Genomic DNA, 48,812 nt, shown 5'->3' on the forward strand with positions numbered 1-48,812 from the left:
CCAGGCATGGAAAACTTTAAAGTTGATCCAAAAGACGTTGCGCGTAAAAAAGCAATCGTCTTATCCATGACCAAAGCTGAACGTGAAAATCCAGATTTATTAAGTCCAAGTCGTCGTCGTCGGATTGCGGCCGGATCAGGTAACAGTGTCGTTGAAGTGAACCGCATGATTAAACAATTCAAAGAATCACAAAAAATGATGCAACAAATGACCAAAGGGAACTTAAATGCGATTCCAGGCATGGATCAAATGTTTGGAACAGGGATTAAAGGCAAGCTTGGAAAAATGGCGATGAACCAAATGGTTAAAAAGAACAAGAAGAAAAAGAAAAAACGTAAATGATTAACTAAATCGGCGTGTGATAAAAGTCGCTTTGCTCTGAGAAACCGGAGGAGAATTCGAATCATTTGGGCTTTTAATTGTTCGAATTTAGTGAAGTTTTTCGAAAGAGTAGACTTTTTTCATCCGTTTGTCGATTGAATGTTTGTATAAGAAAAAGGGACCGTGACTTATGTCACAGGTCCTTTTTTGTGTGAGTAATCAAAACGCTTCCTATTTTTATAAGAAAGCGTTATCATATAGGGGTAAGGAATAAGAAGGAGGACGAACGAATGACAAATAAAGAAGAATTAAAAGGTAAAGTAACAGAGGTTAAGGGTAAAGTAACTGGCGATGAATCAGAAGAGTTAAAAGGAAAATTAAAACAAGAATATGGAAAAATCAAAGAAAAAGTGGATCATTTAGTTGATGAAGCCAGTGAAAAGGTCAATGAATTATTTGACAAAAAAGATAAGAAATAAAAAGAGTAAGATTCTGAAAATTACCCACTCACATTTTGTTTATCAAAAAACGTTCAAGGTCTGTGATAGTCAATCACAAACCTTGAACGTTTTTATATTATTGAATTTTTTTCGTCATGCGATCCAAATAACGTTTATTCCAAAATTTAAAGATTTCATCGTAGTACGTCACAATGAAACTGCTAATCGTACAAATGATTGGCAGTAATAGCAGTTGTCCTAATGGTAAATACCCATAATAATCCATATGGAAAAGAAAATCAGTCGCAGCAATGGTGTAATAAAGACTAGTACAAATCGCTAAAGTAACAAAAAAACGACGACGATAGCGAGGAACAGTGAGTACCTTACCATTACTTTCAAGAGACGTATTTTCATAAATTTTTTCAGCAACGAGGAATAGTAAAATCGTCAATCCGAATAATAAAAGTAAGGCAAGGAAAGTAGCGCCAGTCTTGTCTAAGTGATTAATAGCAATTGACGAATAACTTCTAATTGTCTGTTCAAAAAATTGATTGACGCTTCCAAGATGAAGAGATTCAAGAAGACCTTGAAAATGAGTTGAAAATTGATTCAATTGAGAGAGTGAAAGGATTCCGATACCAATCATCAAAGGAGCAGTAACGAGATTTCCAAGTAAAACACCTAAAAAACTACCAGCTAAACTAGTAAATAGTAAAAATACCCAATGTGTGAGTCCAGAATAGAGCATTTGTCCAAGGGTTGCATTAACATAAATATCAGGAATCAATAGGTAAATCGTTACTTGATGAATAATAATCCCTAATGCAATACTCGTCATGACAGGAATACCCAAATATAAGAGCTTTGCACGAAAGATTTCTTTTTTCTTGTAAGATAAGGAAAAAAGAAAGGCATTGAAATTGGTTTTTGAATCAATAAAGAAGAGAGCAAAGCTGAGTAAAAAGAGACACAGTGCAATTAATAGAAGAGATAGGAATGCAAACTGACTCCAGTAGACATGACCTCTTTCATAGCTTTGATCAGGTTTGAAACGAGTGTTACTATCATTGGTCTGGGTTGAATATGCGGATGAATAACTGGGATTAAACAGTACCAAGGATCGGAGTTGGTATTCTTCGATATCTAAGTAGGGAAGAAGCTCTCCGTCCTCATCGTATCCTTTAGTATAATTGTTTTCAGGATTATTGAAGTCATTTTTAAACTCGTCAGAATTCAACCAATCGTAGGTGAAATTCCAGCCTTTAACTGTTGAGAATCCTCCACCCGCATAGAGAGCGAAAAAACCAACCACTAAAAATAATAAAACTGCTTTATATCGTGCCTGAAATATATTTCTCAAATTTTTATCCATCATTTAATCCCCCAAAATCGTTTCTTGGCTTAAGTTTGCTTCGAATAAATCTTCTAATGTAATTGGTAACTCTTCAAATAAAATCGGCTCAAAAGCTTGAATCTGTGCTTCAAGTTCGGTATCAAAATTTTCAAAAAGGGCAGTGATGACACGACCTTGCATTTGAATGACTTTTGAATGTTGCTTAACAATTTCTGGTACTTTTTTACTCTTAAAGACGAATTGGATTTTTCTCGCATTTTGACGCAAAGACTCTAATTGATAATCTTGTGTAATTTGATGCCCTTTTAGCACGAGTGCACGATCAATCATGCCTTCTAATTCATTTAAGTTATGCGAGGCGATTAAAGCTGTGCGATTGGATTCACTAATATTTTCGAGTAACAAACCAATCACTTGTTTCCGAACAATCACGTCTAAACCATCAAAAGGTTCATCGAGTAAGAGGTAGCGAGCATTCGAGCAAATCGCTAAAATCATTTGAAAAAGGCCTTGCATTCCTTTAGACATGCGACGGTAAGAGAAGTTCAGCCCCAATTGATGTTGATTGATTAAGTCTAGGAATAATTCTTGATCAAATTTGGGATAAGCATTCAAGTAAAACTGATTGATCTTTTTCAGTGAATAAAAACTCAAAAAGTTTTCTTTTTCATCGATATAAAAAATCTCGGAACGTTTAGAAGGGTCAATTGCTAAATCTGTTCCGTCAATCGTAATACTCCCGCTATCAGACATGTATTGACCACAGATTGTTCGAAATAGCGTCGTTTTACCAGAACCGTTGCGTCCGATTAGACCAACGATTTCATTTTCCTGTAAGGAGAAATCAATATTCTTTAAAATTTCCTTTTGTTCAATAACTTTGCTAATGTTGACTAGTTTCATGCTTCTTTGCCTCCTAACTTGGCCTCTGCCTCTCGTAGCCATTGTTTAATTTCTTTTTCAGTCACTTGTAGATGTTTTGCTTCAATAATTAATTCATTAAATTGTTGTTGTAACTCGTGAATGCGTCTCAAATCTCTCGGCCCACTTTCTGCTTGTTTGACAAAGGTTCCTTTGCCTTTGACGGTCACTAAAACGTGTTCCGTCTCTAAAATTTTGTATGCCTTACTAATTGTATTTGGATTCATCAGTAGCTCTTTAGCCATTTCACGAACCGAAGGGATTTTATCACCAGGTTCTAAAATACCATGTAAGATATCTTCTTTAATTCCAAGAACCAATTGCTCATAGTAAGGACGGCTGCTTTGTTTATCAATCGTAACCATAATATCTCCTTTCATACACCGATCAAGTGTACTAGTTCATGCGTTACACTTTATGTGTACTAATATACCTAGTACACTAGAAAAGTGCAAGCTTTTTTTGAAAAAAGATAAAAAACTCCATTGTTTGCACGAGTCAATTTCATTATGCTAAAGGAAATATAAGAAACGAGAGGTAGTAAATATGACAGAAGTAATCGCTTATTTAGACGACAACCGTGAGTGGACAAAAGAGGAGATTCCAGCAGAGCAGTTAACAATTATTAACTATGCCTTTGCGAATATTATTGGTTTAGAAATTGTGCGAGATTTAAAGAAGATTTCTATTATTAATGAATTAAAAGGCGAGCATCCTCATTTACAAACATGTATTAGTATTGGGGGATGGGGTGCTGGTGGTTTTTCAGAAGGCGTTGCTACAAAAGAAAATCGTGACGTCCTGATCGAGAACCTAATTAATTACATGAAAAAATATGATTTTAATGGGATTGATTTAGATTGGGAATACCCAGGAGTGGATACTGCTGGTATTACCGCATCTGAGGATGATGCACAAAATTTCTTGTACTTTGTTGAAGAAATCCGCGCATCACTAGATGAATTATCAAAAGAAACGGGTCAAACGTACTTATTAACAGCAGCGATCGGTGCAGCGCAAGAATTACTTGAAACAATGAGTCCGGATGGCGAATATCGTTACCTTGACTATTTAGATTTTGTTAACGTGATGACGTACGATATGCGTGGTAGTTTTACGCAAGTTGCCGGACATCATACGAATTTACTTTCTTATTCTAAAAAAGAAGGAAATTTAAGTGCTGAAGAATCAGTGAATCATTTATTAGCTAAAGGCGTAGACCCTCAAAAAATTGTGATTGGAGCCGCTTTTTATTGCCGTTATTGGACAGATTTTCCAGCTGGAACAACTGAACCAATCGGCGTCGAAACAGGGAGCTTTGGAAATAATACTTATGACTACAATCAATTGAAGGATATTTTAGCGGAAAATCCAGCAGCAATTTTTTGGGATGAGGAAGCGAAAGCCCCTTATTATTTTGATGGCAAACAGTTTATCTCCTATGATAACGAACGCTCAATGGCTGAAAAAATGAACTACGTGAAAGAAAACAACTTACGCGGATTAATGTATTGGGAACACTCACTTGATTTATCCGGTGTTTTATTAACCGCTGCGACGGATCAACTTTAAATAGAAGAAGGTGTGATTAATGTCATTTTACTCTGAGAAATAGGCAATCCACTCAAACACTGCTACTTGATTCGAGTAGACGGTTGGCGCCTTTCTTTGATTCATAAAAAAACAAGCCATGATTGCTCATGGCTTGTTTTTGTGTATCATTATTTTGTTAATTTGTTGAAGAAATCTACGTAAGCGTCAATGATCGATTGGAAAAATCCAGTTGTTGACTCATTGAATGTACCATTTTCGTCGATTAAGTTTTGTACTGCACCCACGTAAGCTTCTGGTTGTTGTAACGTTGGCATATTTAAGAAGACTAAGCTTTGACGTAAGTGGTGGTTTGCACCAAATCCAGCGATGGCTCCCATAGAAGCTGAAACAACTAATGCCGGTTTTCCGTCCCAAATACTTGCGCCATACGGGCGAGAACCAACGTCAAGTGCATTTTTAACGACAGCAGGCACTGAACGGTTGTATTCAGGTGTAAAGAACACAAAGCCATCATATGTTGCCGCATCATTACGGAAATCAGTCCAAGCTTGTGGGACATTTCCTTCTGTATCCAAATCTTCATTATAAAATGGTAAATTACCAATTTCTAAATAACCTACTTCAATATTTTCAGGGAATAACTTTTCAAAAGTTGCTGCAACTTGTTTGTTATACGACCCCTCACGTAAACTTCCTACGATAAAACCAATTTTTTTAGACATATAATAAATTCCTCCTCTAGTTGATAAAACTATATTAGTACGAATTCGAGATAATATCAAGCAAGACGCTCACGAAAATTTATTTAAAAAAATTGAAGGTGTAAAGAAAAAACTCTTTACACCTGTTTAAATATCTGGTATATTAGTTCTTGTGATTAAAGACCAATGGAGGTGTAAGTATAATGGCAGTTAAAATTCGTTTAAAACGTATGGGTTCTAAAAGAAACCCTTTCTACCGTATTGTTGTAGCTGATTCTCGTTCTCCTCGTGATGGACGTTTCATCGAAACAGTCGGTACATACAATCCAGTAGCAGATCCAGCTCAAGTAACAATTAAAGAAGATCTAGTACTAGATTGGTTATCAAAAGGTGCGCAACCTTCTGATACTGTTCGTAACATCCTTTCTAAAGAAGGCGTTATGAAAAAACACCACGAAGCAAAATTCACTAAGAAATAAGGAGAATGGGCATGAAAGATTTAAAAGAGTTAGTCTTGACAATCGTTCGTCCACTCGTGACTCATCCCGATCAAGTGCAGCTTGACGTCGTTGAGTCAGAAGATTTCTATGAATACAACTTAACTGTTGCGCCGGAAGATATTGGGCGTATTATTGGGAAACAAGGACGAGTAGCAAAAGCAATTCGCACGATTGTTTACGGTGTGCGCACGGAGGGTCCGAAAAAGATCCGCCTGAATATTCTTGATGGTAAGTAACAATATGACGAAGCAAACTATTTGTTTCGTCTTTTTTTTTACTTTTTTTTATTTTTAAGTCTTAGGACCCATGTTTCCTATTGAATTGTCTGTTAATATGAAAAAAATAGACGAAAAGAGGGAACGTTAATGGAACTACTTATTCTTTTAATAATGGCAGTCGTTTTAGTGCGCATCATTGTTAAAGCAAGCTCATTTTTTATCCGATTACTTGTACTCGGGCTCCTTGTTTTTGGAGTTTGGTATTTCAAATATGATATTCTAGATCAGTTAGATCAATTGAGTCGAACATTTCACTTAGAAAATTGGTTTTCTTCCTTTTTTGAACTGGTTGAAAATGTTTGGCAAGGATTTTTGAATTGGTTTGAGGGATTGATCTAGTCTAATAAAGACTGGAGAGAGTGAATTGACTCGGAAAATCAATTACAGCATGATTAGTTTGTTGCAATTTCTCTTTGCCGTACTGGTCATTGCTTTTCACAGTGCAAGGATTTTTCCAAGCGAAGAATGGAATTATATTCAAAAAAATATAATTAGTCGATTAGCGGTACCGTTTTTTATCATTGCATCAGCTTTTTTTGTGCGTTGGAAGACAAGTATAAATAAAGATTTCGAAAAAAAATACATAAAAAAATATATCAAAAGTTATTTACTATGGAGTTTAATTTATTTACCATATGCATTTATGTATTTTCGATCATTAGGGTTACCGAAAACATATTTACCAGTCGGTATCTTTGCGGCAATTTTTTATATCGGGATGTGCTATCATTTATGGTACTTACCAGCCTTTTTGTTTGGCTCGTGGCTAGTTAAACAATGCAGTAAACAGATGCAGCTATTAAGTGTGACTTTATTTGCTTTTCTCTTGTTTTTAATTGGAAGTATTGAAACATACGCAGGATACTTAAGTGGAACATCAATAGCAGATGCTTATGACACCTATGCTCAAGTGCTGTTTACAACTCGAAATGGCTTGTTTTATACACCGATTTTCATTTGTATCGGCTATTTACTATATGATTATCGGAATCATCGTTTTGTGACTGAGCGACAAGGGATTAAACTGATTGGTTCGTTTTTGATTTTATGTGGTGAAGCATGGTTTATTTTTAAAAAACCAGGCGTAGACAAGAATTTTCTAATCGGATTAATTCCGATGTCGTTCTTTTTATTTAACTGGAGCATGCGAACAGAATGGTTCAAACAAAAAGACGGGAGACGCTTGAAGCAGTTAAGTGTCATGTACTTCTTTATTCATCCTGCTTTCATTGAATTGCTGTTACTCACCCCTTTAGATGAAGTGTTAACAACATATCAGTATGCTTGGGTGAGCTTAATCATAGTATTGCTGGGAACCCATCTATCGGCAGTCGGTCTTTTAAAGATACAAACAAAGAGAATGTTTTTCATCGAAAAATGGCAATCAATAGCCTTTCAAAAAAACCGTTTATAATCACTTGTTTTGGCAAGTTGTGTTAGACGGTTTTTGTGTTTTAGAAGAAAACATCTTGTGAGTGTCTAAAGACTGCTTGATTAATATGTTAGAAAAATATATTATAATAATAACGCAGTCGATGGCTAGAGTGATTGAAGAATTTTTTAATCGTTGAAGTTAGAATCGAAAAGAAAGTTCAATAAATCACTATGAGAAATGTAAAAAAGATAAAATTCGGAACTTGATGTTGAAGTTGGTAAATGGCATTGTGTTGTTTAGGTAGAAATCCGTGAGAGATAAGAAATAAAGCAGGGAGTTTGAAGCTCAATCATTACTATCAGAAAAATTGGGGTCGGACATCAGAGCTGCTATCATAAAGAAAAGGGTGAGCGTATGTTCGGTTTTTCAAAAGAAGTATTATTGAAAAAAGAATTACTATATTATTTAGATCGACAAACAGACTACGTATCGAGTCATGATATTGCTGAAACGATGGGGAATATCACAAGTCAGACCGTATTAAAATATATCAAAGAACTCGAAGAAGATCTAGCAAAAGTTTATGAACCATCAGAAATCTCACTCCAAGTGAATAAGCGATTTGGTATTAAGTTATTTCGACACAATGCGAACTTTGGTCGAGTGTTAGAATTCTTGTTTATGAAGTCACCAGTCTATGAAATTTTCAAAGAATTATTATTACATCGTCAAGTTGATACGGGTGAAATTTGTGAACAAATGGAGATTAGTCTTTCAAATCTCAAACGGATCATTACAAGAATAAATGAAGCAATCGCTACCTATGGTCTACGCATGACAGTTGGAACAAATGTAAAAATAACAGGTAAGGAATCTAGTATTCGTTTTGTATTCTTTTTGTTTTTTTATCACGTACATCATACTTATTCGAATATCCCTTGGCAAAATGATCCAACTTATTTAGAAAGAGCGCATAAAATTTCTAGCGCATTGTATGCAGATAAGAAACCGATTATGGTTGAAACAATTGCTTTGTGGTTATTTATTAATCAAATTGCGAAAGAAAATGATAGTTTTTTAGAGTCACTTGATTTGTATGTTTATTTCAATGAAAATATTATTGAAAAAAGTCATGTTTCTGATTTGGATCTGAATGAATGGTATTACTTCTTGTTATGTTTGTATGCTCTTGATATTTTGGATTTATCGTTGTTTCTGAATTTAGAAAGAATACACAATCATCACTTTTCAAATTTATCTAGTCAATGGATTGAACTTTATGAGAAACATTTTGAAAGATTAACAATCGAAGAGAAAATTTGGGTCCGTTTGACGTTTCAAAAAAGTGCAATCTTAGAACGTTTTCAATTTATTAGTTCGGATTTATCAAAAATTTTTTCACCCATTAATTATCAAGAAATAGAAACACATTATCCTGTATTTATCAAAAAATTCGAAATCTTTTGTAAGGAAATGGCGCTTGCTTTAGAGTGTAATGATAATTTGTTTTTTTATGCAAAAAGTTTAGAGTTGTGCTTACGTTTTACTTCACCTGACAAAATGGCTATGACCGTTTCTGTTTTTCTAATGACAGTTTTATCAAATGGGGCCTCTAAGCGAATTAAAAAGCAATTGCAAAATAATTTTTTGAATCGAGTCAACCTGATATTTACTGAAGAGATGGAAGAAGCCGATTTGATTATAACAACGGAAGAATTACCAGCGGAGTCAATTGAGAAGGATAAAGAAGTAATAGTGATACGTCCAGTTTTTTCAACACAAGATTTACGACATATTGAAAAGCGCTTGTATGCGTGGAAAAAGAAACATTAAAAAAAGACAACAAATGTTGAAAAATCAACGTTTGTTGTCTTTTTTATGGAGGCGGCGGGAGTTGAACCCGCGTCCAAACATATCGCTACCTAAAAGTCTACGCTCATAGTCAATTCCATTCGAATTTCGCTTGAAAACCCGCCGAATGACAGGCTGATCTTCTTGCTAGTCTGATTGTCTCTTCAACTTTCTCCAGACGGAAGAAAAATTGCGTATCCCACTAAGTTAGGACCCTGATCTGGCACATGGGCGATGACAGGAGGATCTACGTTAACTGTTTTTAGGCAGCTAAAGCGTAAGTATTATTATTGTTTGCAGTTATATTAACTGTAACGTTTTTACGTAGACGTAACCTACGAAGCGCAATTCAGGCTCAAACTATGCCTGTCGAATCCGTAACGCCCCCTTAATTAAAGGGGTTTGCCACTGATTGAATTATAGCATAGATTGAGAGACATTCAAAGAAGTTTAATCAAAGAAGGTCAAAGTTTTTCGTTTGGATAAGTGGTTAAAATAATTTCAACATATTGTTCTAAATATTCTGCGTCGATCATATCATATGTACCAATTTGACTACTATCGATGTCGAGCACACCAATTAGCTGGCCATTTTTGACCATAGGCACTACAATTTCAGACATTGCTGCAGCATCACATGAAATATAATTGGCATGTTGTGTGACGTCATCGACGATCATTGTTTGTCTTTTGGCGGCGGATTCACCACAGACGCCTTTGCCTAAGTGGATACGAGTACATGACACACGCCCTTGGAAAGGACCTAAAATTAATTCGTCCTCTTCAAATAAATAATAACCCGCAAAAACGGTGTCAGGTAAGGTTTCATTAAGAAGTGCAGAGGAGTTGCTGAGTGTAGCTAACCAATGATTTTCGCCCTCAATCAGACCTTTTTGTTGTAAGAGTAAGAGGTCATATTTCTCTTTTTTTCGCTGTTTTTCTATCATCGAATCGTCTCCTTTTTCGCTATAATTGAAATGTATCAAATAAAACAGATATATTTCAGTTATGTTAAATCTAACAATTTTAGCTTACATTTTCAAATAAATCCGCATATTTATTCTAAGTTATGTATAATGAGAATTGTGAAAAAAATAAGTTTGCGAGGTTACTATGTTTAATATAAAAAAACTAACAATTCTAACATTAAGTTCTGCATTATTAATTGGACCTGTTTTGACGGTGCAAGCAGATGAGTACGATACTAAGATTCAACAACAAACTGAAAAAATTTCAAATTTAGAAGGCGAGCAACAAGCCGCTCAAAATACATTAATTGCTTTAGAGACACAAATTAGCCAAATCGAGGCTGAAATTGCCGAAACATCTGCAAAAAAGGTTAAAGAAGAAGAACGCCTAAATGAAATTAATTTAGAGATTGCTGATTTGAAAGTTGCGATTGAAAAACGTAACAAACAATTAGAAGAGCAAGCACGTAACGTGCAAGTCAATCAAACGGGCAACAATATCTTGGAAGCTGTCTTAACAGCGGATTCTTTAAACGAAGCTTTAGGTCGTGCAATGGCCGTTACGACGATTGTCAATGCCAATAACGAAATCATTGAAACACAAAAAGAAGATCAAGAGCAATTAGAAAAACTTTCTGAAGAAGCGCAACAGCGCCTAGCGACGATCGAAGCACAAGCGAAAGTACTAGCAGAAAAAGAAGAAAACTTAACAGCAACACGTTTAGACCAACAAGTAGCAATCAATGAGTTACAAGGGATGATTGCGACTGAAAAGAAACAAAAAGAAAAGTTTGAAAAACAAAAACAAGAAGCGATTAAGCGCCGTGAAGCAGAATTAAAAGCAATTGCTGAAGAAAAAGCAAGAGCAGCAGCAGCGCAAGCAGCTTATGAAAAAGAAGAAGCTGCGCGAGCTAAGGCAGCAGCTGAAGCACAAGTCGTAGTACAAGAGGAAACAAGTAATAATAACACAGTGACGAATTCAAGCGATAACGCGGTTGTTTCGGATACACCACAACAACCAGCAACACCAACACCACCGCCTGCATCAAGCGGTTGGGGAATGCCTGTAAGTAACGTTTCTGTTTCTAGCCGTTTCTCATGGCGTACAGATCCATTTGGTTCAGGAGCTTCTGAATTACATAATGGTATTGATATGGTTGGTTCTTCAGGTACACCAATCTTTGCATCAAAAGCTGGGACAGTGGTTCAAGCAAGTTATGACCCGAGTGCTGGAAATCATGTAATTATCGATCATGGTGATGGTTACTATACTTATTACATGCATTTAAGTAGTTTTGCCGTTTCTGCTGGCCAAAGTGTGGGTCAAGGAACAACGGTTGGCGGTATGGGAACAACAGGTAGTTCGACTGGTGTTCACTTACACTTTGCGATTGCTACGGGCATTTGGTCTGGATTTATTGACCCAGGTCCATTATTAGGAATTTAATCAAAAAGGGCTATGACTTTTGTCATAGTCCTTTTTCTACGTTTATTCACGAGATAGAGAGGATGTACGAAAATACAAGGCAATGAGGGCATACGAATCAATTTGAGTTTTCCAACTTTAGGATTCTAGGTAATCAATGAATGAGTCTAAAGATTCTTGCTCAAAGAGAATACAATAAAAAAAAGACTACCTTATCCGACAGTTCTTTAAAAATTCAAATAGCAAACTTTTAAAGAACTGTCTTTTTAATTGGTAGTCTTTTTTTATGTTATTTCACAACCATTACATTACAAGGTGCGTGGTTTACGACATAAGCAGTGGTTGATCCGACTAGAGCTTGTGTAATAGCACCTTTACCTGTAGAACCCATGATAATTAAATCAATACCGTATTCGCTTGGAAGGTCAACAGAGATTTTCCGTTTAGGGGAACCAATTTCGACAATTGTCTCCACGTGCGTAATCCCAGCTGTCTTTAAGTCAGCTACTTTTTTCGTCATAAAATCTTTAACAAATTCTTCTTCTTCGTTTAGAAGTTTAGCAAACGAATAAGCACTTGTCGTTAACTCTAAATCATTAATGACCCAAGCCAAGTAAATGGTAGCCTCATTCCTTTTAGCAATTTCAATCGATTCTAACAGAGCCTTTTCTGATTGTGGGGATCCATCTAAAGCAACTAAAATTTTCTTGTATTCTGTCAACATGATGTAAGCGCCTCCTTCTTGTAATTAAATTATAACATGCTTTCCTTAAATAGAAAAATAATTACCTACTTATGTCTAAACTAGTATTCCAAGGTCAAGCATGATAAAATAAAAAAGAATTGAAAAGAAATGAGGAAGAATTGTGACTGAATATTTAAATGTTGGAAAAATTGTCAATACACATGGAATTCGTGGAGAGGTACGTGTGATTTCTCAAACAGATTTCCCAGAAGAGCGCTATAAAAAAGGCGCGAAATTAACATTATTTAAACAAGGGATGCAGCCGCTAGAATTAACGATTACAAACCACCGCAAGCATAAAAATTTTGATTTATTAACGTTTGAAGGTTATCCCAATATTAACGACGTTGAGGTTTTTCGTGATGGTATTTTAAAAGTATCGGAGCATGACTTAACAGATTTAGAAGAAAATGAGTTTTATTATTATGAAATTATTGGGCTGCCTGTCTTTGATGAAAAGGGTGTCTTACTCGGTGAGATGAAAGAAATTATCCAAACGGGTGCGAATGATGTTTGGGTTATTGGGAAAAAAGGCAAGAAAGATATCTTGTTACCATATATTGAATCGGTTGTTAAAAATGTCGACCTGGATGCAGAAGAAATCCATGTAGAAATTCCAGAAGGATTAATTGACGATGAGAATTGATGTCTTAACATTATTTCCACGCATGTTTGAAGGACCGATGGGGGAATCGATTATTGGAAAAGCCCGCGAAAAAGGATTACTCGAACTGAACGTATCGAATTTTCGCGATTTTTCAGATAATAAACATCAAAATGTCGATGACTATCCATATGGTGGTGGTGCCGGGATGCTACTAAAAGTTCAACCGGTGTATGATAATTTACAAAAAATTGAAGCCGCATCGCCAGAAACTAAAAAACGCGTGGTATTATTGGATCCAGCGGGGAAACCATTCAACCAAGCAATGGCTGAAGAATTTTCAAAAGAAGAGCATTTAGTATTTATTTGTGGACACTATGAAGGTTATGATGAGCGTATTCGCAGTCTGGTCACCGATGAGGTCTCATTGGGTGATTATGTTTTAACTGGGGGGGAACTGGGTGCAATGGTGATGATTGACGCAACCGTTCGTTTGCGTCCGGAAGTGTTAGGAAATAAACTCTCTGCGCAAACCGATTCGCATTCGACGGGCTTACTGGAACATCCACAATATACACGACCGGCCATTTTTAATGGCATGGAAGTACCAGCTGTATTAATGAATGGGAATCACCGATTAATTGAAGCTTGGCAACTGAAAGAATCGCTTCGTCGAACGTATTTACGTCGACCCGATATGTTAGAAAAAATTGAATTGACCCCTGAAATGGTTAAGATGTTAGAAGAGATTAAGCAAGAAAGTGGTAGCGAGTAACATCTTTTCATCATGACAAGAATTTTCTCTTTACAGAGGATAGATCATATGTTATGATATACCGGTGAGTAAAAGCTCACCTATTACGATATTCCGCTGAAGTTTTTGACTTTATGAATGTTTGGAAATAAGGAGAAAATCAAATGAATCCATTAATTCAAGAATTAACACAAGAACAACTACGTTCAGACATCCCTGCATTCCGCCCTGGAGATACAGTACGCGTACATGCTAAAGTTGTCGAAGGTACTCGCGAACGTATCCAGCTTTTCGAAGGTGTTGTAATCAAACGCCGTGGCGCTGGAATCAGCGAAACTTTCACAGTACGTAAAATTTCTAACGGTGTTGGTGTGGAACGTACATTCCCATTACACACGCCACGTGTTGCTCAAATTGAAGTTGTTCGTTATGGTAAAGTTCGTCGTGCGAAATTATACTATTTACGTGCATTACACGGAAAAGCAGCTCGTATCAAAGAAATCCGTCGTTAATCAAAACAAACAAAAAGCCCTTGGTATCTATGATATCAAAGGCTTTTTCTTTTTGTCTTTTTGGAGGGTATAATCGTTAAGTATCAAACCTTACGAATATCAAAAGAACAGGTAATGCAAACATCGTTTATTTATTAAGAATTTTTTCAATTCGTTTGAGAAAAGTTGTCGAATCCCTTCTTAAATGAAGAAATGTGTATAATTGAGTTGAGGTCTATTTTTTAGACTGTTTAATGCATGAACGAAAACAAGCAAGAATGATTCAACGATAAATCAATCCCATTACTGGAGGCGTAAGCAAATGAAAAAAGTCATGTTAATTGTCAATCCGAGTTCAGGTGGCGAAAAAGCCAAAGAATACGAAGCGCTAGCCAAAGAAAAATTGGTCAGTCTATTTGATACTGTCGACGTTAAACATACTGAAAAAGGCGGCGATGCAAAACAATTCGCTAAAGAAGCAGCCCAAAATAAATATGATAGCATAATCGTGATGGGTGGCGATGGAACGGTTAATGAAGGGGTTAGTGGTCTAGCAGAGCAGGCCGATCGTCCAACGTTTGGCTTTTTTCCATTAGGAACAGTGAACGATCTTGCGCGAGCCTTAGCAATTCCACTCGATCCACAAGAAGCGATTGAAAATTTTTCGTTGGAGAAACAAAAAACACTTGATATTGGAAAAATAAATAACGATTATTTCATGAATGTTGTGGCAGTAGGGACAATTCCTGAAGCGATTAATAATGTTGATAGTGAAGATAAAACCAAGCTGGGGAAATTTGCCTATTTTGTTTCAGGAATGAAAGAACTACTCAATACAGAATCGCATCATTTTCGTTTAGAAATTGATGGGAAAGTTGAAGAAATTAAAAGCAGTACAATTTTAGTTGGATTAACCAATTCGATTGGGGGCTTTGAGCAAATCTTACCTGATGCCAAAGTCGATGATGGCGTGTTACATCTCGTTTATTTGAAAGATCGTTCGTTACTGGATACTTTGAAAGCTGTGCCAGACTTATTAAAAGGGGTCCAAGATTCCAATGAAAATATAGGTTACCGCTCTTTCAAACAATTAAACCTTTCCCTTGTGGATGACACCGAAACATTAACGACAAACATTGATGGGGACGAGGGAGATGCGTTACCTCTAGCAATCACGATTTTACCGAGCCATCTAACGGTTTATAGTGGTACATAAAAGAAGTTGTGAAAGGGAGGGAATAAGAATGGAAGATTACCGCCATATTGTAGAACAAGAGAAAACCTTAAATGCGTATGAGGTGAAATTAAAAGAACTCTCTCAATTACTCGATTTTTTCGAGGAAAATCGTCCGGGATTTCAAGCATTAATGGACTATTATACTTCAGAACAACGTATGCACGATTTAGAAGATGATCATTCAGGCCGTCTACCAGAAGGACTCCATCGTGGTGTGCTCTCGGAAGATTTAATTTATAACTGTTATAGTGATTATCGAGAACAATCGATTCGAATGTTAGAGATAGCGACTCATTTTTTTAAGGAAGTGTAAGAATAGGTGCTTCGTTCGAATGGAGAAAAAAAGCAGTAGGAATCAATGGTTTCAAATGAAAAAGGAGCACATCAATGAAAAAAATGTTTTTGAAGAAAAAGAAGCAAAAGCCACAACCAATGATTGTGGAAGAGAACTTAGAGGAACAAGCGTTTGAATCGTTTTTTACAGAAACGCTCGGTCGAATGCCTAAGAAGACCGCTGATGTTGTGGCAAATACGTATGAAAAATCCAAGAATCAAGCGGAAGAAATTGTTTTGAAAAGCAAAACGCAATTGAACGGCGTTTTTGATGAATTTTTAGAAGGTGTCGATGATGAAACACGGAAAAAATGTCACCAAACGATTCATTCGGCATCATTGACAGCGGCCATTATTGGTTGCTCGCCGATCCCGTTTTCAGATGCGTTACTGTTGGTGCCCGTTCAAATTACAATGATGGCTCGTTTACATAAAATATTTGGGCAATCGTGGACCAAAAGTTTAGCTAAAAGTATGTCCAAAGAATTAATTGTTGTTGGACTTGGGAAAAGTGCTGTCGGTAATATTATGAAAATTGTACCAGCTGTCGGAACGGTTACTGGCGCAGTGGTCAATGCCTCGGTGGCGAGTGTGATAACGGAAGCGCTGGGCTGGGTAACAGTCAAAATGCTCAATGATGGTGAAGACCTCTTCGATCAGCTGACTTCCTTTAGAGGGCAATTTATGAGCTTATTTCAGTTGTTAAAACATAAATGAAAATAAAAAGAAGAAAATGTCTCTTTTACAAGGCATTTTCTTTTTTTTCAAGAAGGTATGAAGAAAAAGCAAATCTTTTTCAAATAAATGGGGAAAAACTTGGTAGATATTGTAAATTCGAGTATACTTAGAAGCAGAACGACCAGTAAAATGAGGTGCACAAAATGAAATTATTGATGATTGAAGACAATGAATCCGTGTCAGAGATGATGCAAATGTTTTTTTTAAACGAAGGTTGGGATGCAACGTTTCGTTATGATGGTAAAGAAGGCTTGGAGACCTTTTTAGCTAGTCCGAAAGAGTGGGATATGATTACACTTGATTTGAATTTACCAAGCTTAGATGGCATGATGGTTGCTAGAGAAATCCGTAAAGTTTCTCAAACGGTGCCAATTATTATGCTAACTGCCCGTGATTCAGAAAGTGACCAAGTGATTGGATTGGAAATGGGCGCTGATGATTATGTGACAAAACCCTTTAGCCCGATTACGTTGATTGCTCGAATCAAAGCCTTGTATCGCCGCAGTGAAATTATTGAAACATCAATGGCTGCGAAAGAAGATGATTTATCATTTGATATTGAGACCGATCACTTTAAGATGAATACAAAAACACGTGAAGCTTATTTAGATGATCAACGAATTGATGGTTTGACACCAAAGGAATTTGATCTGCTTTATACGTTGGCTAAGAAACCACGCCAAGTGTTTTCAAGAGAGCAATTATTAGAACTTGTGTGGGATTACCAATATTTTGGTGATGAACGGACAGTCGATGCCCATATTAAAAAATTGCGTCAAAAAATTGAAAAGGTTGGTCCACAAGTGATTCAAACAGTCTGGGGAGTCGGCTATAAGTTTGACGATTCAGGTGTTGCCTAATGCGTTATTTATATCAACAACTATTAGCTTTTTGGTTTGTAATTTTTGTGACACTGATTACTTCGGGTGTTGCTTTTACGCAGTTAACCAAGCAATCGATTGAAACGAATAATTATCGGCAATTGTTTGGTTATGCCGATGCGATTTCAAAAGTTTCTGAAGAATTGGGAACGACTTCGGGGTTAACGGACTGGAATTTAATCATTTCACAGTCCTTACGTTTATCTGAAACAATGTTAAACCAACAAGGTGTGAACTTTATTTTTGTGAACAACCAAGGAGAGGTCACATATCCAGAAATAAGTGCCGTGCCGATTAAGTTCCAATTACCAAGAGATTCTTGGGAACAGCTACAAGCAGGTGAACGACAACAACTGACTTCAGAAAAAAACATCTTTGGTGAAAAAGAAACGACGGCTTATGCCTTTGTTCCTTTTAATTTGAATAATCGGTTTTTTGGTGCCTTAATTGTGACGCAGCCAGCTCAAAATATTCAAGATACAATGGATGAGTTTACCGTCAATTTACTCAAAGGCTTTGCTTTATCTGGGATTTTTGCGATTGTTGTGAGTTATGGTTTTGCTAGTTTCCAAGTCAATCGGATTAATCGAATGAAAAAAGCGACCAAAGAAGTGGCCAATGGGAATTTTGATAGTATCTTACCTGTCCACCATCGCGATGAGTTTGACGAATTAGCCGAAGACTTTAACAAAATGACGATTTCTTTAAAAGAGTCACATGAAGAAATTAATCGTCAAGAGGAGCGTCGTAAGCAGTTTATGGCAGATGCTTCACATGAGATGCGTACCCCTTTAACAACGATTAATGGCTTGTTAGAAGGTTTCCAACATCAGATGATTCCAGAAAATCAAAAAGAAAATGCGGTTCGTTTAATGAAAAATGAAACCGAGCGTTTGATTCGTTTGGTTAGTGAGAACCTCGATTACGAAAAAATTCGTACCAATCAAATATCAATGGTGATAAAAAAATTCGATGGGACAGAGGTCTTGCGTCAACTGTTAATTCAATTACAAGCGAAGGCTGACAACTCAGGTAATCAGCTTATTTTAGAAACGCAAGAACCGATTGAAGTCTTTGCTGATTACGATCGCTTTGTTCAAATTATGGTGAATATTTTACAAAATGCGCTACAATTCACTGAAAATGGTGAAGTTCGTGTTCGCCTTGAAAAAGGCCATCTGGAGACGATCATCTCGATTGCTGATACGGGTATTGGTATGACAGAAGCTGATTTAGTCAATATCTGGGATCGCTACTATAAGGCAGATCCGTCACGTAAAAATCGTAAATTTGGGGAGTCAGGTTTAGGCTTACCCATTGTACAACAACTTGTCCTGTTACATAATGGACGGATTGAAGTGACCAGTGAAGTTGGAAAAGGCTCAGTTTTCACTATTCATTTCCCTGATGTTGATATCTCTGAAACAAATGAAAAAACCAAGCCCCTTAATTAGGGTCTTGGTTTTTTTCGTTTGGTTAGCCACATAAGATGGCTCGTTGTGATTAAACTATTTAAACTAATCATTAAGAATGAAAAGACGATAGTCGAATGTAGGAAGCTCTTAACAAAAATTCGAGTCCATTTTTCTGGTGAGAAATAAAACAGATGTTCAAAAATTTGCTCCATAGTAGTAAATCGAATTACTATATGATTAGAAGAAGCTTCAACTAAAGTGTTTTCTAAAAGCTCGGTAATCAGCTCTGACTGGCTAGCAATTGAGCTATGTATCTTAATAATAAGCGTTTGATAGATCATTGGGAATAGTAAAAAGGTTAAAAAAATGGTTAATAAAGCAATGCTAAATAAAAAGACATTATTAAATATGCGATGAAAAACAATCGCGCGTTTCGGTGATTGCTGTAGCGTTTGTTGAATCTCTTGTTGATTTAATTGTTGTTGATAGACAAAAAAGAATAGCAAGGCAATTGTTAGTATCGTCAGGAGCCAGTGTTTTATCTGTGTATAGCAAACAAATAACTCTTCTAAAATTGGTGAGAGCGACAAATCATTTAAATTTATGTTACTTAATGAAAAAATTAAAATGTTCAGCATAAAAAACATAAAAAATAATAGCATCAATCCAAGAAAAAACAATAAATGAAAGCTGATATGTTTACTTGACTGTTTTTTGAATGTCATCAGCACTGATCGACACGTCCTTTCCATTTCCTTCTATCATAAAGAAGGAGTTTGAAGGAATTATGAAGCCTAAATAAACAAAAAGAGAATTTCCTAAGAAATCCTCTTTTTTTGTTTATTCGTTTGTTGCTTCTTCAAGTGGTTCGCTGTCTGCTTTTTTGTCATCATCTGTGTTTGTTTTAGTTGGAGAATATTGTTGATACGTTTGTGTTTTGTATTGATCCACAGTTGATTGGTTATTGTTTTTAGAATAAAGTGAAGTTGATTTGTCACCAAGTGCTTTTTCTAAATCTTGCAAACGGGTCAAACTATCTTTGTAAGAAAACGTTTCTGGATTAACGGGATCAATATTGCTGCCAGTGTAAAAGCGTAATAAGTCACCGTTGTTAATTTGATCAGATACTTCTAATTGACGAGTCACTCGTTCATGCATTTGATCGACTTCTTGCAATTCTTCTTCGGTTAAATCCTCAGCGACCTGCTGTGTTTCGTTGTCGTAAAGGACACCAGCATAATAAGTGTATTTTGGTGACATGAATGACCCATCACGGAATGCCACTAAATTATCTTTTTCCTTTGAGAAAAGGTCTTGACCAAGTTGGATGTAGTTGTCGGTATCAATACCTAACAAGTGTAGCAATGTTGGTAAGCCGTCTACTTGTCCACCATAGGTATGATTTACGCCACCTTTTGATTGACCAGGTACATGAATCATGTAAGGGACACGTTGCATTTGAGCATTATCATAATCGGTCCAAGTATCACTTGTTTTACCAACTAACTCAGCGAGTGTCTTGTTGCGGCCGTTTGATACACCGTAGTGATCGCCGTATAAAACAAAGACAGAGTTCTCATATAATCCGACTTCTTTTAAGTAATTGAAAAACTCTTCAACTGCCTTATCTAAATAGTTCGCTGTTGCGAAGTAACCATTGATGGTACTATCGGATGTATTCGCCATTGGGAATCCTGCTTCATCATCTGTAAATTCAGCATACGGGTAGTGATTGGAAACCGCAATAAATTTTGAATAAAAGGGTTGTTGCAAATGCTCTAAATATTGAGCAGATTGAGCAAAGAAAGGTTTATCGTGTAAACCATATTGGAATGAATTGTTTTCGTTGACATCATAATAAGAAGCATCAAAGAAATTTTCATAGCCAAAGTGTGTATAGGTTTCGTTACGATTCCAGAATGTTTTTGAGTTACCATGGAAGACCGCACTTGAATAGCCGGCTTCTTGCGCTAAAATATGTGGCGCTGCTTCGAACGTATTTTTACCACCAAGCTGTGCAAAGAAAGCACCTTGGTTTAAACCAAATAATGATGTTTCTAATAATGTTTCGGCATCGCTTGTTTTACCAGCTTTCACTTGGTGGAAGAAATTGTCGAAACTAAAAGTACTTTTTGAGTGGAACAATGAATTAACAAAAGGCATTACTTCATGTTCAACGCCATTTTCATCTTTTAGTTTGTAATCAATTAAGAATTGTTGAGTACTTTCTAAATGAATATAAATCACGTTTTTACCTTTAGCTAAGCCGAAGTATTCGTCGTTTGGAGCGGCGTGATGTTCCTTCACGTATTCAGAAACTTCGTTCATGTCGTTGGGACTTGCTTCTGCTCGTACTTGGTTTGTGTTATATGTTTGCACAGCATCATAAACGGTAAAAGCATTAATACCTAAATACTTAACTAAGTAGTCACGTGAGAATGTTCTTGTTAACAGACCTGAACGATCTGTTTCAGCTAAGAATAAGTTGCCAGAAAAAATCATAATTGAGGCAGTTGTGAAAGCAATTGCGACACGCGCTTTGATTGGATTTGTATCCAATTTAATTTTTTTGCGAGCGAGAGCATACACAATGACTAGAATATCGATTAAGTAAACCATATCAACCGGTTCTAATAGATTTAACGTGCTACTACCTAAGCCGCTTGTGACTTTACCAGCACCAAGCATTGTATTAATCGTAATGAAATCAGTAAATTCACGATAATAAACCGCGTTAGCAAAGAGTAACAAACTCATTAATGAATAGATAATCATTAGTGTCACATAAAAAGGTTTTGTACGTCTAACGTATAATGAGATTGCAAGTAAGAATAGCGTCGTTGCAATCGGGTTAATCAGTAAAATAAAGTACTGAAACGGGCTTTCAATCCCTAAATTAAATACCGTAAAATATGCAAAGATATTTTTTGCCCAAAATAAAATAGCTAAGAGACTGAAGAAGCCTAAGCGTTTATTTAAGAAGTTGGATTTGTTTAGATTTTTCAAAGGAAAAGTCCTCTCTTTCTTGAAACTAGATGAAAAAATTTTCAATCGTCCTTAACATTCTACTAATTGTCTAATTCAGTGTCAACTAAGCTGTGAAAGAAACACTGTATTTTAATTATTTCTTTAGTTAATTTAGGCTTTTCTTTAGAATAAGAACTTTGAGGAAGTTTTTGGAAAGAAAGTGCGCTTTTTCCTTTTTTTTAAAACAGCTTATTTCTGGATAGTTGATTGATTTATACCGTTTGCTACTATCGAAAAGCGCTGAAGCTATGTTAAGATGAAGGAAAAGATAAAGCATAGTAAAAGTAGGGGATTAAATGAAAAGACAATTAACAATGCAAGGTAGCAAAAAGGTTCGTCAAGGCTATCCATTAATTCAACAAGAAGACTTGGTTAAAGCGGAAATGAGTACCGATTGGGTTGAGCTCACTGGACCGCAAGGCGAATTTTTAGCGATGGGCTATTTAGGGAAACAAAATAAAGGGATTGGTTGGGTTTTAAGTCATACGAAACAGGCAATCAATGAAGCGTTTTTCATTCATTTATTTCAAGTAGCTAAAGAAAAACGTCACCATTATTATCAAGATGCGACAACAACTGCATTTCGTCTATTTAATGGCGAAGGCGATGGTATGGGTGGATTAATTATTGATTTGTATCAAGATCATGGTGTTTTCTCTTGGTACAATGAGACGCTTTATGGCAAGAAAAAAGAAATTGTCACAGCCTTTCAAACGGTTTTCCCAGAAGTAGTAGGTGCTTATGAAAAAATTCGTTTTGAAAGTACGTTACCTGAAAGTCAATTATTGTACGGGGAAGAAGCGAGTGAACCATTATTAGTCAAAGAAAATGGTATTACGTTTGCGACATATTTAAATGAAGGCTTAATGACCGGGATTTTCTTGGATCAAAAAGAAGTTCGTGGTGCACTAGTTGAAGGGATGGCTAGTGGGAAGACGGTTTTAAATATGTTTAGTTATACCGGAGCATTTTCTGTTGCAGCGGCAATGGGTGGTGCGACAAAGACAACAAGTGTTGATTTAGCGAAACGGAGTGTGCCGAAAACAAAAGAACAATTTTTGGTAAATGGCATCGATCCTGAAACGCAAAACATTCACGTAATGGACACTTTTGAATATTTTAAATATGCGAAGCGCAAAAATTTAACTTTTGATGTCGTGGTTTTAGATCCACCTAGCTTTGCTCGTAATAAGAAAAAAACGTTTAGTGTTGCTAAAAATTACGGTGAACTGATTGAAGATAGTGTCGACTTGCTGAATGAAACAGGGACGATTATTGCTTCAACAAATGCTGCAAATGTCTCACCAAAGCAATTTAAGCAAATGATTGAATCGGCTTTTGAAGCAAAAAATGTGACGTTTAAAAATAGCCAAAACTATACTTTGCCAAGTGATTTTGCAACAAATCCAGCCTTTCCAGAAGGGGATTATTTAAAAGTTTACTGTTATAACATCAAAAAATAAGAGGGGCGTTCGTGAATGGAGAAAAAGAATTTAACGATGGATCAATTAAATGTTTGTGTTTCCTTGACTGCTAAAGATAGAGACTCGCTTTTAGAGCAAGCTAAATTAATAGCAGAGTCAACCGCTCATATTGCCGAATGGCGGGTGGATTACTACGATGAACGGGATGATTTTGAAAAGATCATTCAAGTTTTACCTGAATTAAAAGAAGCATTAGGGGAAAAGCAGTTACTCTTTACATTCCGAACGCTTGAAGAAGGTGGCGAAGCAGCCATTCGCTTACCACGCTATAAAGAACTTTGTTTAACGATCTCGCAATCGAAACAGATTGATTTGATTGATATTGAGCTTGCACGTGTTGAGTTTCTAGGACGACAGTTTATTCAAGAAGTGAAAGCGTCGGGTGTTAAAGTGATTTTAAGTAATCATGATTTTGAAAAAACACCAGATGATGCGACCTTAATTTTTCGAATTGGTGTGATGCATCAATTTGGTGCGGATATTGGAAAAATTGCGACGATGCCTCAAACGTTACCGGATGTTTTGCGAGTAATGGGACTGGTGACAAAAGCACGAGCGTTTTATCAATTGCCTTTAGCGGTCATTTCGATGGGTGATTTAGGAAAAATCAGTCGTGTCAGTGCGGGTGTAACTGGATCGATATTAACGTTTGGTGCGATTGGTGATGTTTCGGCACCAGGACAAATTCCAGTCACTGAGTTAACACGCATGATTGAAAACTTAGCTTAGGAAAGAAGCGGAAGAAAGATGGCTAAGAAAAAAGAAAATAAAACCAATGCCTTGAGAAAACTCGAACAACAAAAGATTGCTTATGTGGAGCATCACTACGAGTGGTCAGAAGAGCATTTAGGCGCGGAAGCTGTTTTGCAACAACTGCCAGATAAAAATCCCGCTCAAATTTTTAAGACAATCGTCGCGGTCGGCAACGTGACCGGCGTTTTGGTTGCGATTGTTCCAAGTGACCGGGTGATTGATTTAAAGAAATTAGCAAAAGTCAGTGGTAATAAACGGGTAGAGATGTTGCCTTTAGATGTGTTAGAAAGTACGACAGGCTACATCCGTGGAGGTTGTTCGCCAGTTGGCATGAAAAAACAATTTCCTACTTTTCTAGAGGAATCAGCGACTTTATTTGAAACAGTCATTGTTTCAGCTGGTCGACGCGGTTTACAGATGGAACTGGCCCCATTCGATTTAATCAAAGTTACGAAGGCGCACCTCGTTTCAATCACAAATAAAAAAAGTTAGAAATCACAAGTTGCTGATTTCTAACTTTTTTGTTTATAGGATGTTAACTGCTTAGTAAGCGAAATAACTGGCGATTTCTGCCGCATGAACGCCGGCATTATGACCGGTACAAAAGGCTGCAGTGATATTAAAGCCACCTGTGTAGCCGTTAATATCAATCAATTCACCGCCAAAGAATAGACCAGGCATTTTTTTACTTTCCATCGTTTTCGGATTGATTTCAGTTAATTCGACCCCGCCACCGGTTACGAATGATTTTTCGATAGGGAACGTTTTATGAACCTTAATCGTAAAGTTTTTCAAAATGGCAACCAACGCTTGTTTTTGCTCTTCGGTTAATTGGTTGCTCGGTAGTTCAGTAATCCCTAGACGATCAAGATAAAAAGTCATCATTCGTTCAGGTAAAAAAGAACTCAAGGCATTTTTAACTGTTTTTTTCGTATCAGTTAATGCACGGTCTAATTTTTTGGCTAGCGCTTTTTCAGATAAGTCTGGGAAACAATCGAGAACCGTATCGACTTCTTCTTGGACTTCAAGTAATTGGTTAACAAAAGAAGAACAACGTAATGCAGCCGGTCCAGAAATACCAAAGTGCGTAAAGAGTAAATCCATTTTATGTTCGGTAATCATTTTACCTTGGTCATTTTTAACCATTAATAACACATCGCGTAAAGAAATGCCTTGCAACGTTTTGTCTGCGATGAAAGCTTCGTCAGAGATCAAACCAGACTCGGTAGCATAGAGTGGGGTAATATGATGCCCAACTTGTTTCGCTAGGCGATAACCATCACCTGTGGCTCCTGTCGATGGATACGTTCGTCCACCTGTCGTCAAAACGACACACGGTGCGTGGAAATCACCCGTTTCCGTTTTAACGCCTGCCATTTGATTGCCATCGTGAATCAGTTTCTTTACGGCTGTATTCATCGCAAACTCAACACCAAGTGCTTTCATCCGATTGACCAACGCTTCCACAATTGTGGCTGATTTATTTGAGACAGGGAACATTCGACCGTGATCTTCTTCTTTTAGTGCGACACCATTTTCTTCAAAGAAAGCCATCACATCATAGTTATTAAATTGCGAAAACGTACTGTAGAGAAATTTACCATTTCCTGGGATATGACGAATCAAATCATCAACGTCACGATTATTGGTGACATTACAACGTCCACCACCAGTCATTAATAATTTTTTACCAAAACGTTTATTTTTTTCAACAAGCAAGACGCGGCTGCCTTTTTCGGCGGCTGCTACAGCTGCCATCATGCCACTGGTACCGCCACCAACGACAATAACATCAAAATTTTTGTTCATAATTAACACTCCTCTATCACTCTAAAAGAAAATTTTTTGAAAATTATAATTATTTGCAGTCAAATTAATGAAAATTTTCTAATTATCTGATAAAATCATACTACCAAATATGGGAGGGATTTTCATGACAAATGCATCAGAATATGCTAAAAAAGTTCAAGAAAACATTCATCAAGGAAATAGCCATGAAACGGAATTTTTACAGGCAATTGATGAGTTTGTACCAACAATCATACCTTTTTTAGAAAACCATCCAGAATATCAAGAGAAAAATATCCTATCTTTAGTTACCGAACCAGAACGCGTGATTCAATTCCGCGTGCCTTGGATGGACGATCAAGGCGATTGGCAAGTCAATCGTGGGTATCGGATTCAATTTAACTCGGCGTTAGGTCCTTATAAAGGTGGCCTGCGTTTTCATCCTTCGGTTAATTTGAGCGTGTTAAAATTTTTAGCTTTTGAGCAAATTTTTAAAAATGCATTAACAGGCTTACCGATTGGTGGCGGAAAAGGCGGAAGTGATTTCGATCCTAAAGGCAAGTCTGATGGTGAAGTGATGCGTTTTTGTCAAAGTTTTATGACGGAGTTAGCGAAATATATCGGACCAAACACAGATATTCCTGCTGGAGATATTGGGGTAGGAAAGCGTGAAATTGGTTATATGTTCGGTATGTATAAGCGAATCAAGCAATATGATGCAGGTGTGATGACTGGAAAACCATTGGAATTCTGGGGTAGTCAAGGCCGCAAGGAAGCAACTGGTTATGGCGCTGTTTATTTTGCTAAACATTTATTGGCTGACTTAGGTGAGACGTTAGAAAATAAAAAAGCCATCGTATCCGGTAGTGGAAATGTCGCGATTTATTGTATTGAAAAATTGTATCAATTAGGTGCAACACCAGTCACTTGTTCCGATTCAAATGGCTTTATCTATGATGAAGCAGGTATTGACTTGGAACTATTGAAAGAGCTAAAAGAAGTGCATCGTGAGCGTTTAACTGAATACATCAAAGCACGCCCAAGCGCGCAATATGTTGAAGGTTCAGTATGGAACTTAGATGTCGAAGTAGAAGTTGCCTTCCCATGTGCAACACAAAATGAAATTCAAATCGATTCAGCAAAACGTCTCGTTAAAAATGGCGTGCGTATCGTTGCTGAAGGTGCAAATATGCCGAGTTCACTTGAAGCCGCAGATTATTTTGTGGCATCGGGCGTCTATTATTGCCCAGGAAAAGCAGCAAATGCCGGTGGTGTCGCTGTGTCTGCCTTAGAAATGAGCCAAAACTCTCAACGTCTACAATGGGAGACAGAAGAAGTGGATCAAAAATTAGATGGGATTATGAAACACATCTATGAAACGTGTCGTGATACAGCAATCGCTCATGATGCGAAAGATAACTTTATGTTAGGTGCAAACATTGCGGGATTCGCTAAAGTTGCTCAAGCAATGGCGATTCAAGGTCTTGTCTAGCTAAGTTGGGCTTGATAAATGTGTTTAAAAAAAGTAAAGTAGTAATGTAGTGAAAAAATAAAAAATGAGGGGGATAATCATGTCACATATTCAATTTGATTATTCAAAAGTATCATCATTCATTCAAGACCATGAATTAGCGTATATGCAAACACAAGTAACGTCTGCCGATACAGCATTACGTGAGAAAACAGGTCCGGGAAATGACTTTGTTGGCTGGATTGATCTACCAACGAACTATGACAAAGAAGAATTTGCTCGCGTAAAAGCAGCAGCTAAAAAAATTCAATCGGATTCAGAAGTATTAGTTGTTATCGGAATTGGTGGTTCATATTTAGGCGCACGTGCCGCAATTGAATTCTTACAACACTCATTCTATAACGTTTTACCAAAAGAAGCGCGTAAAACACCACAAATCGTTTTTGCTGGAAATTCGATTTCATCAACATACTTAGCCGATTTAATTGAATTAATTGGTGACCGTGATTTCTCTGTTAACGTGATTTCAAAATCAGGAACAACAACAGAGCCAGCGATTGCTTTCCGTGTCTTCAAAGAATTATTAATTAAAAAATACGGTCAAGAAGAAGCAAACAAACGTATTTATGCAACAACTGACCGTGAAAAAGGTGCCGTAAAAGTTGAAGCAGATGCAGAGAACTGGGAAACATTTGTCATTCCAGATGACGTTGGTGGACGCTTTACTGTCTTAACACCGGTTGGTTTATTACCAATTGCTGTAAGTGGTGCAGATATCGATGCCTTAATGTCAGGAGCCGCAGATGCACAAGCAGAATACTCAAACCCTGATTTAACTCAAAACCAAGCGTACCAATACGCAGCTTTACGTAATATTTTATACCGTAAAGGTAAAGCAATCGAAATCTTAGTCAATTACGAACCAGGCATGCAATATTTCTCTGAGTGGTGGAAACAATTATTCGGCGAATCAGAAGGAAAAGATCAAAAAGGGATTTATCCATCAAGTGCCAACTTCTCAACGGATTTACACTCAGTTGGTCAAACAATTCAAGATGGTACACGTAATGTGTTTGAAACCGTCTTAAAAGTTGAAAATCCACGTAAATCAGTAGCGATTCCATTACAAGACACAGATTTAGATGGTTTAGGTTACTTAGAAGGTAAAGACGTTGATTTCGTTAATACAAAAGCGTTTGAAGGCACATTACTAGCTCACACAGATGGCGATGTACCGAACTTCTTGGTTAAATTACCGAAAATGGATGCTTATACATTAGGTTACTTGGTTTACTTCTTTGAAATTGCTGTTGGGATTTCAGGTTACTTAAATGGTGTCAATCCATTCGACCAACCAGGAGTAGAAGAATACAAGAAAAATATGTTCGCACTTCTTGGCAAACCAGGCTTCGAAGAGTTAGCAAAAGAATTAAACGCACGCTTATAAACAAAATAAAAATCATCTTTCTCTATCACTATAGTGTGAACGAGAAAGATGATTTTTTTTAGAATAATAGCATAATAAGGACAATGGCTACGATCGTTTGAAAAAGACCAACGGAAGCACCATACAATATAAAACGTGGACCTTCTTGTAAGAATTTCATTAAGTTTAAACGCAATCCAATCGCTGCTAGCGCCGTTGTTTCAAACCAGTTGCTAATAAATTTAACATTTGTTGAGACCCAGTTCGGAATGGGCAATAGGCTGTTTAACAGACAAAAAATTAAGAAGCCTATTAAGTACCAAGGAAGAGGAAGTTTTCTTTTTGAAGACGTCACTAATTTCTCACTATCACTTGGCTTGGCCGCAATTTTTGTAAAAATATAAACGACAAGAGCCAAACACATGATACGCATAATTTTAAAGAGCATTGCGTATTGGACAATCTCTTCACTAAGTAAGCTTGCACCAGCCACAACTTGTCCGACAGACTGTAAGGTTCCACCAAGAAGAGCACTGGTTGCGATGATATTGTCACCGAAGATTGCTTGACCGAGAAAAGGTAATGTTAGCATCATCACTGTCCCAAGTAGATTAACGAGTGTAATGATTTGGCCTTTTTCTTCATCTTTCGCATGAATATTCGGTGCAATTGAAGCAATGGCAGAAGAACCACAAACCGCATTACCGCCAGCCATCAGTAAAGAAGTCGTTTGGTTGAATCCTATTTTTTGACCAATCTGGTAAGCAAATAGAATCGTTCCGATCATTATAAATGCTATATACAAAAAGCCACGTAGTCCCATTTCAGCAATGGTTTGGAAAGTTACGGTCATTCCTAATAAAACGACCGAAACTTCTAGTAAGCGACTTTCAGCAAATTTTGTTCCGGTTTGTAGAAAAGATTGCTTAAAAAAAGTATTTCCTAGAAAAATGCCGAATAAAATGGCCAATGTGGCGCCACCTAGTTGTGGAAGTAAAATGGCGGTCAACTTGGCTATCGCTGCTACTGTAATTGAAAGTAGTAGTCCCGGTAAAATGGTTTTTTTATAACGTAATATAAAATTCAATGATGCACCTCCAAAGATTGATAGTCTTATTATTCAATAAAGACCGTTAAAAAGCAACGCCTCTTTAAAAAAATGGCATTGCTTTAACGGTCATTGTATGTGATTTAATTAGAGGAACTGGCTAATTAAGTTGGTCCCGTAGACGAGTGCGCTACTATAGACAAGGATTGAAGCGGGTTTACCTAGAAGAATAATCCAAGAAAAAGTTTTTAAAGACATGTTTGTTAGGCCAGCCATCAAGCATAGGGCATCATCGGGTGCAAAGGGGAAAAAGATGGCTAAGGCAAACAATTTGTTGAAACGCCCTTGATTATCAAACCAAACGATGTATTTTTCATACGTTTTTTCACTAATTAAACTTAAAACAAAAGGCTTACCGTATTGGCGACCTAGTAAGAAAACAAGAATCGATCCGATAACAATACCGATGTAATTGTAGAAAAATCCAGCAACTGGACCAAACAATAAGACACCAGCCGCCGTGGAAATACCACCGGGAATAATAGGGATGACCACTTGTAAAATTTGAATTAGGATAAAAATGATTGGACCAAGCAATAATTTCTCGCCTACCAGGTTTTGAAGTGCATTGAGGTCATCAAAAAGTCCGATTGAAAAAAAATAAACGGTTAAGGCAATTGAAAAGGCCATACCAATTAGTGATATCAAGTTAATAATTCGTTTGGAAGTGATAGCATTCATTAAGAAAACTCCTTTTGCATGTCATTTAGAGTCATTATATCTGCTTGATAAGCAAAAGTCATACGTCTAGAGGCCGATTTAAAAAAATTTATGATTTTATTTGACTGTATTGATAGCGAGCGACAAGTTTTTCAACGAGGGTTGTCAGAACGAAACCGCCAGCAATGGCGCCTGCGGTCACAGCCACGACTAAAATATAGTAAAGGCCTCGATCACCGTCACCAATAACAATTTCACGCACAGCTAGATAAGCGGGACCTCCAGGGACCAGTGGGACTAAGCTTGGAACAATGAAAACAAGCATCGGGATTTTTTTCAAACGTGAAAATAAGATGCTACCACAACCAATTAAAAAAGCAGCTACAAAATTGGCAAGACCAAGCGAAGAACCGGCTTCGCGCATGAAATAAAAGACCATCCAACCAATACTGCCTGTTAGTCCACTAGCGAGTAAGGTTCGTCTGGGAACGTTCGTTAGCACACCAAAGGCCACCGTACTCAAGTAACTAAATATAAAATGAATGAAAATCATAATATCCCTCCTAAGGCAATCAAAGCAGTTGCAATGCCAACGCCAATTGCAATAGCAATAATAATTGCTTCTGTCCCTCGAACAAGACCACTAATTAAATGACTTGCCAAAATATCGCGAAAAGAGTTCGTAATCGCTACACCTGGAACGAGTGGCATAACGGAACCAATAATAATATTATCCACTGAAAAAGCTAAATTCCAATGAACTGCAAGAATTGCAAAAAAACCAATTCCGAAAGCGGCAATAAAATAATCTAAAAAAGCGACTTTCAACCAGTCATGGGCCAAAGTTTTTAAAACAAACCCGAGACAGCCAATCAAGAAAGTTGCGATAAAATCCATCCAAGTTCCGTTAAAAATATACATTAAGGTGCTGCTAGTAATTCCAGCACAAACAATTTGTAACCAGAGAGGAAATTGTGGTACTTTTTGATTAACCTTTTTTAATGCATCGCATAATTCGTTCAATGTGATGACTTTGGTCGCAAAATCACGTGACAATTGATTGACCGCAACAACTTTTTCTAAATTGTTTGATCGTTCACCAACATTTTCAATTTGGGTATGGTGGCTGTTTTTTAAACTCATAAAAATACCAGTTGCAGTAACATAGCTGACGCTATCCGTCCGACCATAGCTATGGGCAATCCGATTCATCGTATCTTCTACGCGATAAACTTCAGAGCCGCTTTCCATCATGATTTTTCCAGCTAGTAAACAAGTTTCTAATAATAAATGTTCTGAATCCACGTGTCACACTCCTCAAAAGATATTTGGCTAATGAGAGAAGCTCTCGCCTTAAGTATCGCTAGTGTACTATTTTCAATCGAGTCGTACAAGAGCTAAAGTAGTAAAAGGACGTGAATAAGTTGCTAAAAATAACAAGTAAAAAATCAACTAGAATTAAAATACTTTTAATTTGATGTTATTTAAGTTAAAATAACATTAGTAAATAATTTCGGTCCGGGAGGGTTATTATGAGACGCAAAGTTTATACGAAAGATTATATTTTGAAGGCTGCTTATGAGTTAGTTGAGAAAGAAGGTTTTACGAACTTTACCGCGCGCAATGTAGCTAAGAAAATGGGAGTTTCCACGCAACCGATTTACCTTGAGTTTGAGAATATGCAAGATTTAAAGAACACGTTGATTGAGGACATTTTTACGGAGTTAAAACAAAGTATTTTTGTGCAAGAGCATACGGGGGATAAACTTGTAGATATTTGTATCAACTACATTGATTTCTCTCAAAAGAAACCGAAACTATTTATTTCCCTGTTTGTCGATGAATATGGTGGGGGCAAGCAGATGTATGAGACTTCTTTCGAATATTTCAAAGAGGCGATTATGTCAGATCCAACCTATAGTGATTTATCCGAAGCAGATATTTCTGCCTTACATGATGGGACATGGATTACAATTACCGGCGTCGCATCACTAATGATATCAGGGATTTTACAACCGAATCGACAACAAATCGTCGAAATTATTCAACACACGATTGAAGGTATTATAGCTATCAGAAAATAAAAACAGATTGACTCCGTTTCTAACTTGGAGTCAATCTGTTTTTTCTTATAAAGATAAGTATTTTTCGAGATAGTCTGCAAGACCGTCTTCATTATTGTTTTTCGTTGTTACGTCATTAGCGACGCCTTTCAATTGGTCCGTTCCATTTTTCATGGCTACACCCCAACCAGCGTACTCTAACAATTCTAAATCATTATGCTCATCGCCAAAGGCAATAATATCTTTTGGTTTAATTTTTAACGAATCGGCAATCACTGAAACAGCCATTGCTTTTTGGACACCCTTTGGAACGATTTCTAAAATCGCATTTGGACCGCCCCATGTTCGGACATCAATCTCGTTGTTAAATTGAGTTTGTAGTGAATGAGAAACATCTGCTGCAAATTCATGTTTTGTTTTTATCAATAATGATGTTGGATTTGATTTCAGATTATGGAAGAGGTTCGCTTCTGAGACCGTATCGGTTGCGAAAAACATGCCTTCAAATTGATCGAATGTATCAATATAAAAAGTTTCACGATTTTCAGCTGCCACAAAATCTAAATTTAATTTTTCTTTTTGTGCCAGAATTTCAAAGGCGATCTCTTTGTCCAACGAGATTTCACGCTCATATTCCCAAGTTTGGCGAGGTTTATGGACTAAGCCACCATTAAAAGTAACCATCGGTGTTTCTAACTTTAATTGTTGATAAAAGTGGTCGCTCATTCGAAAAGGTCGCCCAGTCGCGATACTGACATAATGTCCAGCAGCGGTCGCTCGATTTAAAACATCAGCTGTTCGAGTGCTAATCAAAGATTGACTATTTAATGTCGTACCATCTAAATCAATAGCGATTAATTTTTTTGTCATCGAATTCTCCTTTATTATTTCATTTATTATTTATGAAAATTTCTTGAAAGCTTATCTTACAGGTTTAGTTTAACATATTTTGAAAAATTCACAAGAATGGTGTTTGAAACTTATCATCACTTTTTCTGTTGGAAATCCATTAAAACACGAACGATTAAAGATATTTTAATAATATTTGTTGGTGTTTGATTGAAAAGATTCAAACAAACGACTATACTCTTTGATGGTGATAGAAATTAACCTTTTTTTCACATAACAAACAATAGGAGTGAATTTTTCATGGAAAAGTTTTTTAAATTGAAGGAGAATAAGACGAATGTTTCAACGGAAGTTGTTGCAGGGGCAACGACGTTTTTTGCGATGAGTTACATTTTGTTCGTTAACCCAGCAATTTTATCCGCTTCAGGGATGCCCTTTCAAGCAGTCTTCTTGGCGACAATTATTGCGTCAGTGATTGGGACACTAATCATGGGTCTATTTGCAAACGTTCCTTACGCACAAGCACCTGGTATGGGTTTGAATGCGTTCTTTACATTCACGGTTGTCTTTGGTTTAGGTTATTCATGGCAAGAAGCATTAGCTATGGTCTTTATTTGTGGTCTTATTAATATTTTTATTACAATAACAAAAATACGTAAATTAATTATCCGTTCGATTCCTGAGGGGATGCAACATGCTATAGGTGGAGGAATTGGGATTTTTGTAGCCTACGTGGGTCTAAAAAATGCAAACCTGATTAATTTCTCAGCAAGTGCACCAGACATTACAGGTTCAGTTGTTGAAAATGGCGAGGCAGTCAATGTTAACATCAATGGTGGTGTAGTGCCGGCTTTAGCAAACTTTAATAACCCGGCAATTTTATTATCTGTTATCGGTCTTGTTTTAATGACGATTTTAGTTGTTAAAAATGTTCGCGGAGCTATTTTAATTGGTATTATTGGAACAACAATCATTGGTGTGTTAATGGGTGTCGTTGATTTAGGAGCGATTGATTGGAAAGCAAACTCTTTAGGTAACTCAATTGCAGAATTAAAAGTAACTTTTGGAGCGGCTTTTGGACCTGAAGGGATGCAATCACTGTTTTCAGATTCATCGAAAATTCCACAAGTCTTAATGACAATTATCGCTTTTAGTTTATCGGATACTTTTGACACGATTGGAACATTTATTGGAACAGGTCGTCGCACCGGAATCTTCACTCAAGAAGATGAAGATGCACTAGAAGACAGTAATGGTTTCAATACAAAAATGGATCGTGCGTTATTTGCCGATGCCGTGGCAACATCGATCGGTGCTGTTTTTGGAACATCAAATACGACAACGTTTGTTGAGTCAGCAGCTGGGATTGGTGCTGGCGGGCGTACAGGATTAACTTCTGTTGTCGTTGCAGGTTTCTTTTTACTAAGTAGCTTCTTCTCACCAATCATTGCAATTGTGCCTGCACAAGCAACAGCACCTGCCTTGATTTTAGTTGGTGTGATGATGATGGCTTCATTTAAAGACATCAATTGGACGTCGTTAGAAGATGCAGTACCGGCATTCTTTGCTTCAATATTCATGGGGTTATGCTATAGTATCTCTTACGGAATTGCGGCTGGATTTATCTTTTTCGCTATCGTTAAAGTAGTCAAGGGTAAAGCCAACGAAGTGTCACCTGTATTATGGATTGTTAATTTATTATTTATTTTAAACTTTATTATTTTAGCTTTTCTTGGCTAATTGATAACCAAGAAAAGTATTTAAAAGGGCAATATCAGTTATTTAGCGCAAATCCATTTTTGAGGATTTGCGTTTTTTATTTATTTTTAGCCATGGTTTAACAGGGAAACAATCATACATTCTGATACAATCAAATTTTAAAGAATAATTTTTTCGTAAAAAGATGCTCTTCAACAACGGTGTATTAGCTGAAAATAGTCTAGAGATGAAGAAGATGAAAGGTACTTTTCTATTTGAAATTTCTTGGAAATACGCTATAGTTGTAAGGAAAGAGAGGATTCAAATGAAGATTAATTGGAAGCGTAATTTATATATTTCTTGGATTGGCTGTTTTTTTACCGGCGCAAGTTTTAGTTTAGTTATGCCTTTTATTCCATTATATATTGAAGAGTTGGGGGCACCAGTCAGTCAAATCAATCTATTTGCGGGACTATCGATTTCGATTACTGCGCTCGCTTCAGCGTTAGTAGCGCCGATTTGGGGAAGTCTAGCAGACCGTAAAGGTCGTCGATTAATGATGATTCGTGCAGCGGCGGGGATGACAGTGACGATGGGAGCTTTGGCGTTTGTGCCAAATGTCTATTGGTTATTATTCATGCGTTTTCTAACCGGTGTTTTATCGGGATATATTCCAAATGCTACGGCATTGATTGCTTCCCAAGCCCCTCGTGAAAAAAGTGGTTGGGCACTAGGCACGTTAGCGACTGGAGCGATTGCAGGTAACTTAATCGGTCCACTAATGGGTGGTCTGCTTGCCGAGTGGTTAGGGATGAAGAACGTTTTTATTATTACGGGAATTATTTTGTCGATGACCTTACTTTTAACCATCTTTTTTGTTAAAGAAAACTTTGAATCGGTACCAAAAGCTGATGTGATTCCAGTAAAAGAAATCTTTACTAAAATCGATCGTCGCGGTATCTTAGTAGGACTGTTTTTCACAACGCTTATTTTACAATTAGGGATGACGAGTATTAGTCCTATTTTAACGTTATACATTCGAGATTTAGGAATTAGCACGGGAAATATCTTATTTGTTAGTGGTCTGATTGTTTCTGTCTCGGGTGTTTCTGCGCTACTCACATCGCCTTTCTTAGGGCGTTTAGGTGATAAAATCGGGAATCACAAGATCTTATTACTTGGGCTAGTCTTTTCATTTCTATGCTTTGTTCCAATGGGGTTTGTTACTGCACCGTGGCAATTAGGTGTATTGCGCTTTTTACTTGGTTTTTCAACGGGGGCCTTAATGCCCTCGATTAATACTTTGATTAGTAAAATTGCACCACCAGAAGGAGTTAGTCGTATTTTTAGTTACAATCAAATGTTCAATAGTTTCGGTCAAGTGCTCGGCCCGATGGTAGGGTCTGGTGTGGCACAAGGATTTGGCTATCCTGCAGTGTTTTTTGTAACTAGTGCTTTTGTTGTATTTAATCTTTTGATCTCTCTCTTTAATTTCCGCTTCGATTTACGAAAGAGCAGTATCGATTGAAAGAACAAAAAAAGGAGCAATGACTGTCGTCAAAGCTCCTTTCTTGCTTGATTTTATCGATTAGTGTTGAGTCTTTTTGGGAGTAAATAGCGTTCCTAAAAAAATAATCATTAGACCAGAAATGAGAGAGAAAATCGTTGTTAATGTAAAATCGTAAGGTTGGCTACTTAAAGCTCCACCTAAAAAACCAACAACTTGTCCCAAAGCAAATGCCCAGAACATTGTCATGATATAGCGCATTGTTGCACCTTCTTTCATTGAATCACCTAAGTGACTCTAGTTTATCATAAATGAACGTACTAGAAAAGATGGATTGTGAATAAACGTGTTAAGTGTCTTATGAAAAATAAAGGAGGAAAGTATGAATAACCCACAATTAACGACAGTGACTGCTTTTTCACTATTGCAAAGTATTGTCAAGATTCCTCAATATGTCAAGCAAGCTAAAGCACTCGGTTACAATCAGTTAGGAATCACCGATCACGGCAACCTTTCGGGCATGCTTGAATTTATTGAAATGTGTCAAAAAGAACACGTCAAACCAATTATCGGCTTAAATTTAACTTATTATACTGCTGAAGATGCTCAACCCTCATTCGTTTACTTATTTGCAAAAACAAATGAAGGATTAAAACAACTCATGACGCTATCCAGTCGCCATGAAATAGGCGAGCGTCTAAAAATAGAAGATTTCCCCAAAGGAGAGGCGCTTTTTTATCTCCTTCCTGTGCAAGAAGAGGCTTTTTTAACGTTAGACCTCACCGCCATCCAGTGCTGGAAGAAACAAGTTGGCACTGAGTCCTTGTACTTTGGTGTTCCTTATCAGCAAGGGATGACAACAGAACAATATGCTCAATACTTTGAACAAGGACTTAAGCCACTAGCGTATCATCCAGTCACTTCTTTGGTGGCAGAAGATAGTTTTGCTGTGCGTGTGGCAAAGCACATTAAAGACGGAACGAAGATTGAGGATTTAAGAACGGAAATTTTTGATTTTGATCCGGAAAATTTTCTTGTGTCTAGTGCGGAACTTGAACAATGGTTTATCGAAAATAAATATGAAGAAGCGTTAGTAAATGCGCGTTATGTCGCAGATAACTGCGATGCAAGATTACCGTTGCATCAAAAGTTGTTACCGCAGTTTCCATTGGAAAATAATACGCCAGATACTTATTTAAAAGAACTCTGTCTGGAGGCTCTCGAAGAACGCGTGCCCAATTACCCTCCAGTTTATAAAGAACGTTTACTGTATGAATTGTCAATTATTCATCAAATGGGCTTTGATGATTATTTTCTAATCGTGTGGGATGTTATGCGTTTTGCTCATGAAAGTCAAATTGTGACCGGAGCCGGTCGTGGATCGGCAGCCGGTTCGTTAGTCGCTTACGTTTTGTCGATTACCGACGTCGATCCGATTCACTATCACTTGTTATTCGAACGTTTTTTGAATCCAGAAAGAAAAACGATGCCAGATATTGATCTGGATTTTCCGGATAACCGCCGAGAAGAGCTACTTAATTATGTTCGTCACAAATACGGACAAGCCCACGTGGCGCAAATTGGGACTTTCGGAACGATGGCTACGAAGATGGTTTTACGTGATGTTGGTCGGGTTTTTGGCATTTCTCAAAGTGAGGGGAATCGTTGGTCAAATGCGGTACCAAAAACTTTAGGAATTACGTTGCAGCAAGCTTATGAACAATCAAAGAATTTACAAACGCTTGTCCAAACGAATGAGCGGTATCAAAAAATGTATCAAGTAGCACGGGTGCTTGAAGGCTTGCCACGACATATTTCTACGCACGCGGCCGGTGTGGTAATTGCCGATCAAAACCTAATCGATCTTGTCCCTCTACAAGCAGGTCAGGCAGAGTCTTGGTTGACGCAATTTACAATGATCGATGTTGAAAGACTCGGTTTGTTGAAAATGGACTTTTTAGGCTTACGTAACTTAAGTATCATTGATGACACGTTAAAAGGCATTCGAGCATTACAGCGTGAGGAAATCAATATCAAGAAACTTCCTTTAGACGATCCTGCGACGCTTGCACTTTTCCAAAAAGGAGAAACAGCCGGTATTTTTCAATTTGAATCAGCTGGTATTCGTAAAGTTTTGCAAAAAGTTGAGCCTGAAAACATCGAAGAAATTGCTGCGGTCAACGCTTTGTATCGACCAGGTCCGATGGGGAATATTGACACCTATGTTCGTCGTAAAAAAGGCTTAGAGAAGATTGAATATATCGATAATAGTTTAGCGCCAATCTTAGAGGTAACAAAAGGTGTGATTATTTATGAAGAACAAATTATGCAAATTGCCCAAAAAATGGCCGGTTATACGTTAGGTCAAGCAGATATTTTACGTCGGGGGATTAGTAAGAAAAATGCGGATATTTTAGAAGCGCAACGTCAAAGCTTTATTGATGGGGCACAAGCAAAAGGCCACACTCTTGCGAAAGCCAATGAAATCTATGATTATATTGAAAAATTTGCAAACTACGGTTTCAACCGCTCGCATGCGTTTGCTTACTCGTTTGTAGCTTATCAAATGGCGTATTTAAAAGTTCATTATTCGGGTCCGTTTTACAAAGCCTTATTTCAGTCAGCCCAAAATCAACCAATCAAAATTCGCGAATACATTCATGATGCCAAGAAACAGAAAATTCAAATTTTACCACCATCGATTAACCAAAGTAATTATGGTTTCCGCTTGCATACCGTAAAAGAGATTCGTTTTGGTTTGAGTAGTATTAAAGGTTTACGCCGCGAATTTATTCAGGCAATTCTTGATGAACGACGAGAAAATGGGTACTTTAGCTCTTTTGAACAATTCTTATATCGCTTAAATGCTCGTAATAGTAAGCTATTAAAAGAGGAGTATATCAAGCCGTTAATTTTAGTCGGTGCCTTTGATGATCTTCAGTCAAATCGTCACCTGCTTTACTCACAACTCGAGGATAAGATCCAGAGTATGTTGTTTAGTGGAGGGAGCTTGGAACTATTGTCGATGTTTGAATTGAAGGAACGTGAAGTAGAAGATTATCAGTTAGTAGAGCGTTTAGCATTTGAGGAAGAATATTTAGGGGTCTATCTATCAGGGCATCCGACGCGACAATTCACAAAAATTTTAAAGTTAAAAAAAATTCACTCCATTGCAGAAATGAATGAAAATCAGTGGGTAACGGTTTTATTTTACGTAAAAAACATTAAAGAAATTCGTACGAAAAAAGGTGAAGCAATGGCTATTTTGGAAGGAGACGATGAAAGTGGGACAGGCAGCGTTACAATCTTCCCCGAAAATTATCGTCAACTACGAAAGGTCATTGAGCAAAATAAAGTCTTGTATATTGAAGGGAAGGCGCAAAAAAACCGTTTCAACGGTCAATTGCAAATTTTGCCTAAACTTGTGAAGTTGGCCGCAGAAGAAGAACAGAGTATTTCGGATAAAACTTGTTACATCAAAGTCTTGACCGAAAAAAATAACGCCGAAGTTTGGCAACAATTTAGAGCGTTGATTCAAGCCTCTCCTGGAAAAATGCCAATCGTTTTATACTATGTTGAGAGTGGTAAAAAGATGTTGCTCGATTCAGAAAATTGGCTTGCAGAGCAATCGGAAGTTGAATCAGCTTTAGGTTTGATTTTCGGCAAAGATAATATAGTTGTTCGATAGTTTTCAGTAAATTTGCACATGAGTTTCGTTCTTTTTGTTTTTTTTTACGATAAACCAAGACATTTTAGGGGATTAATGGTAAAATAAAAGCTGTGGGTAAAGCTTAAAATGTACTTAATAAAGAACTACCAACGATAATAAATAATATTTGATGAGGTGAATCACAGTATGAAACGCATTGGTATTTTGACAAGTGGTGGCGATGCACCGGGAATGAACGCTGCAATCCGCGCTGTCACACGTAAAGCGATTTATAATGGCCTAGAAGTATTTGGTATTAATTACGGTTTTGCTGGCTTAGTAGCTGGTGATATTCGTCGTTTGGAAATTGCAGACGTAGGGGATAAAATTCAACGAGGCGGAACATTCTTATATTCTGCACGTTACCCAGAATTTGCAACAAAAGAAGGACAATTAAAAGGAATCGAACAATTGAAAAAGTTTGAGATTGATGGCTTAGTGGTCATTGGTGGAGATGGTTCGTATCATGGAGCGATGGCTCTGACGAAACATGGTTTCCCAGCAGTGGCTTTACCAGGAACAATCGATAACGATATTCCAGGAACTGATTTTACAATTGGTTTTGATACAGCAATCAATACAGTACTTGAGTCACTCGACCGCATTCGCGATACAGCAACTTCACACGTACGCACATTCGTGATTGAAGTGATGGGACGAGACGCAGGTGACATCGCACTTTGGGCAGGGGTAGCTGGTGGTGCCGATGAAATTATTATTCCAGAACACGATTTTGATATGGCGGCAGTTGCCAAAAGTATCCGTGAAGGCCGAGATCGTGGGAAAAAACATTGCTTAATTATTTTAGCTGAAGGTGTAATGGGCGGTAATGAATTTGCTGAAAAACTTTCAGAACATGGTGATTTCCATGCACGTGTATCAATTTTAGGACACGTTGTTCGTGGCGGTTCGCCAACAGCACGTGATCGTGTGTTAGCAAGTAAGTTCGGTGGCTATGCTGTTGAGCTGCTATTAGCTGGAAAAGGCGGTCTGTGTGTAGGAATCCTGAATAATGAAATCATCGCAACAGACATTGTCGATACACTAGAAAATGGCAAACACCGACCAGACTTATCATTATATGCATTAAACAAAGAGTTATCTTTTTAATCTTTTTTTGAATTTAAAAGCGTCAAGCTATTTAAAAATAAATGAATTGGGGTATTTTTTTCATGAAAAAAACAAAAATTGTTAGTACGTTAGGTCCAGCAAGTAACTCCGTAGAAATTATTAGTCAATTAATTGAAGCAGGAGCAAACGTTTTTCGTTTCAACTTCTCTCATGGCGATCATGCAGAGCAATTAGCTCGTATGAACTTAGTGCGTGAAGCAGTTAAAATCACTGGTAAAACAGTCGGTATTTTATTAGATACCAAAGGTGCGGAAATCCGTACAACTGTTCAAGGAACTGAAAATGGCAAGATCCAATACGTAACTGGCGATATCGTTCGTATTTCGATGGACGACCAATTAGAAGGTACAAAAGAAAAAATTGCCGTAACTTACCCAGGTTTATACGAAGATGCCCATGTTGGTGGCCACATTTTATTTGATGATGGTTTAATTGATATGGAAATTATCGAAAAAGACGAAGCAAATCGCGAGTTAGTAACAAAAGTACTAAACTCAGGTGTTTTAGGTTCACGTAAAGGCGTTAACGCTCCGGGAATCTCAATTAGCTTACCAGGAATTACAGAAAAAGACGCCGAAGATATTCGCTTTGGTGTAGCAAACGACGTTGACTTTATCGCAGCAAGTTTTGTTCGTAAAGCACAAGACGTTTTAGAAATCCGTGAAATTTTAGAAGAAATGGACATGAATCATGTTCAAATCATCTCTAAGATTGAATCACAAGAGGGTATTGATAACATCGATGAAATTATTAAAGTTTCTGACGGTATCATGGTTGCCCGTGGTGACTTAGGTGTGGAAATTCCAGCTGAAGTTGTACCAATGGTTCAAAAAGATATTATTAAGAGATGTAACGCTGCTGGTAAAGCAGTTATTACAGCAACTCAAATGTTAGAATCTATGCAACAAAACCCTCGTCCAACACGCGCAGAAGCTTCTGACGTGGCGAACGCAATCTTTGATGGTACAGATGCAACAATGCTTTCAGGAGAATCAGCAAATGGTGACTATCCAGTTGAAGCAGTTGCGACAATGGCTCGTATCGACCAAGAAGCAGAACGTTCAATGTTGAAATTAGGTAACTACCAAATTAACCAATTCGATAACTCAGACGTTACTGAAACAATTGGTTTAGCAGTAGCACGTGCGGCTAAAAATCTAGGCGTTAAGTGTATCGTTGCAGCAACTGAATCTGGTTACACAGCGAAAATGATTTCTAAATACCGTCCGGATGCAAATATCTTAGCAGTTACTTTTGACGAGCGTACAAAACGTAGCTTGACATTAAACTGGGGTGTTCACCCAACAGTTGCTGAAAAACCATCAACAACAGATGAAATGTTCGACCTAGCTTCTAAAAAAGCTGTTGAATTAGGTTTTGCAACAGAAGGTGACTTAATCTTAATCACAGCTGGTGTACCAGTTGGTGAGCGTGGAACAACAAACGTAATGAAGATCCAATTAATTGGTTCTCGTTTAATCGAAGCACAAGGTGTTGGTGGACGTGCAGTCGTAGCGAACGCAGTTGTTGCTAAAAATGCTGAAGAAGCAATTGCCAAAGCGAAAGAAGGTATGGTTTTAGTTGTTCCGACAACAGATAAAGACTACTTACCAGCAATCGAAAAAGCAGCAGCATTAGTTGTTGAAGATGGTGGATTAACTTCTCACGCAGCAGTTGTTGGGATTGCGAAAGATTTACCAGTAGTTGTTGGTGCGAAAGATGCAACAACAATTATTGAAGATGGTGAATTAGTAACAGTTGACTCACGTCGTGGAATCATCTACCGTGGGGAAGCAACAGCTATCTAATCGATTTAAGTTGAATAAATTGTTTGATTGATAAAAGGGGGACTGGTCAATAATTGCCCAGTCCCTTTTGATTCAAGACTTTTTCTGAAATACTAGACAATAAAACGTTCTCTTTTTACTGTTTTTTTAAAGAAAAAAAGTGTTGTTTTAGGTGTCAAGAAAATTTCATTGACAAAGGAAAACAAGGACTGTATAATAGCTTTTGTTGCTTAGGGGTGATGAAAATGAAATGGTCTTTACTAGAATTAAGAAAGTACCAAGAAGAGCCATTAGTGTTTCAAGAAACATTAGATCTTCAAAATGAGTTAATTAGTCGGGAAAAAGAAATTATTGCGATTCGTCCAATTCAAGTCAGTGGCTTGATTACTGTTAGTCCAAAAGAATACTTATTGCACTATACAGTGGATACGGTCATTACACTTCCTTCAACACGTTCGTTAGAGCCAGTTGAAGTCCCAATGACATTTACCGTGGATGAAGTATTCATGACAACCGAGCAATATCAACAGCAGGCAGACTTGATCGGAGCAGAAGAGGTTCTTCTACTAGAAACTCAAACGCTCAATTTAAGTGAATCTGTTGCAGATAACATTTTGCTTGAGATTCCATTACAAGTATTGACGGAAGAAGAACAACATTCTACGGATTACCCTAGTGGTGAGGAATGGACGGTTGTGTCAGAAGATCAGTATAAAGAAATGAAAGAATCGCAAGGCAAAAATCAAATCGATCCTCGTCTTGCGAAATTATCTGCTCTCTTAGGAGATCAAGAAGATAATTCGTAAGATTGGAATAAATTGCAGCCGTTTGGTTGTTTTCATTAACAAGGAGGTGTAGCAAATGGCAGTACCAGCTCGTAAAACTTCGAAAGCGAAGAAAGCAAAGCGTCGCACACACTATAAATTATCAATTAACGGTATGAGCGAATGCCCAAACTGTGGCGAAATGAGAAAAAACCATCACGTATGTAGCAATTGTGGACATTACAATGGTAAAGACGTTTCAACAAAAGCATAATCACTTTTTTTTTGAGAAAAAGTGACATTAAACCTTAGGCTAACCATGGAGCCTAAGGTTTATTTTTTTGCATAAATCAATTCTTTTGAATGCAATGGTTTGATTACCGTCGATTTTGCGCTATAATGACTTATAGTAAAAAATATCTAAATTATTGAGCAGGAGGAACAAAAATGACTAAACAACAAATTGGTGTTGTGGGAATGGCAGTAATGGGAAGAAACTTGGCTTTAAATATTGAGAGCCGTGGCTATTCTGTTGCTCTATACAATCGTACGGGTTCAAAAACAGAGGAAGTGCTTGCTGAAAACCCAGATAAAAATTTATTAGGAACATATACGGTTGAGGAATTTATTAATTCAATCGAAAAACCTCGCCGAATTGTAATGATGGTTCAAGCAGGTTATGGAACCGATGCAACGATTCAATCATTGTTACCTCACTTAGATAAAGGCGACATTTTAATTGACGGTGGGAATACCTTCTTTGAAGATACAATTCGTCGTAACAACGAATTAGCGAACTCTGGTATTAACTTTATTGGAGCAGGTGTTTCTGGTGGAGAAGAAGGCGCGTTAAAAGGTCCTTCAATTATGCCAGGTGGTCAAAAAGAAGCGTATGAACTTGTTGCGCCGATTTTAGAACAAATTTCGGCAAAAGCAGAAGATGGTACGCCGTGTGTCACGTACATTGGTCCAGACGGTGCCGGTCACTACGTAAAAATGGTGCATAATGGTATTGAATATGGTGACATGCAATTAATTGCAGAATCTTATGACTTAATGCAAAATATTCTAGGGCTATCAGTTGATGAAATGGCTGATATTTTTAAAGAGTGGAACGAAGGCGAATTAGATAGTTTCTTAATCGAAATTACTGCTGATATCTTAACTCGTAAAGATGACCTTGGAACAGGTAAGCCAGTGGTTGATATTATTTTAGATGCTGCAGGAAATAAAGGTACGGGTAAATGGACGAGCCAAAGTGCACTTGATTTAGGTGTGCCATTACCATTAATTACGGAATCTGTTTTTGCGCGTTATATTTCAGCTTATAAAGAAGAACGTGTAGCTGCAAGCAAGGTATTACCAAAACCAACAGTTGCACCGTTCACAGGTGATAAAGCAGAATTAATTGAAAAAATTCGTCAAGCACTCTACTTCAGTAAAATTATGAGTTACGCTCAAGGATTTGCTCAACTAAGCGCTTCTTCAAAAGAATATAATTGGGATCTACCATTTGGTGAGATTGCTAAAATTTGGCGCGAAGGATGCATTATTCGTGCGCGATTCTTACAAAAAATTACGGATGCATATGAAAAAGACAATGATATTGCTAACTTACTATTAGATGAGTACTTTAGTGATATCACAGCAAAGTACCAACAAGCAGTGCGTGATGTCGTTGCGTTAGCGGTTCAATCAGGTGTACCGGTTCCGACATTCTCATCAGCAATTGCTTACTTTGATTCTTATCGCTCAGAACGATTACCAGCGAACTTGATTCAAGCGCAACGAGATTACTTTGGTGCACACACTTATGAACGTACTGATCGCGAAGGAATTTTCCATTATTCTTGGTACGATGAACAATAAAAAACAGTTCGTTTGAGAAAAGAGATTCGTGTAAACACTGTTGTTTACACGAATCTCTTTTTTAATTTGCCTTTCCATGGTAAAATCATAATAATATGAGAGTTATTAAATGACACTAGAATAGGATGGGTAAGTTATGGGAAATATTTTGATTATTGAGGATGAGAAAAACTTAGCACGCTTTGTTGAGTTAGAGTTAAAACACGAAGGCTATTTTACAGAGGTGCACTATAATGGACGCACAGGTTTGGATGCGGCTTTAAACAAAGAGTGGGATGCTATTTTACTAGATTTAATGTTACCAGAATTGAATGGACTAGAAGTTTGTCGTCGTATCCGCCAAACAAAGAACACACCAATTATTATGATGACGGCAAGAGACTCTGTTATCGATCGTGTTTCTGGATTGGACCACGGAGCAGATGACTATATTGTAAAACCATTTGCAATTGAAGAATTATTAGCACGTCTACGTGCATTGTTACGTCGTATTGATATTGAAGGCGATAAAAATATAATCAAACAAACGACATTAACATATCGTGATTTAACAATTGAAAAGGAAAATCGAGTGGTTCGCCGTGGAACAGAAATGATTGAATTAACAAAACGCGAATATGAATTGCTATTAACATTAATGGAAAACATTAACGTTGTTTTAGCCCGAGATGTTCTATTAAATAAAGTATGGGGTTACGAAACAGAAGTTGAAACGAATGTAGTCGATGTTTACATTCGTTACTTAAGAAATAAAATTGATGTTCCAGGGGATGAAAGTTATATTCAGACCGTTCGTGGAACAGGTTATGTGATGCGTTCATGAAAAGTCCTTTAAAGGACGAGCAACGACTTGAAGAACTAAGAAGACCTTCGTTAACATTGAAGTGGACTTTCGCTAGTTCTTTCTTTTTCTTTGTCGTCTTTACGATATTCGCGGTTATCACATATAAATCTTCCGTAAATTTATATGTGGCGAAAGAAAGAAGTGACATTGAAGATGTCACTTACCTAATCGCCTCTTTATTGGCTAACGAAAATGAGCCACTTACGTTGAACAATGCTTATCGTGCGTTGCGACTAGGTAGTACAGAGTCAATCAAGCTAGTTGATGTCGGAGGCGATCAAGTTAAGGTTGATCCATTTGTTGCAAAAATAGGGAATCCAGAGTTTAGTTTATTTGTATACGACTTAGAAGAGGCGTTAGTTTTAAAAACGGCCGAAGAGAGTATCGATTTGCAACAAACAGTACCCAGAGAGGCTGCGATTCAAGTGGTTAATAATCAAGAAGGTTTTTTACTTGTACAGCCCATCTATTCTAAGGAAACACGAGAAAAGATTGGTTACATTCAAACTTTCTATGAATTGACTGCTTTTAATCAGTTTCGTAATCGTTTAATGTCGATGTTAATCCTTTTAGAAGTCGTCTCTCTCTTATTAAGTAGTATCTTAGGATACTTATTAGCTTCCTATTATTTAAAACCACTTCGTTTATTACGAGATACAATGGAAGAAATCCGTAAAAACCCTCAAGACGATATTTATATGCAAGAACTAGAAACAAATGATGAACTTGCAGACTTAGCAGAGATTTTTAATGAAATGCTGGATCGGATGCGTTCCTATACCGAGCTACAAGAACAATTCGTAGAAGATGTCTCTCATGAATTGAGAACACCGGTTGCTGTAATCGAAGGGCATCTGAATATGCTAAATCGTTGGGGAAAAGATGATCCTGAAATTTTAGCAGAATCACTAGAAGCGAGTATGCAAGAAATCACTCGAATGAAAACTCTCGTTCAGGAAATGCTTGATTTAACTCGAGCGGAGCAAGTTGATGTGCACCATGGACATGAACGGACCAATGCAAAAGGTGTAGTCAATCAAATCGTTAATAATTTTCGGATGATCCATCCAGAATTTGTATTTACTTTAGATGATGATTTATATACAGAAAAAGTTGTTAAGATCTATCGTCATCATTTTGAGCAGATACTGATTATTATTATGGATAATGCGGTGAAGTACTCAACAGATCGTAAAGAAGTTCATGTATCCATCTCGAGTAATCTAAAGGAATTAGAAATTGCGATTCAAGATTTTGGTGAAGGGATTCCGGCTGAGGATGTTTCGAAGATATTTAATCGTTTTTATCGAGTGGATAAAGCACGTGCACGCACGACAGGTAGTAATGGATTAGGTTTATCTATCGCTAAAAAGTTAATTGATAGTTATAAAGGACGTATTTATGCAGAAAGCCATCTAGGTGCTGGAACGATATTCCGTGTTTTTATTCCTATCGCTTCTGAAGTGGAAGAATGAACCACGAACGATGGCAATGTTTTTTACAGTAAAAAGAATAATTTAATTAAATAATCGAACAAATAGAAGTGAAAAGTTATAAAATATTCACTTCTATTTTTTTATTATAAAATAACGAAATTAATGGTTGCAATTATTAAGAATAGTTGCTATATTAAGTGTTGTTGTTAATCACTTCGAACTTCTTAAAAAAAGTTTAAAAAAGTAGTTGACGGCTTTAGTAAATAATGATAATATAACAAAGTCGAGTTCAAGAGAAGTCAACAAACGCTGTTAAAACAACGTTAAAAAAACTTTTCAAAAACAGTTGACAAGTAAAATCACATTTGTTATTATAACGTAGTTGCTGCTGAAACGAACGAGAAAACAGTTTAAAACTTCTCGAAAAAAACTTTTGCAAAACAGTTGACAATCAAACGTCAATCGGATATGATGTAAGAGTTGCTAACGACGCAACAACGTAGACCTTTGAAAACTGAACAAAGCAAGCAAAACAAACAACAAACGTG

Annotated in this window: 48 protein-coding genes and 1 other RNA gene (1 of these 49 only partly in view); 33 read left to right on the plus strand and 16 right to left on the minus strand. The window is 37.1% G+C overall.

The window, feature by feature from the left end; all coding sequences use genetic code 11:
- Positions 1-342, plus strand: the 3' end of a protein-coding gene (ffh, locus tag IEV09_RS07835) for a signal recognition particle protein (protein WP_188367734.1). It extends 1,080 nt beyond the left edge of the window; 342 of the gene's 1,422 nt are visible here — the last part of the coding sequence; the start codon falls outside the window, past its left edge; the stop codon is at positions 340-342.
- A gap of 269 nt (positions 343-611) precedes the next feature.
- Positions 612-800, plus strand: coding sequence for a CsbD family protein (locus tag IEV09_RS07840; RefSeq protein ID WP_188367735.1), 189 nt, complete (start codon positions 612-614; stop codon positions 798-800).
- A gap of 97 nt (positions 801-897) precedes the next feature.
- Here IEV09_RS07840 and IEV09_RS07845 read toward each other — a convergent pair whose 3' ends face one another.
- The 3 genes from IEV09_RS07845 to IEV09_RS07855 are packed head-to-tail and all read right to left on the minus strand — an operon-like array spanning position 898 to position 3,404.
- Positions 898-2,136, minus strand: a complete 1,239-nt coding sequence (locus tag IEV09_RS07845; protein ID WP_188367736.1) for a hypothetical protein — start codon at positions 2,134-2,136, stop codon at positions 898-900.
- A gap of 3 nt (positions 2,137-2,139) precedes the next feature.
- Positions 2,140-3,021 (minus strand): ATP-binding cassette domain-containing protein, encoded by an 882-nt coding sequence (locus tag IEV09_RS07850; RefSeq protein ID WP_188367737.1) that lies wholly within the window; start codon positions 3,019-3,021, stop codon positions 2,140-2,142.
- Entirely contained in the window at positions 3,018-3,404 is a 387-nt protein-coding gene (locus IEV09_RS07855; RefSeq protein WP_188367738.1) for a GntR family transcriptional regulator, read from the minus strand. Before IEV09_RS07855 ends, IEV09_RS07850 begins: the two co-directional genes overlap by 4 nt.
- 181 nt (positions 3,405-3,585) lie before the next feature.
- Here IEV09_RS07855 and IEV09_RS07860 point away from each other — a divergent pair, with 181 nt between their 5' ends.
- A complete protein-coding gene (locus IEV09_RS07860; protein ID WP_188367739.1) occupies positions 3,586-4,611 on the plus strand; it encodes a glycoside hydrolase family 18 protein in 1,026 nt (341 codons plus the stop codon).
- A 149-nt stretch (positions 4,612-4,760) separates the two neighbouring features.
- Here the strand turns inward: IEV09_RS07860 and IEV09_RS07865 are convergent, their stop codons facing one another.
- Complete coding sequence (locus IEV09_RS07865; protein WP_188367740.1) at positions 4,761-5,315, minus strand: NADPH-dependent FMN reductase; 555 nt, start codon at positions 5,313-5,315, stop codon at positions 4,761-4,763.
- A 182-nt stretch (positions 5,316-5,497) separates the two neighbouring features.
- Between IEV09_RS07865 and rpsP the strand changes: the two genes are divergently transcribed.
- From rpsP to IEV09_RS07890, 5 genes are all read left to right on the plus strand, one after another.
- Positions 5,498-5,773 (plus strand): 30S ribosomal protein S16, encoded by a 276-nt coding sequence (rpsP, locus tag IEV09_RS07870; protein ID WP_188367741.1) that lies wholly within the window; start codon positions 5,498-5,500, stop codon positions 5,771-5,773.
- Positions 5,774-5,784: 11 nt separating this feature from the next.
- Entirely contained in the window at positions 5,785-6,030 is a 246-nt protein-coding gene (locus IEV09_RS07875; protein ID WP_188367742.1) for a KH domain-containing protein, read from the plus strand.
- Between the two features lie 129 nt (positions 6,031-6,159).
- Positions 6,160-6,411, plus strand: coding sequence for a hypothetical protein (locus IEV09_RS07880; protein ID WP_188367743.1), 252 nt, complete (start codon positions 6,160-6,162; stop codon positions 6,409-6,411).
- A 25-nt stretch (positions 6,412-6,436) separates the two neighbouring features.
- On the plus strand, positions 6,437-7,486 hold the full coding sequence (locus tag IEV09_RS07885; protein WP_188367744.1) for an acyltransferase family protein: 1,050 nt from the start codon (positions 6,437-6,439) through the stop codon (positions 7,484-7,486).
- A gap of 375 nt (positions 7,487-7,861) precedes the next feature.
- A complete protein-coding gene (locus IEV09_RS07890; RefSeq protein ID WP_188367745.1) occupies positions 7,862-9,280 on the plus strand; it encodes a helix-turn-helix domain-containing protein in 1,419 nt (472 codons plus the stop codon).
- Between the two features lie 43 nt (positions 9,281-9,323).
- Here the strand turns inward: IEV09_RS07890 and ssrA are convergent.
- Positions 9,324-9,686, minus strand: a transfer-messenger RNA (tmRNA) gene (gene ssrA, locus IEV09_RS07895).
- Positions 9,687-9,762: 76 nt separating this feature from the next.
- Positions 9,763-10,245, minus strand: a complete 483-nt coding sequence (gene msrC / locus IEV09_RS07900) for a free L-methionine (R)-S-oxide reductase MsrC (RefSeq protein ID WP_188367746.1) — start codon at positions 10,243-10,245, stop codon at positions 9,763-9,765.
- A 166-nt stretch (positions 10,246-10,411) separates the two neighbouring features.
- Here msrC and IEV09_RS07905 point away from each other — a divergent pair, with 166 nt between their 5' ends.
- The gene (locus IEV09_RS07905; protein WP_188367747.1) at positions 10,412-11,713 is read left to right on the plus strand and encodes a murein hydrolase activator EnvC family protein; all 1,302 of its coding nucleotides are present in this window, start codon (positions 10,412-10,414) and stop codon (positions 11,711-11,713) included.
- Between the two features lie 268 nt (positions 11,714-11,981).
- Here IEV09_RS07905 and IEV09_RS07910 read toward each other — a convergent pair whose 3' ends face one another.
- Positions 11,982-12,416, minus strand: a complete 435-nt coding sequence (locus IEV09_RS07910) for a universal stress protein (protein WP_188367748.1) — start codon at positions 12,414-12,416, stop codon at positions 11,982-11,984.
- A 142-nt stretch (positions 12,417-12,558) separates the two neighbouring features.
- Here IEV09_RS07910 and rimM point away from each other — a divergent pair, with 142 nt between their 5' ends.
- From rimM to IEV09_RS07950, 8 genes are all read left to right on the plus strand, one after another.
- Complete coding sequence (gene rimM / locus IEV09_RS07915; RefSeq protein ID WP_188367749.1) at positions 12,559-13,083, plus strand: ribosome maturation factor RimM; 525 nt, start codon at positions 12,559-12,561, stop codon at positions 13,081-13,083.
- On the plus strand, positions 13,073-13,816 hold the full coding sequence (gene trmD / locus IEV09_RS07920) for a tRNA (guanosine(37)-N1)-methyltransferase TrmD (protein ID WP_188367781.1): 744 nt from the start codon (positions 13,073-13,075) through the stop codon (positions 13,814-13,816). The genes rimM and trmD overlap by 11 nt, the downstream gene beginning before the upstream one ends.
- 143 nt (positions 13,817-13,959) lie before the next feature.
- Complete coding sequence (gene rplS, locus IEV09_RS07925; RefSeq protein ID WP_188367750.1) at positions 13,960-14,307, plus strand: 50S ribosomal protein L19; 348 nt, start codon at positions 13,960-13,962, stop codon at positions 14,305-14,307.
- Positions 14,308-14,608: 301 nt separating this feature from the next.
- Positions 14,609-15,502 carry a diacylglycerol/lipid kinase family protein gene (locus IEV09_RS07930; protein ID WP_188367751.1) on the plus strand — a complete coding sequence of 298 codons (894 nt, stop codon included), beginning with the start codon at positions 14,609-14,611 and terminating at the stop codon, positions 15,500-15,502.
- Positions 15,503-15,530: 28 nt separating this feature from the next.
- A complete protein-coding gene (locus IEV09_RS07935) occupies positions 15,531-15,836 on the plus strand; it encodes a DUF4298 domain-containing protein (protein WP_188367752.1) in 306 nt (101 codons plus the stop codon).
- Positions 15,837-15,910: 74 nt separating this feature from the next.
- Positions 15,911-16,573, plus strand: a complete 663-nt coding sequence (locus IEV09_RS07940; RefSeq protein ID WP_188367753.1) for a YcjF family protein — start codon at positions 15,911-15,913, stop codon at positions 16,571-16,573.
- A gap of 164 nt (positions 16,574-16,737) precedes the next feature.
- Entirely contained in the window at positions 16,738-17,454 is a 717-nt protein-coding gene (locus IEV09_RS07945) for a winged helix-turn-helix domain-containing protein (protein ID WP_188367754.1), read from the plus strand.
- Complete coding sequence (locus IEV09_RS07950) at positions 17,454-18,929, plus strand: ATP-binding protein (protein ID WP_188367755.1); 1,476 nt, start codon at positions 17,454-17,456, stop codon at positions 18,927-18,929. Before IEV09_RS07945 ends, IEV09_RS07950 begins: the two co-directional genes overlap by 1 nt.
- Here IEV09_RS07950 and IEV09_RS07955 read toward each other — a convergent pair.
- Both IEV09_RS07955 and IEV09_RS07960 read right to left on the minus strand, forming a co-directional pair.
- The gene (locus IEV09_RS07955; RefSeq protein ID WP_188367756.1) at positions 18,926-19,528 is read right to left on the minus strand and encodes a hypothetical protein; all 603 of its coding nucleotides are present in this window, start codon (positions 19,526-19,528) and stop codon (positions 18,926-18,928) included. The genes IEV09_RS07950 and IEV09_RS07955 overlap by 4 nt on opposite strands.
- A gap of 202 nt (positions 19,529-19,730) precedes the next feature.
- Positions 19,731-21,896 (minus strand): LTA synthase family protein, encoded by a 2,166-nt coding sequence (locus tag IEV09_RS07960; RefSeq protein ID WP_188367757.1) that lies wholly within the window; start codon positions 21,894-21,896, stop codon positions 19,731-19,733.
- Positions 21,897-22,213: 317 nt separating this feature from the next.
- On the opposite strand from IEV09_RS07960, the gene IEV09_RS07965 reads away from it, so the two are divergent.
- The 3 genes from IEV09_RS07965 to ybaK are packed head-to-tail and all read left to right on the plus strand — an operon-like array spanning position 22,214 to position 24,646.
- Positions 22,214-23,380 (plus strand): class I SAM-dependent rRNA methyltransferase, encoded by a 1,167-nt coding sequence (locus tag IEV09_RS07965; protein WP_188367758.1) that lies wholly within the window; start codon positions 22,214-22,216, stop codon positions 23,378-23,380.
- A 15-nt stretch (positions 23,381-23,395) separates the two neighbouring features.
- On the plus strand, positions 23,396-24,130 hold the full coding sequence (aroD, locus tag IEV09_RS07970; protein ID WP_188367759.1) for a type I 3-dehydroquinate dehydratase: 735 nt from the start codon (positions 23,396-23,398) through the stop codon (positions 24,128-24,130).
- An 18-nt stretch (positions 24,131-24,148) separates the two neighbouring features.
- The gene (gene ybaK, locus IEV09_RS07975) at positions 24,149-24,646 is read left to right on the plus strand and encodes a Cys-tRNA(Pro) deacylase (RefSeq protein WP_188367760.1); all 498 of its coding nucleotides are present in this window, start codon (positions 24,149-24,151) and stop codon (positions 24,644-24,646) included.
- Positions 24,647-24,697: 51 nt separating this feature from the next.
- Here ybaK and IEV09_RS07980 read toward each other — a convergent pair whose 3' ends face one another.
- Positions 24,698-25,963 (minus strand): BaiN/RdsA family NAD(P)/FAD-dependent oxidoreductase, encoded by a 1,266-nt coding sequence (locus tag IEV09_RS07980; RefSeq protein ID WP_188367761.1) that lies wholly within the window; start codon positions 25,961-25,963, stop codon positions 24,698-24,700.
- A gap of 124 nt (positions 25,964-26,087) precedes the next feature.
- Between IEV09_RS07980 and gdhA the strand changes: the two genes are divergently transcribed.
- Both gdhA and IEV09_RS07990 read left to right on the plus strand, forming a co-directional pair.
- Positions 26,088-27,434: an NADP-specific glutamate dehydrogenase gene (gene gdhA / locus IEV09_RS07985; RefSeq protein WP_188367762.1), complete on the plus strand. Its 1,347-nt coding sequence runs from the start codon at positions 26,088-26,090 to the stop codon at positions 27,432-27,434.
- A 79-nt stretch (positions 27,435-27,513) separates the two neighbouring features.
- Entirely contained in the window at positions 27,514-28,860 is a 1,347-nt protein-coding gene (locus IEV09_RS07990; RefSeq protein ID WP_188367763.1) for a glucose-6-phosphate isomerase, read from the plus strand.
- Positions 28,861-28,918: 58 nt separating this feature from the next.
- Here IEV09_RS07990 and IEV09_RS07995 read toward each other — a convergent pair whose 3' ends face one another.
- The 4 genes from IEV09_RS07995 to IEV09_RS08010 form a co-directional block, all read right to left on the minus strand.
- Positions 28,919-29,926: a YeiH family protein gene (locus IEV09_RS07995; protein WP_229731683.1), complete on the minus strand. Its 1,008-nt coding sequence runs from the start codon at positions 29,924-29,926 to the stop codon at positions 28,919-28,921.
- Between the two features lie 108 nt (positions 29,927-30,034).
- Complete coding sequence (locus IEV09_RS08000; RefSeq protein WP_188367764.1) at positions 30,035-30,628, minus strand: TVP38/TMEM64 family protein; 594 nt, start codon at positions 30,626-30,628, stop codon at positions 30,035-30,037.
- Between the two features lie 88 nt (positions 30,629-30,716).
- Positions 30,717-31,163, minus strand: coding sequence for a threonine/serine exporter family protein (locus IEV09_RS08005; protein WP_188367784.1), 447 nt, complete (start codon positions 31,161-31,163; stop codon positions 30,717-30,719).
- The gene (locus IEV09_RS08010; protein ID WP_268234665.1) at positions 31,157-31,912 is read right to left on the minus strand and encodes a threonine/serine exporter family protein; all 756 of its coding nucleotides are present in this window, start codon (positions 31,910-31,912) and stop codon (positions 31,157-31,159) included. Before IEV09_RS08010 ends, IEV09_RS08005 begins: the two co-directional genes overlap by 7 nt.
- Before the next feature lie 227 nt (positions 31,913-32,139).
- Between IEV09_RS08010 and IEV09_RS08015 the strand changes: the two genes are divergently transcribed.
- Positions 32,140-32,691, plus strand: coding sequence for a TetR/AcrR family transcriptional regulator (locus IEV09_RS08015; protein WP_188367765.1), 552 nt, complete (start codon positions 32,140-32,142; stop codon positions 32,689-32,691).
- A 45-nt stretch (positions 32,692-32,736) separates the two neighbouring features.
- Here IEV09_RS08015 and IEV09_RS08020 read toward each other — a convergent pair whose 3' ends face one another.
- Positions 32,737-33,540, minus strand: coding sequence for a Cof-type HAD-IIB family hydrolase (locus tag IEV09_RS08020; protein WP_188367766.1), 804 nt, complete (start codon positions 33,538-33,540; stop codon positions 32,737-32,739).
- 279 nt (positions 33,541-33,819) lie between these two features.
- Here IEV09_RS08020 and IEV09_RS08025 point away from each other — a divergent pair, with 279 nt between their 5' ends.
- Both IEV09_RS08025 and IEV09_RS08030 read left to right on the plus strand, forming a co-directional pair.
- On the plus strand, positions 33,820-35,259 hold the full coding sequence (locus tag IEV09_RS08025; RefSeq protein ID WP_188367767.1) for an NCS2 family permease: 1,440 nt from the start codon (positions 33,820-33,822) through the stop codon (positions 35,257-35,259).
- Between the two features lie 283 nt (positions 35,260-35,542).
- The gene (locus tag IEV09_RS08030; protein ID WP_188367768.1) at positions 35,543-36,745 is read left to right on the plus strand and encodes a multidrug efflux MFS transporter; all 1,203 of its coding nucleotides are present in this window, start codon (positions 35,543-35,545) and stop codon (positions 36,743-36,745) included.
- A 60-nt stretch (positions 36,746-36,805) separates the two neighbouring features.
- Here IEV09_RS08030 and IEV09_RS08035 read toward each other — a convergent pair whose 3' ends face one another.
- Positions 36,806-36,985 (minus strand): YjzD family protein, encoded by a 180-nt coding sequence (locus tag IEV09_RS08035; protein ID WP_188367769.1) that lies wholly within the window; start codon positions 36,983-36,985, stop codon positions 36,806-36,808.
- 121 nt (positions 36,986-37,106) lie between these two features.
- Between IEV09_RS08035 and IEV09_RS08040 the strand changes: the two genes are divergently transcribed.
- The 8 genes from IEV09_RS08040 to IEV09_RS08075 all read left to right on the plus strand — a co-directional run bounded on the left by IEV09_RS08040 (position 37,107) and on the right by IEV09_RS08075 (position 48,303).
- On the plus strand, positions 37,107-40,412 hold the full coding sequence (locus IEV09_RS08040; protein ID WP_188367770.1) for a DNA polymerase III subunit alpha: 3,306 nt from the start codon (positions 37,107-37,109) through the stop codon (positions 40,410-40,412).
- 168 nt (positions 40,413-40,580) lie between these two features.
- Entirely contained in the window at positions 40,581-41,543 is a 963-nt protein-coding gene (gene pfkA, locus IEV09_RS08045) for a 6-phosphofructokinase (protein ID WP_188367771.1), read from the plus strand.
- Positions 41,544-41,605: 62 nt separating this feature from the next.
- Positions 41,606-43,372, plus strand: a complete 1,767-nt coding sequence (gene pyk, locus IEV09_RS08050; protein WP_188367772.1) for a pyruvate kinase — start codon at positions 41,606-41,608, stop codon at positions 43,370-43,372.
- A 224-nt stretch (positions 43,373-43,596) separates the two neighbouring features.
- Positions 43,597-44,157 carry a YceD family protein gene (locus IEV09_RS08055; RefSeq protein ID WP_188367773.1) on the plus strand — a complete coding sequence of 187 codons (561 nt, stop codon included), beginning with the start codon at positions 43,597-43,599 and terminating at the stop codon, positions 44,155-44,157.
- 55 nt (positions 44,158-44,212) lie between these two features.
- Positions 44,213-44,389, plus strand: a complete 177-nt coding sequence (rpmF, locus tag IEV09_RS08060; protein WP_188367774.1) for a 50S ribosomal protein L32 — start codon at positions 44,213-44,215, stop codon at positions 44,387-44,389.
- A gap of 173 nt (positions 44,390-44,562) precedes the next feature.
- A complete protein-coding gene (gene gnd / locus IEV09_RS08065; protein ID WP_188367775.1) occupies positions 44,563-45,984 on the plus strand; it encodes an NADP-dependent phosphogluconate dehydrogenase in 1,422 nt (473 codons plus the stop codon).
- A gap of 136 nt (positions 45,985-46,120) precedes the next feature.
- A complete protein-coding gene (locus IEV09_RS08070; RefSeq protein WP_188367776.1) occupies positions 46,121-46,807 on the plus strand; it encodes a response regulator transcription factor in 687 nt (228 codons plus the stop codon).
- A complete protein-coding gene (locus IEV09_RS08075; protein ID WP_188367777.1) occupies positions 46,804-48,303 on the plus strand; it encodes a sensor histidine kinase in 1,500 nt (499 codons plus the stop codon). The genes IEV09_RS08070 and IEV09_RS08075 overlap by 4 nt, the downstream gene beginning before the upstream one ends.
- Positions 48,304-48,812: the final 509 nt, after the last annotated feature.

Origin of the sequence: Enterococcus alcedinis, from assembly GCF_014635985.1 — a bacterium.
Classification (GTDB): Bacteria; Bacillota; Bacilli; order Lactobacillales; family Enterococcaceae; genus Enterococcus_I; species Enterococcus_I alcedinis.

Bases quoted from the DNA above. Each gene is read 5' to 3' on its own strand.
- IEV09_RS07840 (WP_188367735.1), top strand. From the start codon at position 612: ATGACAAATAAAGAAGAATTAAAAGGTAAAGTAACAGAGGTTAAGGGT.
- IEV09_RS07845 (WP_188367736.1), bottom strand. From the start codon at position 2,136: ATGGATAAAAATTTGAGAAATATATTTCAGGCACGATATAAAGCAGTT.
- IEV09_RS07850 (WP_188367737.1), bottom strand. From the start codon at position 3,021: ATGAAACTAGTCAACATTAGCAAAGTTATTGAACAAAAGGAAATTTTA.
- IEV09_RS07855 (WP_188367738.1), bottom strand. From the start codon at position 3,404: ATGGTTACGATTGATAAACAAAGCAGCCGTCCTTACTATGAGCAATTG.
- IEV09_RS07860 (WP_188367739.1), top strand. From the start codon at position 3,586: ATGACAGAAGTAATCGCTTATTTAGACGACAACCGTGAGTGGACAAAA.
- IEV09_RS07865 (WP_188367740.1), bottom strand. From the start codon at position 5,315: ATGTCTAAAAAAATTGGTTTTATCGTAGGAAGTTTACGTGAGGGGTCG.
- rpsP (WP_188367741.1), top strand. From the start codon at position 5,498: ATGGCAGTTAAAATTCGTTTAAAACGTATGGGTTCTAAAAGAAACCCT.
- IEV09_RS07875 (WP_188367742.1), top strand. From the start codon at position 5,785: ATGAAAGATTTAAAAGAGTTAGTCTTGACAATCGTTCGTCCACTCGTG.
- IEV09_RS07880 (WP_188367743.1), top strand. From the start codon at position 6,160: ATGGAACTACTTATTCTTTTAATAATGGCAGTCGTTTTAGTGCGCATC.
- IEV09_RS07890 (WP_188367745.1), top strand. From the start codon at position 7,862: ATGTTCGGTTTTTCAAAAGAAGTATTATTGAAAAAAGAATTACTATAT.
- msrC (WP_188367746.1), bottom strand. From the start codon at position 10,245: ATGATAGAAAAACAGCGAAAAAAAGAGAAATATGACCTCTTACTCTTA.
- IEV09_RS07905 (WP_188367747.1), top strand. From the start codon at position 10,412: ATGTTTAATATAAAAAAACTAACAATTCTAACATTAAGTTCTGCATTA.
- IEV09_RS07910 (WP_188367748.1), bottom strand. From the start codon at position 12,416: ATGTTGACAGAATACAAGAAAATTTTAGTTGCTTTAGATGGATCCCCA.
- trmD (WP_188367781.1), top strand. From the start codon at position 13,073: ATGAGAATTGATGTCTTAACATTATTTCCACGCATGTTTGAAGGACCG.
- rplS (WP_188367750.1), top strand. From the start codon at position 13,960: ATGAATCCATTAATTCAAGAATTAACACAAGAACAACTACGTTCAGAC.
- IEV09_RS07930 (WP_188367751.1), top strand. From the start codon at position 14,609: ATGAAAAAAGTCATGTTAATTGTCAATCCGAGTTCAGGTGGCGAAAAA.
- IEV09_RS07935 (WP_188367752.1), top strand. From the start codon at position 15,531: ATGGAAGATTACCGCCATATTGTAGAACAAGAGAAAACCTTAAATGCG.
- IEV09_RS07940 (WP_188367753.1), top strand. From the start codon at position 15,911: ATGAAAAAAATGTTTTTGAAGAAAAAGAAGCAAAAGCCACAACCAATG.
- IEV09_RS07945 (WP_188367754.1), top strand. From the start codon at position 16,738: ATGAAATTATTGATGATTGAAGACAATGAATCCGTGTCAGAGATGATG.
- IEV09_RS07950 (WP_188367755.1), top strand. From the start codon at position 17,454: ATGCGTTATTTATATCAACAACTATTAGCTTTTTGGTTTGTAATTTTT.
- IEV09_RS07955 (WP_188367756.1), bottom strand. From the start codon at position 19,528: ATGCTGAACATTTTAATTTTTTCATTAAGTAACATAAATTTAAATGAT.
- IEV09_RS07965 (WP_188367758.1), top strand. From the start codon at position 22,214: ATGAAAAGACAATTAACAATGCAAGGTAGCAAAAAGGTTCGTCAAGGC.
- aroD (WP_188367759.1), top strand. From the start codon at position 23,396: ATGGAGAAAAAGAATTTAACGATGGATCAATTAAATGTTTGTGTTTCC.
- ybaK (WP_188367760.1), top strand. From the start codon at position 24,149: ATGGCTAAGAAAAAAGAAAATAAAACCAATGCCTTGAGAAAACTCGAA.
- IEV09_RS07980 (WP_188367761.1), bottom strand. From the start codon at position 25,963: ATGAACAAAAATTTTGATGTTATTGTCGTTGGTGGCGGTACCAGTGGC.
- gdhA (WP_188367762.1), top strand. From the start codon at position 26,088: ATGACAAATGCATCAGAATATGCTAAAAAAGTTCAAGAAAACATTCAT.
- IEV09_RS07990 (WP_188367763.1), top strand. From the start codon at position 27,514: ATGTCACATATTCAATTTGATTATTCAAAAGTATCATCATTCATTCAA.
- IEV09_RS08000 (WP_188367764.1), bottom strand. From the start codon at position 30,628: ATGAATGCTATCACTTCCAAACGAATTATTAACTTGATATCACTAATT.
- IEV09_RS08015 (WP_188367765.1), top strand. From the start codon at position 32,140: ATGAGACGCAAAGTTTATACGAAAGATTATATTTTGAAGGCTGCTTAT.
- IEV09_RS08020 (WP_188367766.1), bottom strand. From the start codon at position 33,540: ATGACAAAAAAATTAATCGCTATTGATTTAGATGGTACGACATTAAAT.
- IEV09_RS08025 (WP_188367767.1), top strand. From the start codon at position 33,820: ATGGAAAAGTTTTTTAAATTGAAGGAGAATAAGACGAATGTTTCAACG.
- IEV09_RS08030 (WP_188367768.1), top strand. From the start codon at position 35,543: ATGAAGATTAATTGGAAGCGTAATTTATATATTTCTTGGATTGGCTGT.
- IEV09_RS08035 (WP_188367769.1), bottom strand. From the start codon at position 36,985: ATGCGCTATATCATGACAATGTTCTGGGCATTTGCTTTGGGACAAGTT.
- IEV09_RS08040 (WP_188367770.1), top strand. From the start codon at position 37,107: ATGAATAACCCACAATTAACGACAGTGACTGCTTTTTCACTATTGCAA.
- pfkA (WP_188367771.1), top strand. From the start codon at position 40,581: ATGAAACGCATTGGTATTTTGACAAGTGGTGGCGATGCACCGGGAATG.
- pyk (WP_188367772.1), top strand. From the start codon at position 41,606: ATGAAAAAAACAAAAATTGTTAGTACGTTAGGTCCAGCAAGTAACTCC.
- IEV09_RS08055 (WP_188367773.1), top strand. From the start codon at position 43,597: ATGAAATGGTCTTTACTAGAATTAAGAAAGTACCAAGAAGAGCCATTA.
- rpmF (WP_188367774.1), top strand. From the start codon at position 44,213: ATGGCAGTACCAGCTCGTAAAACTTCGAAAGCGAAGAAAGCAAAGCGT.
- gnd (WP_188367775.1), top strand. From the start codon at position 44,563: ATGACTAAACAACAAATTGGTGTTGTGGGAATGGCAGTAATGGGAAGA.
- IEV09_RS08070 (WP_188367776.1), top strand. From the start codon at position 46,121: ATGGGAAATATTTTGATTATTGAGGATGAGAAAAACTTAGCACGCTTT.
- IEV09_RS08075 (WP_188367777.1), top strand. From the start codon at position 46,804: ATGAAAAGTCCTTTAAAGGACGAGCAACGACTTGAAGAACTAAGAAGA.